The sequence below is a fragment of the Flavobacterium tructae genome (genome assembly GCF_001853485.1).
In the GTDB taxonomy this organism is placed as follows: Bacteria; Bacteroidota; Bacteroidia; order Flavobacteriales; family Flavobacteriaceae; genus Flavobacterium; species Flavobacterium tructae.
Window position 1 is genome coordinate 57,126 of the sequence record NZ_MIKE01000022.1, and the last position, 57,671, is coordinate 114,796.

51 protein-coding genes (2 of these 51 cut by a window edge) are annotated in these 57,671 nt (G+C 35.2%); 36 read left to right on the forward strand and 15 right to left on the reverse strand.

Going from position 1 to position 57,671, the window contains the following annotated elements:
- The 4 genes from BHE19_RS08030 to BHE19_RS08045 form a co-directional block, all read left to right on the forward strand.
- Positions 1–186 carry the final stretch of a zinc ribbon domain-containing protein gene (locus BHE19_RS08030; RefSeq protein ID WP_070906653.1) on the forward strand. The gene continues 468 nt to the left of window position 1, outside the view, so only the last 186 of its 654 coding nucleotides appear in the window; its start codon lies off the left edge, out of view; the stop codon is at positions 184–186.
- 91 nt (positions 187–277) lie between these two features.
- Positions 278–736, forward strand: coding sequence for a pantetheine-phosphate adenylyltransferase (coaD, locus tag BHE19_RS08035; RefSeq protein ID WP_017496542.1), 459 nt, complete (start codon positions 278–280; stop codon positions 734–736).
- Between the two features lie 43 nt (positions 737–779).
- A complete protein-coding gene (locus BHE19_RS08040) occupies positions 780–1,499 on the forward strand; it encodes a lipopolysaccharide core heptose(II) kinase RfaY (protein ID WP_070906654.1) in 720 nt (239 codons plus the stop codon).
- Positions 1,500–1,595: 96 nt separating this feature from the next.
- The gene (locus tag BHE19_RS08045; protein WP_070906655.1) at positions 1,596–2,174 is read left to right on the forward strand and encodes a PhnA domain-containing protein; all 579 of its coding nucleotides are present in this window, start codon (positions 1,596–1,598) and stop codon (positions 2,172–2,174) included.
- Between the two features lie 287 nt (positions 2,175–2,461).
- On the opposite strand, the gene BHE19_RS08050 is transcribed toward BHE19_RS08045, so the two are convergent.
- From BHE19_RS08050 to BHE19_RS08065, 4 genes are all read right to left on the reverse strand, one after another.
- Positions 2,462–2,908, reverse strand: coding sequence for a hypothetical protein (locus BHE19_RS08050; RefSeq protein ID WP_070906656.1), 447 nt, complete (start codon positions 2,906–2,908; stop codon positions 2,462–2,464).
- A 310-nt stretch (positions 2,909–3,218) separates the two neighbouring features.
- Complete coding sequence (locus BHE19_RS08055; RefSeq protein WP_070906657.1) at positions 3,219–4,568, reverse strand: DEAD/DEAH box helicase; 1,350 nt, start codon at positions 4,566–4,568, stop codon at positions 3,219–3,221.
- Between the two features lie 122 nt (positions 4,569–4,690).
- The gene (locus tag BHE19_RS08060) at positions 4,691–5,572 is read right to left on the reverse strand and encodes a dihydrodipicolinate synthase family protein (RefSeq protein ID WP_070906658.1); all 882 of its coding nucleotides are present in this window, start codon (positions 5,570–5,572) and stop codon (positions 4,691–4,693) included.
- Positions 5,573–5,591: 19 nt separating this feature from the next.
- Positions 5,592–6,050 carry a cupin domain-containing protein gene (locus BHE19_RS08065; protein WP_233431364.1) on the reverse strand — a complete coding sequence of 153 codons (459 nt, stop codon included), beginning with the start codon at positions 6,048–6,050 and terminating at the stop codon, positions 5,592–5,594.
- A gap of 99 nt (positions 6,051–6,149) precedes the next feature.
- On the opposite strand from BHE19_RS08065, the gene pdxR reads away from it, so the two are divergent.
- The 4 genes from pdxR to BHE19_RS08085 all read left to right on the forward strand — a co-directional run bounded on the left by pdxR (position 6,150) and on the right by BHE19_RS08085 (position 10,791).
- Positions 6,150–7,562, forward strand: a complete 1,413-nt coding sequence (gene pdxR, locus BHE19_RS08070; protein ID WP_070906660.1) for a MocR-like pyridoxine biosynthesis transcription factor PdxR — start codon at positions 6,150–6,152, stop codon at positions 7,560–7,562.
- A 280-nt stretch (positions 7,563–7,842) separates the two neighbouring features.
- A complete protein-coding gene (locus BHE19_RS08075; protein WP_070906661.1) occupies positions 7,843–9,570 on the forward strand; it encodes a M14 family metallopeptidase in 1,728 nt (575 codons plus the stop codon).
- 293 nt (positions 9,571–9,863) lie between these two features.
- Positions 9,864–10,031, forward strand: a complete 168-nt coding sequence (locus BHE19_RS23045) for a cyclic-phosphate processing receiver domain-containing protein (RefSeq protein WP_317040045.1) — start codon at positions 9,864–9,866, stop codon at positions 10,029–10,031.
- Between the two features lie 19 nt (positions 10,032–10,050).
- Positions 10,051–10,791 (forward strand): DUF6882 domain-containing protein, encoded by a 741-nt coding sequence (locus BHE19_RS08085; RefSeq protein WP_070906662.1) that lies wholly within the window; start codon positions 10,051–10,053, stop codon positions 10,789–10,791.
- An 84-nt stretch (positions 10,792–10,875) separates the two neighbouring features.
- Here the strand turns inward: BHE19_RS08085 and BHE19_RS08090 are convergent, their stop codons facing one another.
- Positions 10,876–11,280 carry a helix-turn-helix domain-containing protein gene (locus BHE19_RS08090; RefSeq protein ID WP_070906663.1) on the reverse strand — a complete coding sequence of 135 codons (405 nt, stop codon included), beginning with the start codon at positions 11,278–11,280 and terminating at the stop codon, positions 10,876–10,878.
- Positions 11,281–12,069: 789 nt separating this feature from the next.
- Between BHE19_RS08090 and BHE19_RS08095 the strand changes: the two genes are divergently transcribed.
- A complete protein-coding gene (locus tag BHE19_RS08095) occupies positions 12,070–12,564 on the forward strand; it encodes a hypothetical protein (protein WP_017496533.1) in 495 nt (164 codons plus the stop codon).
- A gap of 122 nt (positions 12,565–12,686) precedes the next feature.
- On the opposite strand, the gene BHE19_RS08100 is transcribed toward BHE19_RS08095, so the two are convergent.
- Positions 12,687–12,917, reverse strand: coding sequence for a DUF4287 domain-containing protein (locus tag BHE19_RS08100; RefSeq protein ID WP_070907128.1), 231 nt, complete (start codon positions 12,915–12,917; stop codon positions 12,687–12,689).
- A gap of 261 nt (positions 12,918–13,178) precedes the next feature.
- Positions 13,179–13,787 carry an NUDIX hydrolase gene (locus BHE19_RS08105; protein ID WP_017496531.1) on the reverse strand — a complete coding sequence of 203 codons (609 nt, stop codon included), beginning with the start codon at positions 13,785–13,787 and terminating at the stop codon, positions 13,179–13,181.
- Positions 13,788–13,794: 7 nt separating this feature from the next.
- Here BHE19_RS08105 and pyrE point away from each other — a divergent pair, with 7 nt between their 5' ends.
- Together pyrE and BHE19_RS08115 are read left to right on the forward strand one after the other, a co-directional pair.
- Positions 13,795–14,445: an orotate phosphoribosyltransferase gene (gene pyrE, locus BHE19_RS08110; protein WP_017496530.1), complete on the forward strand. Its 651-nt coding sequence runs from the start codon at positions 13,795–13,797 to the stop codon at positions 14,443–14,445.
- 191 nt (positions 14,446–14,636) lie between these two features.
- On the forward strand, positions 14,637–15,029 hold the full coding sequence (locus BHE19_RS08115) for an orotate phosphoribosyltransferase (protein WP_070906664.1): 393 nt from the start codon (positions 14,637–14,639) through the stop codon (positions 15,027–15,029).
- Positions 15,030–15,175: 146 nt separating this feature from the next.
- Here BHE19_RS08115 and BHE19_RS08120 read toward each other — a convergent pair whose 3' ends face one another.
- On the reverse strand, positions 15,176–15,904 hold the full coding sequence (locus BHE19_RS08120) for a biotin--[acetyl-CoA-carboxylase] ligase (RefSeq protein WP_070906665.1): 729 nt from the start codon (positions 15,902–15,904) through the stop codon (positions 15,176–15,178).
- A 93-nt stretch (positions 15,905–15,997) separates the two neighbouring features.
- On the opposite strand from BHE19_RS08120, the gene rsfS reads away from it, so the two are divergent.
- From rsfS to BHE19_RS08155, 7 genes are all read left to right on the forward strand, one after another.
- Positions 15,998–16,369 (forward strand): ribosome silencing factor, encoded by a 372-nt coding sequence (gene rsfS / locus BHE19_RS08125; protein ID WP_017496527.1) that lies wholly within the window; start codon positions 15,998–16,000, stop codon positions 16,367–16,369.
- A gap of 15 nt (positions 16,370–16,384) precedes the next feature.
- Positions 16,385–18,310 (forward strand): ATP-dependent zinc metalloprotease FtsH, encoded by a 1,926-nt coding sequence (ftsH, locus tag BHE19_RS08130; protein ID WP_070906666.1) that lies wholly within the window; start codon positions 16,385–16,387, stop codon positions 18,308–18,310.
- A gap of 114 nt (positions 18,311–18,424) precedes the next feature.
- Complete coding sequence (locus BHE19_RS08135) at positions 18,425–19,030, forward strand: lactate utilization protein B/C (protein ID WP_017496525.1); 606 nt, start codon at positions 18,425–18,427, stop codon at positions 19,028–19,030.
- A 1-nt stretch (position 19,031) separates the two neighbouring features.
- Entirely contained in the window at positions 19,032–19,919 is an 888-nt protein-coding gene (locus tag BHE19_RS08140; RefSeq protein WP_070906667.1) for a phosphatidate cytidylyltransferase, read from the forward strand.
- Positions 19,909–20,562 (forward strand): phosphatidylserine decarboxylase family protein, encoded by a 654-nt coding sequence (locus BHE19_RS08145; RefSeq protein WP_070906668.1) that lies wholly within the window; start codon positions 19,909–19,911, stop codon positions 20,560–20,562. Before BHE19_RS08140 ends, BHE19_RS08145 begins: the two co-directional genes overlap by 11 nt.
- Positions 20,562–20,831: an acyl-CoA-binding protein gene (locus BHE19_RS08150; RefSeq protein ID WP_070906669.1), complete on the forward strand. Its 270-nt coding sequence runs from the start codon at positions 20,562–20,564 to the stop codon at positions 20,829–20,831. The genes BHE19_RS08145 and BHE19_RS08150 overlap by 1 nt, the downstream gene beginning before the upstream one ends.
- Before the next feature lie 8 nt (positions 20,832–20,839).
- Positions 20,840–21,619 (forward strand): superoxide dismutase, encoded by a 780-nt coding sequence (locus BHE19_RS08155; RefSeq protein WP_070906670.1) that lies wholly within the window; start codon positions 20,840–20,842, stop codon positions 21,617–21,619.
- Between the two features lie 142 nt (positions 21,620–21,761).
- On the opposite strand, the gene BHE19_RS08160 is transcribed toward BHE19_RS08155, so the two are convergent.
- A complete protein-coding gene (locus tag BHE19_RS08160) occupies positions 21,762–23,555 on the reverse strand; it encodes an alpha-amylase family glycosyl hydrolase (protein WP_394332170.1) in 1,794 nt (597 codons plus the stop codon).
- Between the two features lie 409 nt (positions 23,556–23,964).
- Between BHE19_RS08160 and BHE19_RS08165 the strand changes: the two genes are divergently transcribed.
- The 6 genes from BHE19_RS08165 to BHE19_RS08190 all read left to right on the forward strand — a co-directional run bounded on the left by BHE19_RS08165 (position 23,965) and on the right by BHE19_RS08190 (position 32,411).
- Positions 23,965–25,635, forward strand: a complete 1,671-nt coding sequence (locus BHE19_RS08165) for an OstA-like protein (protein WP_123923505.1) — start codon at positions 23,965–23,967, stop codon at positions 25,633–25,635.
- Between the two features lie 85 nt (positions 25,636–25,720).
- Complete coding sequence (locus BHE19_RS08170) at positions 25,721–26,917, forward strand: aspartate aminotransferase family protein (RefSeq protein WP_070906671.1); 1,197 nt, start codon at positions 25,721–25,723, stop codon at positions 26,915–26,917.
- A 199-nt stretch (positions 26,918–27,116) separates the two neighbouring features.
- Entirely contained in the window at positions 27,117–28,514 is a 1,398-nt protein-coding gene (locus BHE19_RS08175) for a tetratricopeptide repeat protein (RefSeq protein ID WP_017496517.1), read from the forward strand.
- Positions 28,514–29,263 carry a shikimate dehydrogenase family protein gene (locus BHE19_RS08180; protein ID WP_070906672.1) on the forward strand — a complete coding sequence of 250 codons (750 nt, stop codon included), beginning with the start codon at positions 28,514–28,516 and terminating at the stop codon, positions 29,261–29,263. The genes BHE19_RS08175 and BHE19_RS08180 overlap by 1 nt, the downstream gene beginning before the upstream one ends.
- Positions 29,264–29,616: 353 nt before the next feature.
- On the forward strand, positions 29,617–31,608 hold the full coding sequence (locus BHE19_RS08185; protein ID WP_070906673.1) for a DUF349 domain-containing protein: 1,992 nt from the start codon (positions 29,617–29,619) through the stop codon (positions 31,606–31,608).
- Between the two features lie 383 nt (positions 31,609–31,991).
- Positions 31,992–32,411 (forward strand): OsmC family protein, encoded by a 420-nt coding sequence (locus tag BHE19_RS08190; protein WP_070906674.1) that lies wholly within the window; start codon positions 31,992–31,994, stop codon positions 32,409–32,411.
- Between the two features lie 213 nt (positions 32,412–32,624).
- Here BHE19_RS08190 and BHE19_RS08195 read toward each other — a convergent pair whose 3' ends face one another.
- Entirely contained in the window at positions 32,625–33,893 is a 1,269-nt protein-coding gene (locus tag BHE19_RS08195) for a tetratricopeptide repeat protein (protein ID WP_070906675.1), read from the reverse strand.
- A gap of 43 nt (positions 33,894–33,936) precedes the next feature.
- Entirely contained in the window at positions 33,937–36,585 is a 2,649-nt protein-coding gene (gyrA, locus tag BHE19_RS08200) for a DNA gyrase subunit A (RefSeq protein WP_070906676.1), read from the reverse strand.
- A 257-nt stretch (positions 36,586–36,842) separates the two neighbouring features.
- On the opposite strand from gyrA, the gene BHE19_RS08205 reads away from it, so the two are divergent.
- From BHE19_RS08205 to BHE19_RS08230, 6 genes are all read left to right on the forward strand, one after another.
- A complete protein-coding gene (locus BHE19_RS08205) occupies positions 36,843–39,389 on the forward strand; it encodes an ATP-dependent Clp protease ATP-binding subunit (protein WP_017496511.1) in 2,547 nt (848 codons plus the stop codon).
- 140 nt (positions 39,390–39,529) lie between these two features.
- On the forward strand, positions 39,530–40,897 hold the full coding sequence (gene rimK / locus BHE19_RS08210; protein ID WP_017496510.1) for a 30S ribosomal protein S6--L-glutamate ligase: 1,368 nt from the start codon (positions 39,530–39,532) through the stop codon (positions 40,895–40,897).
- Positions 40,898–41,014: 117 nt separating this feature from the next.
- Positions 41,015–41,533 (forward strand): DUF421 domain-containing protein, encoded by a 519-nt coding sequence (locus tag BHE19_RS08215; protein ID WP_070907130.1) that lies wholly within the window; start codon positions 41,015–41,017, stop codon positions 41,531–41,533.
- A 420-nt stretch (positions 41,534–41,953) separates the two neighbouring features.
- Positions 41,954–42,289 carry a PadR family transcriptional regulator gene (locus BHE19_RS08220; RefSeq protein WP_017496508.1) on the forward strand — a complete coding sequence of 112 codons (336 nt, stop codon included), beginning with the start codon at positions 41,954–41,956 and terminating at the stop codon, positions 42,287–42,289.
- Positions 42,286–42,903 (forward strand): HAAS domain-containing protein, encoded by a 618-nt coding sequence (locus tag BHE19_RS08225; RefSeq protein WP_070906677.1) that lies wholly within the window; start codon positions 42,286–42,288, stop codon positions 42,901–42,903. Before BHE19_RS08220 ends, BHE19_RS08225 begins: the two co-directional genes overlap by 4 nt.
- Complete coding sequence (locus BHE19_RS08230; protein ID WP_070906678.1) at positions 42,900–44,216, forward strand: serine hydrolase domain-containing protein; 1,317 nt, start codon at positions 42,900–42,902, stop codon at positions 44,214–44,216. The genes BHE19_RS08225 and BHE19_RS08230 overlap by 4 nt, the downstream gene beginning before the upstream one ends.
- 101 nt (positions 44,217–44,317) lie before the next feature.
- Here BHE19_RS08230 and BHE19_RS08235 read toward each other — a convergent pair whose 3' ends face one another.
- From BHE19_RS08235 to hutH, 4 genes are all read right to left on the reverse strand, one after another.
- Positions 44,318–45,685 carry an SMI1/KNR4 family protein gene (locus BHE19_RS08235; RefSeq protein WP_083342493.1) on the reverse strand — a complete coding sequence of 456 codons (1,368 nt, stop codon included), beginning with the start codon at positions 45,683–45,685 and terminating at the stop codon, positions 44,318–44,320.
- A gap of 156 nt (positions 45,686–45,841) precedes the next feature.
- Entirely contained in the window at positions 45,842–47,185 is a 1,344-nt protein-coding gene (locus BHE19_RS08240; RefSeq protein WP_070906679.1) for an inorganic phosphate transporter, read from the reverse strand.
- A gap of 31 nt (positions 47,186–47,216) precedes the next feature.
- Positions 47,217–47,861, reverse strand: coding sequence for a DUF47 domain-containing protein (locus BHE19_RS08245; protein WP_017496503.1), 645 nt, complete (start codon positions 47,859–47,861; stop codon positions 47,217–47,219).
- Between the two features lie 48 nt (positions 47,862–47,909).
- On the reverse strand, positions 47,910–49,424 hold the full coding sequence (gene hutH, locus BHE19_RS08250; protein ID WP_070906680.1) for a histidine ammonia-lyase: 1,515 nt from the start codon (positions 49,422–49,424) through the stop codon (positions 47,910–47,912).
- A gap of 727 nt (positions 49,425–50,151) precedes the next feature.
- On the opposite strand from hutH, the gene thrA reads away from it, so the two are divergent.
- The 6 genes from thrA to BHE19_RS08280 form a co-directional block, all read left to right on the forward strand.
- Positions 50,152–52,599, forward strand: a complete 2,448-nt coding sequence (gene thrA, locus BHE19_RS08255; protein ID WP_070906681.1) for a bifunctional aspartate kinase/homoserine dehydrogenase I — start codon at positions 50,152–50,154, stop codon at positions 52,597–52,599.
- Between the two features lie 75 nt (positions 52,600–52,674).
- Complete coding sequence (locus BHE19_RS08260; protein WP_070906682.1) at positions 52,675–53,595, forward strand: homoserine kinase; 921 nt, start codon at positions 52,675–52,677, stop codon at positions 53,593–53,595.
- A gap of 11 nt (positions 53,596–53,606) precedes the next feature.
- Positions 53,607–54,074 (forward strand): hypothetical protein, encoded by a 468-nt coding sequence (locus BHE19_RS08265; RefSeq protein ID WP_070906683.1) that lies wholly within the window; start codon positions 53,607–53,609, stop codon positions 54,072–54,074.
- 147 nt (positions 54,075–54,221) lie between these two features.
- A complete protein-coding gene (gene thrC / locus BHE19_RS08270; RefSeq protein WP_070906684.1) occupies positions 54,222–55,511 on the forward strand; it encodes a threonine synthase in 1,290 nt (429 codons plus the stop codon).
- Positions 55,512–55,765: 254 nt separating this feature from the next.
- On the forward strand, positions 55,766–56,590 hold the full coding sequence (locus BHE19_RS08275) for a phospholipase D-like domain-containing protein (protein WP_070906685.1): 825 nt from the start codon (positions 55,766–55,768) through the stop codon (positions 56,588–56,590).
- Positions 56,591–56,782: 192 nt separating this feature from the next.
- On the forward strand, positions 56,783–57,671 hold the 5' portion of the coding sequence (locus BHE19_RS08280; RefSeq protein WP_070906686.1) for a hypothetical protein. Its footprint extends 137 nt past the window's final position; only the first 889 of its 1,026 coding nucleotides appear in the window; it begins with the start codon at positions 56,783–56,785; its stop codon lies beyond the right edge, outside the window.

Below are 57,671 nucleotides of genomic sequence, written 5' to 3' on the forward strand. Positions count from 1 at the left end.
AACACATATCTGCCTTATGAAATCGACGATTTAGATAGAGCAGAAAATTATACTAACCGTAAAGTGAATTATTCTAAAAATGAATTATTAGAACTTTACAAAAATGAGAAAATCATTAAAATCAGACGCTCTGAATATCCCCTAGATAACCAGGAACCACAATTTAAAATTCCAATAACAAAATAAAATTTCTTAGACTTTATTACTTTGAACCTTTCCTTCTAAAAAGAAAAAACTTAGTACCTTAGTGACTCAGAACCTTAGAACCTCAAAAAAAATGCGAAAAGCCCTATTCCCCGGATCATTTGACCCCATTACACTGGGACACGAAGACATCATCAAAAGAGGAATTCCTTTATTTGATGAAATAGTTATTGCCATTGGTGTCAACGCCGAAAAAAAATACATGTTTTCACTCGAAGAAAGAAAACGTTTTATAGAAGAAACTTTTAAAGATGAACCAAAAGTTTCAGTGATCACTTATGAAGGATTAACCATTGATCTGGCCAAAAAACTTAAAGCTAATTTCATCCTGAGAGGCTTACGAAATCCTGCCGATTTTGAATTCGAAAAGGCCATTGCACACACCAACAGAAAACTATCTAAAATAGAAACCGTATTTCTATTAACAGCAGCAAGTACTTCATTTATTAGTTCAAGCATTGTTCGTGATGTATTACGTCATGGCGGAGAATATGAAATGCTGGTTCCGGATGCGGTTAGGGTGAAGAAATAAAAAAGATAAAAAACAACAATGTATTCAGTCTAAAACATTTCAAATGATTGGTGAAAATATTCGTGGAAGCTCAAAAATATATGCGGTAACAAAAAGGTTATTAGAAAACCAGGGGGACAGACCAAATGCCAATATTTATATTTGTGAAGATGAAAAAAATGTCAAATACATTTTAAAACACTTTTACAGCAAAACACCCGTATCATTTATAGGATATAGCAAACACAACCATTATGGACGCAGAAGAGATGGAAGCCATAGAGTTTTTAATGAAATTCAGAAAAAAAACACCCAATATCCATTTTTACTAAAACATATTGAGCGAATAAAACATAAAAATAAATGGCTAATAATTTTAGAATATATTGAAGGAAGTACTTTATCTGAATTTGTTAAAATAAATCATTTCAAAGATTTTAAGAAAGTAAACAGTGCCATTGAACAATTCGGTCTGGAACTAAAAAATTGGCATTCATCAGAATTTGCGCATGGCGATCCACACTTAGATAATGTAATGATATCTAATAAAAATGATGACAATTATATCATTAAATTAATCGATTATGGGCAGTTACATCATCCAGATTTTCACTATTGCAAAAAAGTAAACTGCTACAAAGACAAGAATAAAAGAATAAATGAAGATCTCAAAAATACAAACAATAAGTTAGGAAATGGTTTTTTAAAAGGATTGATAGATTTGGAAAACGCCCTTAATATTCCAAATCAATTATCATCGATTTTTAAAAAAGCATATTACTGACCTTTTCATTTGAATCAACTTTTATCGTACAAAACACAAACTTGTTACTTATCTTAATTATAAGTAATTTCGCCTTTTTAAAACAAACAATAAATAATGAGCATCGAAAGAGAATTAAACAAACGCAGCGGATCTAAATGCGAGCTTTGTGGAGCGGAGGAAAACCTAAAAGTATATCAGGTATTACCAACTCAAAAAGGCGGAATTGATGAAGCTATATTTGCCTGCAATACCTGTATAGACCAAATTGAAAATCCGGATAATGTTGATTTAAACCACTGGAGATGTCTTAATGACAGTATGTGGAATGAAAACGTTGCCGTACAAGTTGTAGCCTGGAGAATGTTAAGCCGAATGCGAGCAGCAGGCTGGCCACAGGAATTGCTTGATATGATGTATCTGGACGAAGATACACTGGCATGGGCGCAAGCAACTGGCGAAGGCGAAGACGACGAAAATAAAATCGTTCACCGTGACAGTAACGGTGTAATTTTAGAACACGGAGATTCTGTAGTTTTAATTAAAGATCTTAAGGTAAAAGGATCGAGCATGGTGGCCAAACAAGGAACTGCTGTACGCAACATCCGTTTAGACCATGAAAACGCCGAATACATAGAAGGAAAAGTTGACGGTCAGCAAATCGTGATTATTACCCAATACGTGAAGAAAATATAGTTTTTTTTTGAGGTTCTAAGCTGCTGAGCTGCTAAGTTACTAAGGTTTTAACCTTTACTTTAAACTTGAAACCTGAAACAAATATGATTTTTATTTTAGGAACAAAGGTTCAGAGTTGCAAAGGGACAAAGTTTTTTTGAGGTTCTAAGTTGCTAAGGTGCTGAGGTACTAAGTTTTTTTAGCTTTTACTCTAAAAGCCATAACCTGAAACTTGAAACCTGAAACCTGAAACAAAAAAAAGGCTATTCAAAATCTGAATAGCCTTTTTTAGTGATTTACAATTAAACCTATTTTTGGAATAATTTATTGATCTGATCTTTTACAAATGGCTCAGAAACACTGCTTGTTGCAGAAGCAGCCTCTTTTGAAGAAACCATGAACTGAACCGTAGCTTTTTCCGGAACAACACTTCCTGTGTAGTGCAACCAGATATAGTTATTCGGTAATTCTAATTTAATATCATACAAAGGGCTTGCCGTGAAACCATTCATGATAATGTTGTAAAGACTCGCGTAATCATTGTTAACATTCTTAAATGTAAATTTTCTTAGACTTGATGATTCATCATCGTTTTGAATACTGGTGTAATACACCGTATACTCATCTCCAATTTTCTGAATGTAATTGTTATTTACTTTTCCTAATTTTTCAACCGGTACAGTTTCAATAACTTTAATTTGTGCAAAAGACACAACACTAAACAACAAAATAGCAATCGTAATAATTCTTTTCATAATTAATTTGGGGTTTATTATTTACGGGCACAAGAAACGCAGAAAATATGATAAATTAAAGCCTTCGTCCTTATTTTTTATTCCCCTGTAATCTCCCTTAACAAGACATCTTTAAAGAACAATAAAACCACAAATCAAATAATTGAAAAACAACTAATTAAAAACAAAAACACCTCAAAAAACAGGATTAAAAACATTCAAAATCCTTATTGATTTACGGTAATTTCAGACTCAAAACTTCATTTAAATTCTGAACTCTTATAAAGATTCCCATAAAAAACATCTGCCAAAAAAGATAGAGCCGGAAAGATTACCTCTCCTCCTCTTTCTTGACCACTTTGCGGGCAACTTCAATTTTGAATTTCTTGCCCTTCATTTTTTCGTCTTTAATATTTTTAAGCAGATCTTTTACCTTATTGTATTTAACAGCAGCAAACGATACAAAATCCTTTACTTCAATAAGACCTAAATCTCCTTTTTCAAGTTTCCCTTTTTGAGAGAAGAAACCAACAATATCTATTTTATTCAATTTGGTTTTCTTTCCGCCACTAATATAAATGGTTTGAAATTGAGGTGGTTTTGGCAAAACTGTAGTGCTGGCAACCTCTAAAACCTCCATTCCGTAATCAATATAATCCAGTTGTTTTTCACTTTCGTGAACAATAATATAGGCTGTTCCTGAAGCCTGCATACGTGCCGTACGACCATTTCGGTGCGTGAATTCATCTTCTTTTAAAGGTAAATGATAATGAATAACGTGTTTCATTTCCGGAATATCCAATCCACGTGCGGCCAAATCGGTAGTAATCAGATAACTCATACTTCCGTTTCTAAACTGAATCAATGCACGCTCACGCTCCTCCTGATCCATTCCGCCATGATAATAGGTAGCATAAATTCCTTTTTCGTTTAAAGTATCACTAATGCGTTCTGCTGCATCACGATGATTACAGAAAATAATAGCGGACTGTGATTTCAATGAACAGATCAAATTGAACAAACTGTCCAGTTTATCCTTAGCAGGTGAAACCACCATTTTCATCGAAAGATTTGTCTTTTCTTCTTCTTCCGGAATAAAATCCAAAACAGTTGGATTGACTACTCTTGTATATCTTGGAATCTCAATATCTGAAGTCGCTGAAACCAAAACACGTTTGTTCAATTTCGTTAACTTTCCAATAATATATGACATTTGCTCATGAAAACCAAGCTGCAAAGACTTATCAAATTCGTCCAGAACCAAAGTCTGAATTTTATCGGTACGGAAAGTATCCCGATCAATATGATCAGCAATTCTACCCGGAGTTCCAATCAAAACTGCCGGAGGATTGCTTAAATTTTTAATCTCCGTATCAATAGAGTGACCTCCGTAGCAAATATTTACTTTATAGGGAGTCCCCATTTTCTTCCAAACCTGCTCAATCTGCAAACCTAATTCACGAGAAGGTACTAAAATTAAACATTGAACCGAAAGAATTTCAGGTTGTAACAACTCTAAAATAGGCAGTAAAAAAGCTAGTGTTTTTCCTGATCCTGTTGGAGAAAGCAGTAAAACATTATTATCGTTCAAAATAGCATCCTGCGCTACCTCTTGCATTTCATTTAGACTCTCAATTCCTAAATTCGAAAGTATATTGTTGGAATGGTGTTTTTTATTCATTTTGCAAAAGTAGTCAAAATAAATTTAGAGGTTTCAAATTCCAAATTCCAAATTTAAAAACCTAAAACCTGAAACTTGAAACCTGAAACTTGAAACCTAAGTTCTGAATTCCATCCGGAAAACTATTCCAGTTCTTTCAAAATCAACTTAAACTCTTCAATTTCATTTGCGGTTAATGGTTTTAGCGGACTTCTTAAAAAACCACTCTCTATTCCCTGAATTTCCAAACCTGCCTTGATTGCTCGTGGCAAACCTTTGTTAACGATAAACTTTAAAAGATTCAATTGTTTGTAAAATACTTTTTGCGCAGCCTCTAAATCATTGTTCTCAATCGCATGATACAAATCCAGATTCAATTTCGGAATTAAATTGGGCGCAGCCGTACACCAGCCAGTAGCTCCTGCAGAAAATGCAGCCAGTGCCAACGGATTTGAACCGTTAAAAAAAGCAACATCATCGCGCAATTCCCGCTTTAAATAATGCATTCTCTGAACGTCTCCCGTGCTTTCTTTTATCATGGTTACATTAGCAATCTCAAGAAGCCTTTTTAATAAAACCGGTGACATATCTACTCCACCCGTTGCAGGATTATTGTAAGCCATTATCGGAATCGAAATTTGCTTTGCTACTGCATCAAAATGCTGAACAATCTCGTCATCTGTAAGCTTCCAGTAACTCATTGGGATAATCATTACGGCAGCGGCACCTGCTTTTTCGGCAAATTTAGCATGATAAATGGTTTTCTCAGTAGTCAGGTTTGATACGCCAACCAAAACCGGAACTCTGCCCCTGACCTGTTCGATTGTTGCTATAGTAATAGCTTCTTTTTCCTCATCTGACAAATAAGGCATAACTCCGGTACTTCCAAGCGGGGCGACAGCGTGACAACCGGAAACAATTAAACGTTCCAGTAATTTTTTATACAAAGTGATATCTACTTTTTCATTTTGATCAAATGGAGTAATCGGATAAGCAATAATGCCCTTGAATAGATTGTTTTTCATGTTTTTCAATTGTTTTAAATTAAAGATCCCTGCCTTCTTCTTCTCTTAATGCCACGCCTAAATTCTGAAGCTGCGGTGCATTTTCACAGGCAATGTATTTCGCCGATGCTTCGCTGCTCAAATTTTGATGCCTGTGCCAAGCCCAACTCGGAATGTAAACAGCATCGCCTGCTTTCCACTCTACTTTTATATCCTCAATCTCGGTAAACCCATGCCCTTCAATTACATAAATAACGGTTTCATACGTATGACGATGTCTGTTTGTCAATTGATCCGGTAATAAACCACCAATTGTCATACTCACGTTTTTACTTGGAAGATCTACAAAGAAAACCGGATGTTTTCGCTCGGTAGAAAATTGATTGTGAACTCCGGCTTGCTCTACGTTTTTATGAATTAATTTTTCAGGCATCACAAAAGTGGGTCTGGCAAAAGTTTCGTGAAAATCTTTTGAAGAAAATTGTTTTTTAGTTTCCATAACTTTAATAATTATTGTGTTTTGCATTATTGCTCCACAAAATTATCTTAACTTTGGACTACTCAACTGATACAGTTTTAACATAAACAAATAGTCCAGATGTTACGACCTTGGCAATTAGAAATTCAACTCAACGCAAATGATGCAAAAGCCATTTATCTACAAATCGCTGATGCAATCATCGAAGCCATTCAAACCGGAATGCTCAACAGCGGTAATGCACTGCCCGGCAGCCGGCAGCTCGCAGGCTTGCTAAAAGTGAACCGAAATACTGTTATTGAAGCTTTAGACGTTTTAATTGCCGAAGGCTGGCTCATTACATTGGAAAGGAAAGGAACTTTCGTAGCCGATATTCTGCCGCTGGCTTCCAAAAACATCGATCAAAAGCAAAAACCAAATTATACTGAGGAAGAAAAACAGCCTCTTATCGTTTTTGATGATGGGATCCCCGATAGTCGAATTGCACCAATGAACGAACTCGCCAGAGCTTACCGACAGATTTTTAACCGAAAATCGCGTTGGCAAATCATGGGATACAGTACAGAGTACGGAAATCTGGAATTTCGTAAAGCCATTGTACAGATGCTCAATTTTAAAAGAGGAATGAATGTCACTCCGGACCAAATTTGCATCACACGTGGAAGCCAGATGGCAATGTACCTAACCTCCAACTGTTTATTATCAAAAGACGATTACGTAATGGTTGAAAACCCGGGGTATCAGGCCGCTTGGGAAACATTTCAAAGCAGTGGAGCTAAATTACTGCCAATAAATGTCGACAAAGACGGCTTGCTGATTGATGAGGTCGAAGCTTATCTGAAAAAGTTCAGCAACATAAAAGCCATATACGTAACACCGCATCATCAATTTCCAACTACAGTTACCCTGAGTCTCAAACGAAGATTAAAACTCATCGAATTGTCCAATCAATACGGTTTTACCATTATCGAAGACGATTACGATCATGAATTTCATTTCGGACAAAGACCTATTCTTCCTATTTCAAGTTACAGCAATGCCAAAAACACGGTTTACATTGGAACGCTGAGCAAAATTGTTGCACCTGCCTTACGAATCGGATATCTGGTAAGTGATCATGAAACCATTTTAAAAGTGGGCAAACACCGAAAAATAATTGATGTACAAGGTGATAACATTATGGAAGAAGCCGTTTTACAGCTCATAAACGAAGGCGAGATTAAAAGGCACCTTAAACGAACAACCCTTATTTACAAAGCAAAACGCGACTATTTTGAAACGATTTGCAACAAATACCTCAAAGACAAAACCACTTTTACCAAACCCGAAGGAGGCCTGGCATTTTGGATAATTCCCAACTCGCCAGTTAATATTTTTGAAATTGCGGACAAACTGCTGTTAAAAGGGATCAAAATAATAACACCTGAGAAATTCAGTTTTAATAAACCTGTGCAAGGATTCAGACTTGGTTATGCCTCCTTAACCGAAAAACAAATTGAAGACGGAATCGTTGAGCTTGCTAAGCTGTTGTGAGTTTGTTTGTTTCAGGTTTCAAGTTCCAAGTTTCAGGTTTCAGGTAGAAATGCGATTAAACTTTGCGCAGACTTTACCGCAAAGATGCAAAGGTTTACGCAAAGTTCGTTAAGTCTGTCACAAAGCTTTGCGAACTTTGCGTTTTCATAAAATCCCAGATAGTAAAAAACTTAGCGTGCCTTGCGGTTAATCTTTTTACCCTCATTCAAAACCTAAAACCTAAAACCTGAAACCTGAAACAAAAAACCTATATTTGATTCTTGCTAACAAAACCAAAACCATGAAACTTTTTACATTTCTCTTTTCACTTTTCACCCTAACCCTTTTCGCTCAAAACAATAAAAAATACGAGACTTTCTTCGAAAAAGGAAACGGAAATCAATCCGCTTCTTATCAAGAAACGATTCAGTATTATAAACTTTTAGCACGTGATTTTGCGACGATTCAAATTAAAGAAATGGGGCTAACCGATTCAGGAGAGCCATTACACATGATTACTTACAATCCTGACAAAGAGTTTGATTTTGAGAAAATTCAAAAGAACAAAGCAGTGCTTTTCATCAATAATGGCATTCATGCTGGAGAACCTGACGGAATCGATGCCACCATGCAATTCTACAGAGATCTGGCAACAGGAAAGATAAAAGCCCCAAAAAATACCGTTTTGGTTACCATTCCGGTTTACAATATTGGAGGTGCTTTGAACCGAAATTCGACCACAAGAGCCAATCAGGATGGTCCGGAAATTTATGGTTTCAGAGGAAATGCCCGCAACTACGACCTCAATCGTGATTTAATGAAATCAGATACGCGAAACACCAAAAGTTTTGTTGAGATTTTTCAGAAAATAAATCCCGACGTTTTTATTGACAATCATGTGAGTAACGGTTCTGATTATCAATACAAATTAACCTATATCATGACACAGCACAACAAACTGGGAACCGTGTTGGGTGATTTTATGAATAGCGAAATGATGCCGGCTCTGGTCAAAGATCTACAACAAAAGAAAATTGAAACAACACCATACGTAGATTCATTTAAAGACACTCCTGACAAAGGTTTTGGTCAGTTTGTGGATAGTCCACGATATACAACGGGTTATACTTCATTATTCAACACCATTGGTTTTGTGGTTGAAACGCACATGCTGAAAAAATATGCCGAACGTGTAAAAATGACTTACGAATACACCAAATCGACTTTAGACTACACCGACGCCAATTACCAAAAAATCAAGGAACTCCGAGTAAAAAACCTGCAACAATATCAAGCTAAGAAAAACTATACTCTAAAATGGGAGCTGGACAGTACAAAAGCCACCACCTTTTCGTTCTTGGGTTATGAAGCAGCTTACAAAAAAAGCGAGGCTACAACCGGAAATCGCTTGTACTACGATCGAAGTAAACCATATAAAAAAGACGTTCCTTATATCAAAGAATTCAAATCAGTAAAAGACGTTGTTATACCTTCTGCTTATATCATTCCACGTGGTTACTGGAATATTATTGACCTTTTGAAGAACAATAATATCTCGTTTACCCAACTTAAAAACGACACCATCATTGAAGTGGAAAGCTACAAAATTGCCGATTTCAAAACCGTTCCGTCTGCATACGAAGGACACTATTTACACCGAAATACAACGGTAACTTCTAAAATTGTTAAAATGGCTTTCGCCAAAGGAGATTACATCATTCCAACCAATCAAAAAGGTGTAAAATACATCTTAGAAGCCTTTGAACCAGAAGGAGTTGATTCGTTTTTCAACTGGAATTTCTTTGATACTATTTTACAGCAAAAAGAGCACTATTCAAGTTATATTTTTGAAGATACCGCTGCTAAACTCCTAAAAGAAAACTCAACTTTAAAAGCCGAACTGGAAAGCAAAAAACAAACTGATCCGGAATTTGCTAAAAATCCGGAAGCACAGTTAGACTGGATTTATAAACATTCGGCCTATTATGAAAAGGCGCATTTGCAATATCCTGTTTATCGGGTACTGTGATGTTCAACCGCAAAGAACACTAAGTTTCTTTTGAGTTGAAAAACGCTGAGATCGCGAAGCTTTGTATATAGAACTTTGATACAGTTGAACTAAAAAACTTTTTACATTAAAAATCATGACATACAAACTCTTCCTAGACGATATTAGAAATGTAAATATGGTTTATAAAAATCTAACTAATAATGATTTCGTCGTAATTAGAAACTTTAATGACTTCAAAAATACAATAAATAGAAAAAGGACTTCCAGAATTAATAAGTTTTGATAACGACCTTGGGCTCGATGAAAACAATATGGTCGCCGAAGATGGCTATGCTTGTGCTAAATGGCTGGTTTATGAATCCGGAATAAATTTACAGAATTTAAAATTCAAGGTTCACTCTGCAAATCCTGTCGCGAGTCAGCAAATTCAAGGTTTGCTTGATAATTATATTAGACATTTGAAAACATCAATTTTATAATTCTAAAAATCATAACGAAATGGGCTTATTCAACAATCTTTTTAAAAAGAAAACAGAAAACACAGAAACAACTACTAATCAGCAAAATGACACTAAACACTTTACATCTGAGAATGATTTTTTTGAAAAATATGGTGCCCTGGCTCTAGAAAAACAAAGAAATCTCTACACTGTAACTGGCGGGCTTTCTTGGAATGTTGACATGGATAAGGAAGAAATAACATTTGGAGACCATCTTACTTTTCCAATGCAGGTTTTGGGTTCATTTTCGCATTCTTCAGAAACCTGGCTATGGATTTGGGATAACAAAGCTGGCGGATATAATGAATCTGCTATGAAGCAAGCTCTTTTATTAAAACAATATGGAGAAGAAAATAATATTGATTTATTAACGATTGGAAAATTCGACGCTGTCTCTAACGATCTTCATTTAATAGGAATGATTGCTACTGAAATGTTCAATGGAAGCGGTTATTATCTTGGAAATTATGGCCAGGGCACTATGGTTGTTACCATTAAATCTGATCTAATAGATAAAGCTGAAAGTGAAGAGTTAGCCCGAATCTTAACTGTTTTTCCAGAGTTAATTTCAACATTTGAAATTCAAAACCACAAAAATGCTTTTACAAGTTATCTATCGCAAAAAGGTTATAAACTGACATCAAACGGAAACGAAATTAAAGCAGAAAAAAATGAAAATATAATTAATGCCGTTTTTAACGAAGGGAATCTTCTGGTAAAATTAAATGGGAATTCTTAAACTCAATAAATCAACATCGCTAAAAAATAAAAAAGCCTAATAAACATACATTTATTAGGTTTTTAAATTACAAAAAGATAAAACTTATTTACCCTTCAATATTTTTTCTAAAAACTCAACTTTCTCTTTTTCGGCCTGAAGCAAACGTTCGTAAAGTTTTTTATTTTCTTCTACTGATTCCATTAATTTATCCAATGGATTGAAAGTACAATGATTATTAAAAGTTCCTGCACTGTTATCTGTAAAACTATTAAAATAATTGATCGCAGCTTCTTCTGAAAAATTCTTAATGGCTTCAACGGTTACTCCTAAAGCTTTTGCTACCTGGCTCAGTCTTTCATCATCAATTTCTTCACTATTTTCTAAAGTTGACACCGTTTGCTGACTAGTCCCCAAGGCTTGTGCCAAAGCTTCCTCCTTCATGTCTCTCAGTTCGCGGATTCGGCTAATTTTTCGTCCTATGTGGTTTGGTTTTGATAATGTGCTCATAATTCAAAGATAATATTAACAATCATTACAATCAATAATGTAAAAAACATATTTTGCTATGTATGATACAATTTAGATGCTTTTTACTATTGATTTGGATATCAAACAAAAGTACGATTTTTAAGACATGAAATAGTTAAAAATGAAAAATTATACAGATTCTAAAAAAGTAGCCTTTCTTAGTAAAAATCCATAACATATGATAAACTTTTCCTTTGCACATAGTCTATCGCCCTTTCAGGGCTTAACCAAAAAAATCATTATTCATTCTTAGTGCTTCGCACTAAGCTATTGCTAAAGCTCTTTCAGAGCAAAAAAATCAAAAATAACCTGAAAACTAAAAATCATACGCTTCACACCAAACCATTATATAGAACTCTTCTCCATCAAAGATTATCAAAAACGGGCTGAAAGCCCAAAAAGCAACAGTGCAGTGCAACGCACTGCAAACGGAATAAAAAATAGATTCCGCCCTGAAAGGGCAAAAGCAAACAAACACAAAGTATATACACAGAGAGAGCAACTCACCTTACACGAAAACACCACACAAAACTTCAGAAATATTTTCTCGCTGAGACGGGGCTTTCACTACTATAGAGCTTAATACTATCTACACTTCATTTATCCCCCTTTACACCACATTATTGCTAAGATTCTTCTAAAACAAGAGGTTTTAAGCATTGATGGTTGATCCTGATTAATCAAAAAACATTCAGATTATCCAACAGTTCATTTATATTTGTTAAAACTATAACCATACCATTAAACCAATTTAAACCAAAAACCATAATGAATACCTCTTTTTATCTCGAGGGCTTTCAAAAAGCCGCCGACCGTCTCGATCAAAAAACATTAGACGAAAAATCAATCGAAGTTGCAGTTGGTCTATACTTAGACTCCGTATTCCTAAAACTGTACAAAAGATCATGGTCCACCAATCCGCAGGAAGCACTGACAGCCGAATCACGAATTTTCTTTTCAATTTGGGTTAATGACTCTGGTATCGAAAAACAAAGAATGATGTATAACATCCACGCTTTAAAGCTTAGAAAATTTAAAGTTTATACTATTGAGAGTCGAAAATTTGCCGAAGTCTTTAGAAAATCGTTTAAAAAGTACGAAGAAATCTGGCCAAATGTAACTACAAATCATGGCCCGTTAACCCTAATGGAAGGCTGGGTAACATTAAATTCCGAGAACTTTCAGGAAGAGATTACAGAACTCACTCATAAATTCTTAAAAATTGAGTACCTAATCGACGACGCTTTCTATCAGTTTGAATAATCGATAATTACCAAAATTCTGCTCGTGAACACGTTTATTTCAAAGTTTAAAACCTTAAAAAAGAACCGCTTCACGAGCAAAAATTCAAATTTCAACTTTTACTTCTGTAATAGCTAAACCTTTTACTGGCTATTTTCGTCTTTAATACCTTTTAGTAAAGCATAAATTGCCATTGCATGACCTTGCCCTAATTCAAAATCTGCTTTAAGCCAGTTTACAATATCTCCGGCTTTTACTTCAGGCTTGAGTTTTCCTTCGTGAGTAAATGCTTTTTGTTCTGCCAAAGCCCTAAATTCGGCCGGACCATTGCCCGTTTTTTCTTTGATTGTTTTTAAATACGCTTGAAATGACATAAAAGTTCGTTTAATTGATTCATCGACAAACGAAAATACAATTAAAATCAAAACATTACCAAGATTATTCTTAGCTTTTACTGTAAAAACAACTATAAGTAGCGAATAGAACTCTACCAGTGAAGTGGCTCGCATAATCCTACAGCATCTCAATAAGAGAACATATAGGCTGTAGTGCCCTCCTCTCTTATCAGGATGATGGCACGCCTAATTAAAAGGGGTAAAAAATTATCAGGAAATGATGAGGTAGTATTTTTTCCCTTACTCTACTTTAATTTCACTTTCCTCTTCAAATAACAGCTTAATGTTTTCGTAAGAGTTTTTCAAAGCTTCTTTTATTTGTTCCGGATTTAACCAGGCCACTTTTTCGATACCTTCTTCAGCCTGACCATGAGGAATCCCTTCAAAGTCTGTATGCATTTCAAACCAATGCGTGATTTTGAGTTTGTATTTTCCGTTACGCTTAAAAACATGATACGTTTTTTGAAGTTTATTGGTAATACGAAGCTGGCTCACACCTGTTTCTTCTTCCACCTCACGAATAGCCGTAGCCTCAATTTCTTCCCCCTTCTCGATTCCGCCCTTAGGCAAATCCCACTTTCCATTTCTGAAGATAAATAAAACCTCGCCCCTTTTATTGTACACAAAACCTCCCCCAGCTTTACTTACAGGAATTTTTGCCTTTAAGGTCTTCATAATCTCCTTTTCGTCAGGATGATACAAATAAGCTTTTTGAATTTTATTTTGAAAGATTTTCACTATAAGCTGCTCGATATCAATACTCTCTAACAAGAATAATTGAAAATTAGTCTCTCTCGAGATTTCATTTGTCAAAAAAAGTGGTTTGTCGTTCACAAAAACTTTATACATTTGTACTATGATTTTTAATAAAGATACTGCCGAAAAAACAGCCGAATTGCTTTTGCAAATAAATGCAATTAAATTGAATCCCGAAAATCCTTTTACATGGGCTTCAGGTTGGAAATCTCCTATTTATTGTGATAATAGGTTAATTCTTTCATTTCCAAGCATCCGAAACTACGTTCGTGATGAATTTGCGAAAAATATAGAAAAACAATTTGGAAAACCGGATGTCATTGCCGGAGTTGCTACCGGAGCAATTGGAGTTGGAATTCTTGTGGCCGAAAGCCTTGGATTACCTTTCGTATATGTGCGTCCTGAAGCTAAAAAACACGGAAGACAAAATCAGGTAGAAGGTTTTTTACAAAAAGGTCAAAATGTTGTTGTAGTAGAAGATTTAATCAGTACCGGTAACAGTAGTTTGATGGCTGTAGAAGCTTTACGCAACGAAGGAGCTAATATTAAAGGAATGGCCGCCATTTTTACCTATGGTTTTAATGTTGCCGAAGAAAACTTTAAAAATGCCAATATCGATTTGTATACCTTAAGTAATTACGAAAACCTACTGGATTTAGCGGTTCAAAAACAATACATCAGCGAAGAACAACAGTCTACCCTGCAAGAATGGAACGTGAGTCCATCGACTTGGGGACAGGAGGCAGAGTAATTGTAGATTGCAGATTTTAGATTGCAGATTTTTTAAAAATTGCTTCGCTCTTTTTTGGAATTTGGAATTAAAAAAATTGGAATTTATTAAAAAATCCAGCTTTGCGAACTTTGCGTTTGTAAACACAAAGAAAATCAAAATCCATAGCGCCCTTTGCGGTTAAATAAAAATTAAAAAAAACAAATTAATATATGAACTTAGAAAGTCCAAAAGTTACCGTTCAGAAATCAGCTCAGGATTTATTTGACTTATTGACTGACGTAAAGAATTTCGAAAAATTAATGCCGGATAATATTGCTAAATTTGAAGTAATTGGCGAAGACGCTTTTATTTTTGGATTGAAAGGCATGCCGGAAATAAAACTTAAAATGAAAGATAAAACCGCACCAAACAAAATTGTTCTAGGAGCTGCGAGCGATAAACTTCCATTTACCTTAACTTCAAATATTGACAGTGTTTCTGGTTCAGAAAGTGCCGTTCAATTGTTTTTTGAAGGCGAATTCAATGCTATGATGGCTATGATGATCAAAGGCCCAATCAGCAAGTTCATCGAAACTTTAGCAAACAATATGACTAAACTTTAATAATGGTAAATTATTAATTGTGAATTATAAATGAAAGCCTGATTTAACGATCAGGCTTTTTTATTTTTTGTTTCCCAAAAAACCTCCAAACCTCTGAACCTCTAAAAAAACCTTAGAATCTTAGCAACTCAGAACCTCAAACCCTTCTAATAAAGCATCTGAATCTCCTTAATATCAAACTCTGAAACGGAATCGTCTTCCAGAAGAATCTGAATCTTACCTACAGGTGATACTCCTTGAATGATTCCCATAAAGTTTTGATTCTCGAGGTTTTTGAATGGCATTGGAACACCTTTTCGGAACAATGAATTAAAATAAACAGACCATAAATGTTTAGAATTAACTTCCCATGCTCCTATCATCTCTTTCATTTTCCCGACAATCAAATAAGGTAAAAGCTCTTTCTCAAAACTACTGCCCGAAATCACTGCCAATGAAGAAGCATTTGGAAGTTCATCAAAATTAGTCTGATTGACATTTAAGCCCAACCCAACAACTGACACAATCCTGCCATCACTTTTGAGGGTATTTTCAATAAGTATGCCACCAATTTTCTTATTATATGACATAATGTCGTTTGGCCATTTTATACTTAAATCAGGAATATTTAAGGATTTTAGCACCTCGATTACACTTAAAGACACTATAAGGCTAAGGTTAAAAACATGCTCATTATTAAAGACAAAATCCCTCACCAAAACACTCATAATTAAGTTTTTACCCACCTCAGATTGCCACTTAGCACCCATCTGCCCCTTGCCTTTTGTCTGATTTTCAGCCGTCACTACAGTAAAATTTTCCAGTTCATCCTGACTTGACAATGATTTAAGGAAATCGTTTGTAGAATCTATGGCATCGAGTTTGATTAGTTTCATTTAAGTAATTTAAATAACTTAATTTAATATTTTGTTAAGGTTCAAAAATAATCACAAAATTTGGTAACTTTACAAATTCATATAAAATAATTCATGGCGAAAAAGACTGTTAATAATGATGTTCTATTGGCGAACATAATCAAAGGGATTGAAGAAGTAAAAGGAAATGATATCGATATTCTTGACTTAAGAGAAATAGACACTGCAGTTTGTGACTATTTTGTCATTTGCAACGGAAGTTCAAATACCCAAGTTAATGCCATTGTAAATTCAATTCAAAAAACTGTATCAAAAGATTTAAAGGATAAACCCTGGCATGTAGAAGGAACCGATAATGCGGAATGGGTTCTTATGGACTATGTACACATTGTAGTGCATGTTTTCCAAAAACACATTCGAGAATATTACAACATCGAAAGCCTTTGGGGTGATGCCAAAATAACTACAATCGAAAACAAATACTAAAGAAAATTTCTTCTAATGGCTAAAGATAATAATCCAAATCCGAGTAAATTTAAAATAAGTCCCTGGTTAATATATACTGCAATACTTCTGGTTTTTTTATTTATAAGTTTTGCAACCGGTGGATCAAACTTAAGCGAACCTGCTCAATTAACTTCTTCTAAATTCAATACTTTATTAGAAAAAGGACAAATTGAAAAAGTAATCGTTTATAACAAAGCTGAAGCTGAAGTATATTTAAACGCTGCGGCTCTTAAAGACGCGGCTAATAAAAAAGTAGCTAAAGATATTTTTGACAGACCAAATAAAGGTCCTCATTATACTTTAGAAATTGGTAACGATCAAATCTTCCAGACAAAGCTTGAAAAAGCAGTTGGAGAAGGCAAACTGAAAGATTTTAATTTCTTACAGAAAAACAACTGGAGCGACATTTTAATCAGTTTGCTACCAATCATCATCATTATTGGTGTATGGATTTTCATTATGCGCAAAATGTCAGGTGGTGCCGGTGGCGGTGGCGGACAAATTTTCAACATTGGAAAATCAAAAGCTAAGTTGTTTGATGAGAAAACCGATATTAAAACTACATTCAAAGATGTAGCTGGTTTAGAAGGTGCAAAAGAAGAAATACAAGAAATTGTAGAATTCTTAAAAAACCCTGAAAAATACACTAATCTTGGAGGTAAAATTCCAAAAGGAGCCTTATTAGTAGGACCTCCGGGAACAGGTAAAACATTATTAGCAAAAGCAGTTGCAGGTGAAGCTCAGGTTCCGTTCTTCTCTTTATCAGGATCTGATTTCGTTGAAATGTTCGTAGGTGTTGGTGCTTCACGTGTACGTGATTTATTCAAACAAGCCAAAGAAAAATCTCCTGCAATTATCTTTATCGACGAAATTGATGCTGTTGGTAGAGCAAGAGGAAAAAGCAATATGTCAGGCGGAAATGACGAAAGAGAAAACACATTGAACCAATTACTAACAGAAATGGACGGTTTTGGTACAAACTCTAACGTAATTGTACTAGCTGCAACCAACAGAGCCGATGTACTTGACAAAGCTTTAATGCGTGCAGGACGTTTCGACAGACAAATCTTTGTTGACTTACCGGACATTCGTGAAAGAGCTGAAATTTTCGCAGTTCACTTAGCACCTATCAAAAAAGTAGAAGGCCTTGACCTTGATTTCTTAGCCAAACAAACTCCTGGTTTCTCTGGTGCTGATATTGCTAATGTTTGTAACGAAGCTGCACTGATTGCTGCCCGTAATAATAAAACGGCAGTAGACAAACAAGATTTCCTTGATGCTGTGGACAGAATCATTGGCGGACTTGAAAAGAAAAACAAAATCATTACACCGGAAGAAAAAAGAGCTATTGCTATTCACGAAGCTGGTCACGCGACCGTAAGCTGGATGTTAGAGCATGCTGCACCGCTAATCAAAGTAACGATTGTTCCTCGTGGACAAAGTTTAGGAGCGGCTTGGTATTTACCGGAAGAAAGACAAATCGTCAGAACCGATCAAATGTTAGACGAAATGTGTGCTACTATGGGCGGAAGAGCTGCTGAAAAAGTAACTTTTGACAGAATTTCGACCGGAGCATTAAGCGATTTAGAAAAAGTCACACGTCAGGCTCGTGCTATGGTAACAATCTATGGTTTGAATGATAAAATTGGAAATGTTACGTATTACGATTCAAGCGGTCAAAGCGAATACAATTTTTCAAAACCATATTCTGACGAAACTGCAAAAATCATTGACAAAGAAATCTCAGAATTAATTGAAGGTCAGTACCAACGAGCCATTGAAATTCTTAAAGAAAATAAAGACAAGCTAAATCAACTAGCTGACATATTAATTGAAAAAGAAGTTATTTTCAAAGATGACTTAGAAGCTATCTTCGGAAAACGCACTTTTGATAAAAATTTAGAAGAAGTGGTTTCATAGATAATTCAGTAAATATGTAATATTTTTTAAAATCTTAATTCAAAACACCCTTTTGAATTAAGATTTTTTTATCTTTGAACGTTTTCAATTAACATGTAAAGTATTTCATATAAAATGAATTTTTTCAAAAAAATATTTGGTTCCAGCGAGCCAGCTTCTGATGAAGAACATGAAAGTGAATACGGGGCAAACCAAGCTCCTGACAGTCATTTATCTATCGATGAAAGATTCATTTTTAATTTCAAAAAAAATGGAGGTAAGTTCTTGTATTGCGAAAACAAACAGGAGGTTGCAGAACAATTTGAAAACATTTTAGAAGAAAACGACTGGTTCGAAAACGAAGTTTTGTGTTATGAACCTGCTCTTTTTAGTTTGCTTGAAGAAAATAAACTACTTTATCTTTCGCCAAGGAATCCAAAATTTTTACTTGCCACTTGTGAGAATCTGATTGCTGACGAAGGTTCTATTTTATTCTCATCTAAACAAATCAGACAGGATAAACCAAACGAATTGCCTGCAAACATTGTTATTATTGCTACAACAAGTCAGATACTTTCCATCAAAAGCGATGGTCTAAGCGCGATCAAACGCAAGTACGAAAGAGACTACCCTACTAATATTACCACAATAAAATATTTCGAAAAAGCAAAAGAAGAAGATTTTACGCAATACGGAAGTGTTGCCAAAAACTTGTATTTATTGCTCTTAGAAGATCTTTAAGATGAACGAAACACTCAAGAGAACCATTTCTGGTGCTGTTTATATCGCTTTATTACTAACTTCTATTCTGTTTTCTACCGAAAGCTTTATTATTCTTTTTGGCATCTTTCTGATTATAGCCACTTATGAATTCTGTAATTTAGTTGGGATCAATAAAGTTTTTTCCATTTTATTTGTTTCCCTGTTTTATAGCGCAGTTGCTTTAATCAGTTTTTACAAAACTGAAACTGAAAACTATATTAGCAAAACATTTAAAGAGAATATTATAATTACGGTGGATACCGAAAAGCTTTTTTCGGCACTGCTCATCATTACCTTAATTGTATCTGTAAAATGTATTGTTTTTTTATTTGACGACACACAAATCATCAGTAAAACATCCAAATACATTTATTTACTTGGATATGTAACACTCCCTTTCCTTTTTATCACTAAAATTTCATTTGGTATCAAAGATTACAATCCAAAAATCATCATCGGATTATTCGTTTTAATCTGGACCAATGACACCTTTGCCTATTTAGTTGGAAAGTCAATGGGAAAACATAAATTGTTTGAACGTATTTCACCTAAAAAAACAATTGAAGGTTTCCTTGGCGGAGTAGTTTTTGCTGCCTTTGCCGGATTTTTAATCTCAAAACTATACATACAGCCAAAAGCAGATTTCAGTACTAAATCCATTCTTATCTGGATGATTATTGCTTTAATCGTTAGTATCTTCGGAACTATTGGGGATTTAATTGAATCCAAATTCAAAAGAGTTGCCGGAGTAAAAGACAGCGGTTCCATTATGCCGGGTCACGGAGGCGTATTAGATCGACTAGATAGTGTTATATTTGTAGCACCAATTATATTTTTATTTTATCAAATTTTATATTATGTTTCATAAAGAAGGAGGCCCATCCATTTTGTTAGGTACTGTTTTCGCAGTAGCTGTACTTTTAATTGCTGAAAAATTCATTGATATCAATTGGCTAAGAATAGTAGTTCAGCTAGCTGGTTTATTAGTATTAATTATCATTCTGCAATTTTTTAGAAATCCAAAAAGAATCGCAATCAGAAACAGCGATCACATTCTTGCCCCTGTAGACGGGAAAGTTGTGGTTATCGAAGAAGTGTACGAAGGAGAGTTTTTTAAAGACAAACGTCTTCAGGTATCTATCTTCATGTCACCAATTAATGTACACGTAACACGTTACGCAATGGACGGTATTATCAAATTTAGCAAATACCACCCTGGAAAGTTTTTAGTTGCCTGGCATCCAAAAGCAAGCGAAGAAAACGAAAGAACAACGGTTGTAATTGAAAACGAAACTTTTGGACAGGTATTGTACAGACAAATTGCAGGAGCTTTGGCGCGTAGAATTGTAAATTACGCTAAAGAAGGAATGCAGGTTGTTCAGGGGACAGATGCCGGATTTATAAAATTTGGTTCAAGAGTAGATTTATTTTTACCTTTAGGCACTCCAATCAATGTAGTATTAAACCAAAAAGCAGTTGGTGGGAAAACCATCATCGCTACAAAAGCTTAATGACTGAAAAAGATTTAGATACTCGTTTTTCAGAGGCCGTTGAGACCGCTTTAAAAATGACTCAGGCTACACTGCCGCAAGATGTGCAGTTGAGACTTTATGCCTATTACAAACAAGCAACTTTTGGAACAGCTGTGTACAATCAATCGGATAATTTTGATTTACGAAATGCTTTCAAAACAAATGCCTGGATGCAAATAAGTCATCTTACAGCTGAGGAGGCTAAAGAAAACTATATCGCAATCATTAATTCACTAACATCAAAATAACTAACATTATGAAGAAAAACATTACTCGTTTTAGCATTTTGACTTCATTTTTTCTATTATTTTCATGTAATGACAATAAGTTAACCGAAGTTGTAGAGGTTCCTTTGCCAACAAAAGAAGAAAAAATCACCATTGGATCTCCAAATGATGTAAAAGCAGACCCAGGTTCTTTTGAATTGACAAAACTGCCATTTTCTTATGATGCTTTGGCTCCTGCAATAAGAACTCTTACTCTGGAAACACACTATTCAAAACATTATTTAACTTACACCAACAATTTCAACAAAGAAATTGTAAATACGGAGTTTGAAAATCTGCCTATTGAAGATATTCTTAAAAAAATGGATCTTAGCAATGCCAAGCTTCGTCAAAATGCAGGTGGATACTACAATCATACGCTTTATTTTAATATTCTGACACCAAAAGAACAAACTCCAAAAGACACTTTAGCAGGTTCGATCAATAAAGAGTTTGGTTCTCTAAGCAATCTAACCAGCCAGTTCAAAGGTCAGGCAACCAAACAATTCGGATCCGGATGGGTTTGGCTGATTGTCGACAGAGCCGGAAAACTTCAAATAACAACTACTGACAATCAGGATAATCCTTTAATGAAAAACGCCCTGATTCCCGGAACTCCAATTTTAGGAATTGATCTTTGGGAACATGCTTACTATCTGGATTACCAAAACAGAAAAGGGAGTTATATTGATGCTTTTTATCAGCATATTAACTGGGAAAAAGTAAACGAAAATTACATCGAAGCTTTGAAAAAAGTCAAAAAAGTATAAATCATAAAAAAGCTGATACTACATTTTTAAGTATCAGCTTTTTTTATCTATTTGCTTTTACCCTTTCAGGATAATAATCACTTTTAATTTTTCTCATAGTGCGTTGCACCATGCTTTCAGCCCTTTAAGTAGATGTCTACAATTACTTTAATTCAAAAATAAATGACTCCGAAGGCATTATTTTCACCCTCACAACTCCTTCTGCATTATTTACTTTTAACTGCACAATACTCTTCTCGTACAATTGATCCTTAAGATCATAAACTCCATCTCTTAAGTTCCATTTTGAAATAATATCTGAAGGAACTTTCAAATCAAACTCACTTGTTTTTTCTGAAGAAAAATTAGTCACTATGATCAGTTTTTGATCCTCTGACCAACGCACATACGAATAAATTAAATCGTCGTAACCTCTATTATTTTGGCGATTTACGCTTTGAATTTCCTGAAAACTCCCCATTAAAGCGGGGCTTTTAAGGGAGAAATTTAGCAATTTCTTATAAAAATCACGCAGCTTCTTTTCTGAATCCGAAAGCTGCCCGCCATCAAACTTACCTTCATTCATCCAACGCTGATGATTTGGCACTCCAATATAATCAAATATCGATGTTCTGGAACGCGTTCCAAAACCGGCATTCTCATTTGCTGCCTCACCTACTTCCTGTCCAAAGTAAACCATAGTTGGAGCCGTACTAATTGTCGCAGAAACCACCATTAACGGTTTTCCACGTTCGGGAGTTCCTGCAAATTCAGGACTAGCTAATCGCTGCTCGTCATGGTTGTCTAAAAAATGCAGCATATTATGCTCAATATCTTCCATTCCTTTCTGAATATCCGATAATCCATCCGGCAGTGATTTTCCGCGAATAATATCTTTCAACTTATCATAAGTTTCCACTTTATCATAGAGATAGTCCATTTTCCCCAAACGAATATAATTACGATATTCCTTTGGATTATAAACTTCTGCCAATAAAAAGGCATTTGGATTTTTCATCTTAATTGCCGAATTCATATAACTCCAAAATTCGTAGGGTACCATCTCCGCCATATCATAACGGAAACCATCTACCCCTTTGTCAATCCAATACAAAGCAATAGACCTAAACTTTTTCCAGGAATCCGGAACGTCTTTATCCTGCCAAAAAGCAAAATGTTCCTGATACGTTTTTTGATCAAATCCTGCAGGAAGTTCCTTAAAATCCTTTGAACCGTCAGGACGAATTCCATAATTTACTTTCACCGTTTCATACCAGTCGTTTTGATCAGGCTTCGCTTTTCTGGAACCATTTCCAGTCCATTTTGCAGGATTTTCATTAAATACCCCGTCTACAAGTACATTTTTCTCTCCATTTAATGGAATATCTCCGCTCGGTATTTCAAAATGATTGTTTGGGATATAATAAAAATTGTTATCTCGTTTATATTCCATACTCACATCATCATCGGCTCCAAAATCTCTTACTCCCGCCGGATTACTTTTACCTTCATATTTTCTTGCAATATGATTGGGTACAATATCAATAATCAGCTTTAGTCCTGCTTTGTGCGTACGTCCGATTAACGCTTCAAACTCCTGTAATCTGTTTGCCGGATTCACCGCTAAATCGGGATTTACATTGTAATAATCTTTTACAGCATACGGAGATCCTGCACGGCCTTTTACCACTTCCGGATCATCATCTGAAATTCCATACGCCTTATAATCCCCCACCAATGCATGATGCGGAACACCTGTATACCAAATATGGGTAACACCTAAATCCTTAATTTCATGCAGCGCTTTGTCTGTAAAATCATTAAATTTTCCAACACCATTTTCCCCGATCGTCCCCCACGGCTTATTAGTGGTGTTTTTATTTCCAAATAAACGCGTAAAAACCTGATAGACTACAATCTTATTCTCTTTAGGAGTCTTTTCTTTACTTGTATTCATTTTTAGATCTTTGGTTTTACATGCCGAAAACAGCAGAACCACAGCGAGTCCCGCAACAAAAAAATTCTTATTTATCATATTTACGTTATAATCAGATTGATCTCCAAATCGGAAATAATATTCCTGATTCTGAAAACCATTTCCTAAATTTAGACTAATTTTTAAATTCACGGAAACCTAAAAATCTTTTTTGTTTGGATAGAAGTACAAAATCATCAACTACAACGTAAGAGTACTCCGTTTTGTTGATAAATTAAACTCAAAACCAAATGAACATTTTTTCATCAAATTGATTTAGAATTTTTCATTAAAACCTATCCATCCATTCAAAAAATCCGTATTAATAAATTAATCTTAATATCCATAAAGGTTATAACCTTTTTCATAAATTTGACAAAAATTTAATCCATTGAAGAAATTACTATTTTTCATATCCTTTTGTTTGCTTTTTTTAAGCGTACAAGATCTTTTTGCTCAAAAACCTAAAACAATAATTGTTGAAAATGCTGATTTTCAAGAAATCAACGAAAACGAAATACCGGGTGCTTTACTGCTTACCGGAAATGTAAAAGTGAATCATGACGGGGTTGTACTCACCTGTAATAAAGCTTATTTCTTTCAAAAAGAAAATTATCTTAAAGCTTTTGGAAATGTGCAATTGGTACAAGGTGACACCTTATTTCTAAACAGTAAATATGCAGAATACAGTGGTAATGTAAAAAAAGCTTTTGCGACCGGTGACGCTGTCATGAGTTCGCCCGATGCCACTTTAAGTACGGATACGATAAACTTTGACCGAAATATTCAGCAGGTATTTTACAACACCAAAGGAACTATCATCAACAAAGACAATACATTGGTTAGTAAATCAGGAAGGTATTTTGTGACCGAGAAAAAGTTTCAGTTCCTGACTGCAGTTACGATTACCAATCCAAAATATGTGATCAAATCAAATCATTTAGATTACTACAGCAACTCAGGACACTCTTATTTACTTGGTCCTTCAACCATTACCAGTAAATCCAATTATATTTATACGGAAAGGGGTTTTTATGACACCAAGAAAAATCTTGCACATTTTTTACGAAAATCTTACATCAAATACGATGATCGCCTCATAGAAGGAGACAGTTTATACTACAATCGAAATATCGAATTTGCCTCTGCCACCCGAAATGTAAAAATCACGGACTCTATCAATCGCGGTATTGTAAAAGGCCATTATGCCGAAATTTACAAACTCAAAGATTCGATGTTTGTAACCAAAAGAGCCGTAGCCATTAATCTGGTTGAAAAAGATTCGGTTTATATTCACGGAAAAAAACTGATGGTTACCGGAAAAGAAGGTGAACGTATTTTAAGGGCTTACAACAATGTACGTTTTTACAAAATAGACATGAGTGGGAAATGTGATTCTATCCATTCCAATTCCAAGACCGCTTTGACAAAACTAATTGGCAACCCGATTCTTTGGAACGGAGAAAGCCAAATCACAGGAGATGTCATGCATCTTATTGGTGATAAAAACACTAAAAAACTAGATTCCTTAAAAGTTCTCAATAACACCTTTATTGTCTCGCGGGATACCCTCGGAACCGGTTACAATCAGGTCAAAGGACTCAATTTGTTTGGAAAATTCAGGGAAGGAAAATTACATGATGTCGACGTTATCAAAAACACCGAGGTAATCTATTACATGCGAAATGATGACAATGAGCTAATTGGAATCAATAAAAATGTAAGCAGTAAAATCAACCTGATTATCGAAAATAACGATATTGAAACCATCACCTTTTTTAACAAAGTCGACGGTGACGTATATCCCGAAGCCGATTTACCTGAAAACGCCCGTAAATTAAAAGGCTTGCGCTGGCGTGGCGACGAACGAATAAAGTCGAAAGACGATATTTTTACGGCTGAAGACAATGAAATGAACGATAAATTAATTCAGGAAGGAAAAGACGAAGAGGCTAAAGATAAAAACGTACCTCTAAAAGTAAGAAAAGAAACCTTGGATTACGGCAAAAAGAAACCCGCAGTGAAGACCACTACAAACGCTAAGAGTAAGACTAAAAAATAGTTTTCAGTCGCAGTTTTTTACCCAACTGTAAACTGAGACTAAACTCAGAACCTTAGAAACTAAGCAACTTAGAATCTCAAAAAAAATGAATCCAGACTTTATAAAATACCAGGCACAAACTTCACCATACCCTTTAGGAATGGAGGTTTCTCATGCTATTGGCTCATATATTTACGACACTAGTAATAAGAAATACTTAGATTTTGTAGCGGGTGTTTCTGCCTGCACACTTGGGCATCAGCATCCAAGAGTCAATCAGGCGATTAAAGATCAATTGGACAAGTATTCGCATGTAATGGTTTATGGCGAATACTCTCAAAGTCCGGCTGTGGAGTATTGTAAACTCATGGCCTCACTCCTGCCTGAATCACTAAACAAAACTTATCTGGTAAACTCAGGAACAGAAGCGATTGAAGGAGCTTTGAAGTTAGCGAAACGAGCAACAGGACGTAGTCAGCTTATTTCGTGTCATAATGCCTATCACGGCAATACTATGGGATCTATGAGTGTTATGGGTTTTGAAGAACGCAAACAAGCCTTCAGACCTCTTCTTCCCGATGTTGATTTCATTACCTTTAACAACGAGGAAGATTTACAAAAAATAACAACCAGAACTGCGGCTATACTTTTAGAAACCATTCAGGGAGGTGCCGGATTTATTGAACCGCATGACAATTTTCTGCAAAAAGTAAGAAAACGCTGTGACGAAGTTGGCGCTATGATGATCGTTGACGAAATCCAACCAGGTTTTGGGAGAACCGGAAAACTATTTGGTTTTCAAACCTATGACGTTATTCCCGATATAGTAGTCATGGGAAAAGGTATGGGTGGCGGAATGCCGGTAGGCGCTTTTACAGCATCGGCAGAAAAAATGGATCTGTTGACCGAAAATCCTAAACTGGGGCATATCACTACTTTCGGAGGTCATCCTGTCATTGCGTCAGCATGTCTCGCTACTTTGCAGGAATTAACTGAAACAAATCTAATGGAAGAGACCTTAGAGAAAGAAAAACTCTTCCGATCGCTTTTGGTACATCCTTTGATAAAGGAAGTTAGAGGAAAAGGATTAATGCTTGCCGCCATGACCGAAACTGCCGAAATTACCAATCAGGTTATTTTGAACTGTCAGGACAAAGGGCTCATTTTATTCTGGTTGCTGTTTGAAGGATGCGCGATACGAATAACACCTCCTTTAACAATTTCTGAAGAGGAAATCAAAGAAGGCTGTGCCATAATCTTAAACGTTATGGATGAAATCCTGAAAAAGGAGCAAGAAGTTTAATTAAAGATAGGAAATCCCTATCTACAGATAAAATAATAACTCCCTAATCTTCTAATAAATCGGAAGATTAGGACTAAAAACAGAATCGGAATTCTGTCCATATTGTTAATTAAATTGTTCAAAACAATTAATTTCCTTTCCCCACAGCAATAATATGGTTGCCTAAATTTATAACAGGCTAATTTCAAATAAAGACAGTATGCAATTAAGCAACGAAGAAGAAGATTATAACCTATCCCTATCCAAATTTGAGTCAATGTTGAAAACAAACAAAGTACTCTTTTTTGATTCTGAAGAATTCGAAGAAATTATTCTTCATTATTTAGACATAGGTAAGGCTAATTTAGCAAAGAAGGCCCTGAAACTTGCATTAGACCAACACCCAAAATCTACAGGCTTAAAATTAGTACAAGTAGAAATGTTGGTTTACGACGATAAACTGGAAATCGCCGAAAAACTCTTAAATGAGTTGTATGCAATCGAACCTAACAACGAGGAAATTTACATTCAGAAAGCGAATATCTGTTCTAAAAGAGATCAACACGAAAAAGCGGTAGAATTACTTAAAATTGCCCTGCAATTTACAGATGACTACGCGGACGTTTACAACTTGATTGGAATGGAATATCTTTTTATGGATAACCTCGAGATGGCAAAAGACAGTTTCATCAAATGTCTTGAAGAAGATTTAGAAGATCAGTCTGCCCTTTATAACGTGGTGTATTGTTTTGAATTTTTAGATCAAAATCAGGAAGCCATTGTTTATCTAAACGATTATATCAACAAAAATCCATACAGCGAAATTGCCTGGCATCAGCTTGGGCGTTTGCATTATGGGGTAAAAGAATATGAAAACGCGATTCGCGCTTTTGATTATGCCACACTTATCGACGATGAGTTCCTTGGTGCCTTTATGGAAAAAGCAAAAGCCTACGAGCGTTTAAAAAAATACCATGAAGCAATCGAAAGCTACAACCGCACGATTGAGTTAGACGATGCAACTTCTTATGCTTTACTGCGCATTGGAAAATGCTATGAAAAACTAGGGAATTTGGTAAAAGCCTTGCAATATTACAATCAGACCGTACATGAAGATCCGCTTTTAGACAAAGGATGGATTGCCATTACTGACTTTCATATGCGCCAGAAAAACTTTCAAAAAGCCTTATTCTTTGTCAATAAAGCATTAGCAATCGACAATCAGAATCGTTTGTACTGGAAGCGTTACGCCACCATCAACAAACAAATGAACTTTTTTGAAGAAGCTGAATTTGGATACAGAAAAGCAGTAGAATTTGGAGATTATGCGCTGGATACTTGGTTATTCTGGGTTGATATTCTTCAGTTCTTAGGAGAATTTGACAGTGCAATTCAAACTTTATTACAGGCTACGGAATATTTTCCGGAAGAAAATGAAATCGAATACCGATTGGCCGGCTTGTATTTTATGACTCAGGACACCACTAAAGCTAAATTTCACTTAAGCAATGGTTTACGTCTAAACTTTGACAATTACATTCTAATCGAAGATTTATTCCCGGTAGTCTGGTCAAAGAAAACAGTTAAAAACTACATTGAAAAACACAGAAAACAATAATGATTGATACTTTAAGAAGACGTTTTGGCTTGTTGGGCCGTAATATTAGTTACTCATTTTCAAAAGGATATTTTACAGAAAAATTCAGTGATGAAGTTTTCGCCGGCAACAGCTACGAAAATTTTGACATCTCTGAAATTAACTATTTCACCGAATTGGTGAAAAACAATCCCGATTTGAAAGGTTTAAATGTTACGATCCCGTACAAAGAACAAGTCATTCCATTCTTAGATAAACTTTCAAAAAAAGCAGCCTTAATCGGTGCCGTAAACACTATTAAATTTACCAAAAGCGGAAAATTAAAAGGATACAACACCGATTACTACGGCTTTAAAAAATCGTTAGAACCGCTGCTTGAACTTCATCATAAAAAAGCACTGATTCTGGGAACAGGAGGCGCTTCTAAGGGAGTTGCGTTTGCTCTTGATGAATTAGGCATACTCTATACTTTTGTTTCAAGAGAAGCTAAAGATAACATCATCGATTACAACTTAATTAACGCTACTACTTTTGATAATTTTCAGATTATCATTAACTGTACACCTGTTGGAACAATACCTGACACTGATGCTTGTCCTGATATTCCATATGAGTTCTTTACAGACAAACATATTGCCTACGACCTAATTTACAATCCGGCAGAAACGGAATTTTTAAAGAGAGCGAAAGAAAAAGGTGCTGTAATAAAAAATGGTTACGACATGCTTATTTTTCAGGCTGAAAAGGCATGGAAAATCTGGAATAAGTAAAAAAGACCACAACAGGACATTACTTTAAATATATTAACCCGACAAGTGTAAAAACCTGTCGGGTTAACTTTTTTTATACAATACCTACCCTATTTCTCTATTTCAAATCAAAATAAAACGAACAAAGATGTCTTCCGGTATCATTTTACTTTTAAATTTCTAAAAATTTCAGCAATTCATAATTTAAATAAACTTCAAGAAATCTCCAAAAAAGCCCTTATCATATCTTTAAATCAAAGCAATAATTAAGAATTTCACTGTAAAATAACGTATAAACAAACGATTTATTTTGTAGTTAGAAACACCTTTACTATCTTTCGCTCTCTTTAAAATAAAAACCTTATACATTAAAAATGTTAGAAGAAAAGAATGATAACCTGCAAGAAGCAGACGGAAAATTAGAAATCGACATCAACGATTCTACTGAGAATAATGCAATCGAAACGGCTGATACCGATGCAGTACCCGAAAATACAATTTCGAATGATGAGATTGAATCAGAAAGTACTGTTGAAGCTACCGAAGCCAATCATCAGACTGCATTAGATGCCATAACCAATTCGAATGCCGAAGAAAGTGAAGATGAGACGCTTAAAGAGCGTCATGAAATTCCTATGCAGGATTATGATACTTTTTCTTTGGATGCACTTGTTGACGAACTGAAAAAACTGATTAATACGGACAAAGTTATGTCTGTAAAAGATCATATCGAAGAAATCAAGAAGTCGTTTTTATTACAATACAATCACTTTATAGAAGAGAAAAAAGAAGAATTCAATGCTTCAAAACAAGATCCGAATGAAGAATTCGAATACCACTCTCCTTTAAAATCTAAATTCGACGAGTATTATAATGTTTTTAGAGAAAAAAGAAATGCTCATTTTAAACATTTACAAACTAATCTTAAATCAAATTTAGACAACAGACTTGCCATCGTTGAAGAGCTTAAAGAGCTCATCAATCCGCAGGAGAACATCAAGGATACGCTTAAACATTTTAATGATTTAAGAGAAAGATGGAAGAATGCAGGTGCAATTCCGAAAGACAAATACAATCACGTTTGGAACAATTACCATTTTCATGTAGAGAATTTTTATGATTACCTGCATCTGGATCGTGAGGCAAGAGATTTGGATTTCAAACACAATCTGGAACAAAAGCAAAAAATAGTTGCCCGTGTTGAAGAATTGGTTGACGAAACCGACATCAGCAAGGCATTCCGTGAATTACAAGATTTACACCGAATCTGGAAAGAAGATATCGGGCCGGTTTCTAAAGAACACCGTGATACGATCTGGAACAGATTTAGTGAACTGACTAAAAAAATTCACGACAAAAGAGAAGTTTTGTTTGAAAACCAAAGAGCAAACGAGCAAAACAATCTCGAGATCAAAAAAGAGATCATTGCCAAAATTGAGGTTTTAGGAACCGAGAAAGTAAACTCTCACTCCCAATGGCTGGTACAGATTCAGAAAGTAGAAGCGCTAAGAAATGAGTTTTTTGCTGCCGGTAAAGTGCCTTCAGAAGTGAATGAAGAAACCTGGGCTGCGTTTAAAACTGCCGTTAGAAACTTTAATGCTTTTAAAAATTCATTTTACAAAGACATTAAAAAGGATCAAAACGACAATTTAAACAAAAAAATGGCTCTTGTAGCAAAAGCCAAAGAACTACAGGAAAGCACTGATTTTACCGCCACTACTCCAATCATGAAACAAATTCAGGAAGAGTGGAAACAAATTGGTCACGTTCCTAAAAAATATTCTGATAAAATCTGGAAAGAATTTAAAGATGCCTGCAATCACTATTTTGATAAATTAAAAGAGCACAAATCGGAGGAAAATGTTGACGAAGTAGCTGCTTTCGATAATAAAAAAGCATATTTAGACATCTTGAGAGCTTACCAGCTAACCGGTGATCACAAAACCGATCTGGATGCCATCAAAGCACATATCGAAATCTGGAAAGGCTACGGAAAAGTACCTTTCGCAAGACGTCATATCGAAGGGAAATTCAATAAAATCTTAGATGCTCTTTTCGAAAAACTAAGTCTGAGCAAAAAAGAAACTGAAATGATGCGTTTCTCGAACCGAATCGATTCTCTGTCTGACAGTAATGACACTCGTAAATTAGACAACGAAAAGATTTTCTTAATGCGTAAAATTGAAGAAGTTCAGAACGAAATTTTCCAATTGGAAAACAACATTCAGTTCTTTGCCAATACAAAAAATGCTAAAAAAGAGAACTCAATTGTTCTTGAGGTTCGCAAAAACATCGCAATTCACAAGGAAAGCTTAGAAGTTTGGAAAGAAAAACTAAAGCAATTGCGTAACTTAAATCAAGAGTAGATTAATTGCGCTAATAATAGGTTGAGAGAAATCAAAACCACTTTAACATAAAACTGTAGTGATTCATTTCATTGCAGTTTTTTTTTTTATTTTTAACCGCAAAGGGCGCAAGGTTTTTTTATAAGCTGCGTCATATATTTCGCAAAGTTCGCAAAGCTTTATCTAAAAAAGGCTTTGCGAACTTTGTGTTTGTCAACACAATCTAAATTAAAAAACCTTGCGCCCTTTGCGGTTAAATTCATTCGGCTATAAAGCCTTAAACTTAACACTACAATTAAACTTCATAAAACAATTCTGTAAAATATTGATTATATTTGATAAACACATTATTTACTGACAATCAACAAAATACCAAATAAATTATTAATTCAAATCACAACACGATGAAATTTACAAGAAAAGCACATGCCAACTGGAAAGGAACAGGCATGGAAGGAAAAGGAACCATCAGCACTCAAAGTACTACATTAGACAATGCACAATTATCATTTAAAACCAGATTTGCGGATGGCGTTGGAACAAATCCCGAAGAACTTATTGCTGCAGCTCATTCCGGCTGTTTTACGATGCAATTAAGCTTTTTACTAAACGAAGGTGGCTACACAGCCGATGATCTAACCACAGAAGCCACAGTAACCTTTGAAGACGGTTCTATTACCTTGATTCATTTAGATCTAAAAGGAAAAGTACCATCCATTTCATCAGAGGATTTTGAAAAAACAGCAGCAAAAGCAAAAGAAATCTGCCCGATTTCTAAACTTTTAAATACTACTATTACATTGTCTGTTACACTAATCGCTTAAGACTAAAACTTAAATAAATTCCAAATCTCAAATTCCAAATTCCAATAATAATTGGTATCGTTGGGTTTTGGAATTTGGAATTTCTTTTTTTTTAAGTATTGAGTTTTTCACATATAGCAATAAAAAAATTCCAAATTCCATTAATACTTAGTATCATTGGAATTTGGAATTTAAGATTTGGAATTTAAATTATCGAGTATTAACTCTCGTTAATTACATTGTAGCTTTCAATGCTTTTGCTTCAGCAGTCATTTCTAAAGCTTTGTAAACCCCTAATAAAGTTTTCGAAACGTCTTCATTTTTAGGATCTAACTCATTTGCTTTTTTAAGGTAAGGAATAACCCCTCTGAAAACATTCTCTCTTTGTGCTTTCAATACATCGTAACGCTTCATATCTTTAGCAGTAGTTCCCAATTTATTCATTTCATCAATGATTGGTTTTTCAGCTTCTAATTTTAATGCTGCAAGGTTAAGATAAGCATTTGCATATTTTGGATTGATTTCGATTGCCTTTAAGTAATATTTCTCAGCATCAACAGTGTTTTTTGCGTTAGCACTAATTACTCCTAAGTTGAAAACTAAATCAGCATTGTTTGGGTCTTTCTGCAAAGCCTCACCTACTAATTTTTTGTATGTTTCATAGTCTTTAGATTCAAGGTAAAGGTTCGCTTCTGTTAAGATCAAAGAAGAATCTTCCGGATTTGCTTTTCTTGCATCTGCAATCGCTTTTTTAGCATCTTCACTACGTCCTTTTTGAACTAAAATTAAAGCTAAGTTTTTGTAAACTTCACCTCTTTTAGAAGGAATAGCTTCCGTTTTAGGCTTTTCGTGAGTTCCTAATTTTACAGCTAAATCTCTATCTTTAGCATTGTTAAAACCATCTTCATTACCAGAAATTTTATTTACAGCTGTAAAACTTGTTCCTTTTCCTGAATAATTTAATTTTTTCAACTCTTCGTACATTGGTAAAGCAAGATCAAAATCCTGAGCATTTACTGCTGTAGAAGCTGCATAGTACAAATTAATTGTATCTTTTTTGTCTAACAAGTAAGCATCATACAATTTTTTTGCTCCATCGACATGTTTGCTTGCCTGAGAATCAGCAATAGCTGCATTGATCAGCTTTCCTTTAATTTCAGTAATAGAAGCTGCCGCCTGAGTAGAGAATTTAACCTTTCCTGAAGTTTTTTCAGTATCAATTAATTTTTGATAAGTCTCAGCAGCCAAAGAAAGATTTTTTCCTTCTTCTACTTTTTTATTTGCTAAATCTAAATAAGCGTTACCTTTTACAAAATAGTATTGCGCTTGTTCAACATCTTTAGCATTTACAATCAAGTTTTCAGCATCTTTTAATATCGCAAGTGCTCCATGAGCATCTCCGCCTTTTAATGCTTTCTCAGCACTCTTTATCTGATCCTTTTGAGCAAAAGTAGCTACTGAAATCAATAATGCTGACGCAAGTATTACATATTTACTTTTCATAATATTCAATTTGTGTATTTAATTTTAAGTGGTTTATTTTCTATTATTCTTCAGATTCTTCGTCATCAGAATCGCCTTCGTCTTCAGATTCATCGTCTGCAACTTCATCCTCATCATCCTCATCTTCAACTACACCTTCGTCTTCAAGAACTTCTAAATCCGGTTTTACTCTTTCAATAGCCGATTCAATCACATTACCGTCTTCGTCTACAACAACTTCAGCAACATCATCTTTCATTACTTTTGTTACAGCAGCAATAGAATCTTTACCTTTTAAGTTAATCAATCGAACCCCTTGCGTAGCACGACCCATTACACGTAAATCTTCAATAGCCATTCTAATCGTTAATCCTGACTTGTTGATAATCATTAAATCATCCGCATCCGTTACAGCATTGATAGAAATCAACTTACCAGTTTTATCGGTGATGTTAAGAGTTTTAACCCCTTTACCTCCACGATTTGTAATTCTGTACACATCTTCACCATCATCGTCTACTAATTTGGTACGTTTTCCGTATCCATTCTCCGTTACAACCAAGATTTGTGAATCGTTAACATTTTCTCTATCAATGGTTACCATACCAATTACTTCATCGGTATCGTCTTTTAAAGTAATTCCACGAACTCCTGAAGCCGTTCTTCCCATCGGACGTGTTTTGGTTTCCTCAAAACGAACCAGTTTACCGGATTTAACTGCCAGGATAATTTGGCTGTCTCCGTTGGTTAATTTTGCTTCAAGTAACTCATCACCTTCTTTAATCGTAATGGCAGCAACACCATTTACCCTTGGTTTAGAGTATTTTTCTAAAGAAGTTTTCTTCACCTGACCTTGTTTAGTTACCATCACAAGATTATGACTGTTGATATAATCTTTATCTTTTAGGTCTTGCGTACAAATGAAAGCTTTTACTTTATCATCGCTTTCAATGTTTACCAGGTTCTGAATTGCTCTACCTTTTGCCGTTTTACTTCCTTCCGGAATTTCGTACACACGCATCCAGAAACATTTTCCTTTTTGCGTAAAGAACATCATATACTGGTGGTTAGTTGCCACGAACATGTGCTCAAGGAAATCCTGATCTCTTGTTCCGGCACTTTTTTGCCCAACTCCTCCTCTGTTCTGAGTTTTATATTCGGTAAGATTAGTACGTTTAATGTAACCTGCGTGCGAAATTGTAATTACTACATTTTCATCGGCAATTAAATCTTCGATACTTACATCCCCTCCTGCATATTCTATTGTAGAACGACGATCATCTCCGTATTTTTCACGGATTTCTTCAAGCTCTTCTTTGATTAAATTAGTTCTTAAATTTACATCGGCCAATAAGGCTTTCAAATGTTCGATTAACTTCATTAATTCTTCAAATTCAGCTCTTAACTTATCTTGTTCCAGACCTGTTAACTGACGCAAACGCATTTCTACAATGGCGCGTGCCTGAATATCTGATAAATTAAATCTTTCGATTAATTTTTCACGGGCCTCTTCAGTATTTTTAGAACCTCTAATGATTGCAATTACTTCGTCAATATTATCTGAAGCAATAATTAATCCTTCTAAGATATGAGCTCTTTCTTCTGCTTTACGCAATTCAAACTGCGTTCTGCGAACTACTACATCATGACGGTGCTCAATAAAATAATGAATCATATCTTTTAGATTCAGCATCTGTGGGCGCCCTTTTACCAATGCAATATTATTTACACTGAAAGAAGATTGTAGTGATGTATACTTATATAAGGTATTCAATACTACGTTTGGTGTAGCATCACGTTTTAAGATATAAACGATACGCATACCATTTCTATCCGACTCGTCACGAATATTCGCAATACCTTCGATTTTTTTATCGTTAACTAAATCAGCTGTACGCTTGATCATTTCAGCTTTGTTTACCTGATATGGAATCTCGGTCACGATAATACATTCTCTTCCGTCTACTTCTTCAAAACCAACTTTAGCACGCATTACAATACGCCCTCTACCGGTTTTAAAAGCCTCACGAACTCCTTCATAACCATATATTACACCTCCGGTTGGAAAATCCGGGGCTTTAATATGCGTCATTAATTCGTCAACTTCAATATCATTATTATCAAGATACGCTAATGTACCATTGATTACTTCGGTTAAATTGTGCGGTGGCATATTGGTTGCCATACCCACTGCAATACCTGTAGCTCCGTTTACTAATAAAGTAGGAACTCTTGTTGGCATTACTTTAGGCTCATATAAAGTATCGTCAAAGTTCAATTGAAAGTCAACTGTTTCTTTTTCGATATCTGCCATAATATCTTCAGAGATTTTGCGCATTCTGGCCTCGGTATAACGCATTGCTGCCGGACTGTCACCATCAACAGAACCAAAGTTACCCTGACCATCCACTAATAAATATCGCATACTCCATTCCTGAGCCATACGTACCATCGCATCATATACAGAGGTATCTCCGTGCGGGTGATACTTACCCAGAACCTCTCCTACGATTCTTGCAGATTTTTTGTGGGCAGATCTTGATGTTACTCCTAAGTCATACATTCCGTAAAGAACTCTTCGATGCACTGGTTTCAAGCCATCTCTAACATCTGGAAGCGCTCTCGATACAATTACTGACATCGAATAATCGATGTAAGCTGATTTCATTTCATCTTCTATGTTAATAGGAATTAACTTTTCTCCTTCAGACATAAGTTGTTATATTAAATAATTATATTAGTTTCAAAGCGTGCCAAGATACGTTTTTTTGAAATTTTTTCAGCTATTTACCTACACTTATTTCAATGATTTATTAACAACTTTATTTTACGTTTTAGTTAATAAATTAAGCGTATTTTAACGCTTTTATTGTTATTTTTTTTGTCACTTAGCTGTCAGGAGATCCTGAAGGGTACGGTTTTTGTTTTTCAAACAGTAATTCACTAAATTTACAATACCAATTATATATTATGGATGATAATTTTTCACCAAGAGTAAAAGATGTTATTACCTACAGTAAAGAGGAAGCCTTACGTTTGGGCCACGACTTTATTGGTACTGAGCATCTAATGCTGGGCATTTTAAGAGATGGAAACGGAAAAGCTATTCATATACTTAATAACCTTGCAGTCGATTTAGATCATTTACGCAGGAAAGTAGAAATACTGAGTCCGGCCAATCAAAGCGTTGAAGTAAATGCCGAAAAGAAAAACCTTCATCTTACGCGTCAGGCGGAAAGAGCCCTGAAGACCACTTTTCTGGAAGCTAAAGTATTTCAAAGCTCGTCAATTAGCACAGCGCACCTGCTTCTATGCATCTTACGAAACGAAAACGATCCAACAACCAAGCTATTGAATAAACTAAAAATAGATTATGACATAGCTAAAGAACAATATTTAAATATGACTCCAAACGAAGAAGAATTCTTAGAAAACTTGCCAAGAAACGAATCGTATAATGACGATTCAGGACAAGATGACAGTCTTAAAGAAAGTAGTTTTAACAATCCCGCCAATAAGTCAAACAAAAAATCCAAAACTCCGGTACTGGACAATTTTGGGAGAGATTTAACAGAAATGGCAGAGGAAGGAAAACTAGATCCGGTTGTAGGACGCGAGAAAGAAATCGAACGTGTTTCTCAAATTCTAAGCCGTAGAAAAAAGAACAACCCTCTTCTTATCGGAGAGCCTGGAGTTGGTAAATCTGCTATTGCAGAAGGTCTGGCGTTGCGTATTATTCAGAAAAAAGTTTCCCGTATTCTTTTTCACAAGCGTGTCGTTACACTTGACCTTGCCAGCTTAGTGGCCGGAACAAAATATCGTGGTCAGTTTGAAGAAAGAATGAAAGCCGTTATGAACGAATTGGAGAAAAACGACGATATCATTCTTTTCATTGACGAAATTCACACTATCGTTGGTGCTGGTGGAGCAACAGGTTCACTTGATGCTTCGAACATGTTCAAACCTGCTTTAGCAAGAGGCGAAATCCAATGTATTGGAGCTACAACTCTTGACGAATACAGACAATACATTGAAAAAGATGGCGCCCTTGAAAGACGTTTTCAAAAAGTAATTGTAGAACCAACTTCTGTTGAAGAAACAATTGCAATCTTAAACAATGTAAAAGACAAATACGAAGATCACCACAATGTAACTTACACCCAAGAAGCTATTGAAGCCTGTGTTAAATTAACAAACAGATATATGTCTGAGCGTTTCTTACCAGACAAAGCTATTGATGCTCTTGACGAAGCAGGATCTCGCGTACACATTACCAACATTGATGTTCCGAAGCAAATCTTAGATTTGGAGCGTCAACTGGAAGAAGTTCGTGAAATGAAAAACATGGTGGTTAAAAAACAGAAATACGAAGAAGCTGCCAAACTTCGCGACGATGAAAAACGCATCGAGAAAGACCTGGCTGTTGCTCAGGAACAATGGGAAGAAGACTCTAAAAACAACCGAATTGAAGTTACAGAAGACAATGTAGCCGATGTTGTTTCAATGATGACCGGAATTCCTGTTAACCGTATTGCACAAACAGAAAGCAATAAATTAGCCCAATTACCTGAATTGATTCAGAATAAAGTAATCGGACAAAACGAAGCTGTTTTAAAAATTGCACGTTCTATTCAGCGTAACAGAGCCGGACTTAAAGATCCGAACAAACCAATTGGTTCGTTTATCTTCTTAGGTCAGACCGGAGTTGGTAAAACACAATTGGCAAAAGTATTAGCAAAAGAATTATTTGATTCAGAAGATGCGTTAATCCGTATCGATATGAGTGAATACATGGAAAAATTTGCGATCTCCCGTTTAGTTGGAGCGCCTCCGGGATATGTAGGATACGAAGAAGGTGGTCAATTAACTGAAAAAGTTCGCAGAAAACCATACTGTGTAGTTCTTTTAGACGAAATCGAAAAAGCGCATCCGGATGTATTCAATATGATGCTTCAGGTTTTGGATGACGGATATTTGACGGATAGTTTAGGTCGTAAAATCGACTTTAAAAACACCATCATCATCATGACTTCTAACGTTGGAGCGCGTCAATTGAAAGATTTTGGTCAAGGTGTAGGATTCGGAACCGCTGCGAAAGTGGCTCAGGCCGATGAAAACTCAAAAAGCATTATCGAAAATGCATTGAAGAAAACTTTTGCACCTGAATTCTTAAACAGAATTGACGATGTAATTGTATTCAACGCTTTAGAAAAAGCCGACATTGATTTGATTATCGAAATTGAACTTAAAAAACTATACACTCGTATTGCAGAATTAGGATACACCTTAAGTCTTACAGATAAAGCAAAAGCCTTTATTGCAGAAAAAGGTTTCGACAGACAATTTGGCGCAAGACCTCTAAAAAGAGCGATTCAAAAATATGTTGAAGATGTATTAGCCGAGGAGATCATCACTTCAAAAATACATTCAGGTGATGAAATCTTAATGGACCTTAAAGATGATTCTCAGGAACTTTCTGTAGAAATCCATAAAGCCGAAGAGCCAACGAATCAATAGATTACTTTAAATTTATAACAAGAATAACATACCCGTTACGTTTTCATAACATAACGGGTATTTTTTTTAAATAATTTGCTACCTTTAATAAAAGCAAATAGCTATTTTTGGCCATTAAATTCTATAATAAAAAACAACGTATGCTTCAAAACAAAGTCATTTTAGGTAGCGAAGAATGGTGCTCATTTCCAGAACTAGGAATCCCGACAATCAAGGCTCGTGTGGATTCCGGTGCCAAAACTTCGGCAATGCACGCTATAAACATAGCTCCTTTTATAAAAAATGATGCCAATTGGGTAAAATTCGACATTAACCCAATTCAGAATAATATTAAAACCATCATTCACTGTGAAGCTCCGTTGGTTGACAAAAGAATTGTAAAAAGTTCAAGCGGATTTAGAGAACATCGTTATGTAATTCAGACGCATTTAAAAATTGGAGATATCAAATGGCCAATTGAAATGACACTGACTAACAGAGATTCTATGGGTTTCCGAATGCTTTTAGGCCGTGAAGCCATGAGCGGACGTGTACTGGTTGATCCCGAAGAAAAATATCTTTTAGGACAACCAAGCCCCGAAGCCTTAAAAGAACTTTATCAAAACTCTGAAAAAGCAAGTTCAGGGCTAAGAATCGGAGTTTTAGCCAGTAATCCTGAATTGTACAGTAACAAAAGAATCATGGAAGCCGGTGAAATGCGCGGACATGAAATGCATTTTTTGAACATCAAAGAATGTTATATGAAACTGGATGCCAAAACTCCGGAAATTCATTATCGCGGCGGAAAAATATTAAATCAGTTTGATGCCATTATTCCAAGAATCCGACCAAGCATTACTTTTTATGGCTGTGCCTTAACCCGTCAGTTTGAAGCATTGAAGGTTTTTGTTCTAAACTCGGCTACAGCTATTACCCAATCACGTGATAAGCTTTACTCTTTGCAGCTTCTTTTAAATAGTGGAATTGATATTCCAACGACCGGATTTGCTAATTCTCCGCTCGATACTGACAATTTAATCAAGATGGTTGGAGGTTCTCCTTTAATCGTAAAATTACTGGAAGGAACTCAGGGAAAAGGGGTTGTTTTAGCTGAAACCAAAAAAGCAGCAGAAAGTGTTATCAATGCCTTTAAGAGCTTAAACGCCAACATACTTGTTCAGGAATTCATTAAAGAAGCAAACGGAAAGGATATTCGCTGTTTTGTTATCGACGGTAAGGTGGTAGCTGCCATTCAGCGTGAAGCAATGCCGGGTGAATTCAGAGCCAATATCCATTTGGGAGGAACCGCATCTGTCATAAAAGTAACTGCCGAAGAGAAAAAAATCGCTATAAAAGCCGCAAAAGCTATGGATTTAAAAGTAGCTGGTGTTGATATAATTCGTTCTTCTAAAGGACCATTATTACTTGAAGTAAACTCTTCTCCGGGACTTGAAGGAATTGAAGGTGCCACCAACAAAGATGTTGCCGGCGAAATGATTAAAGCCATCGAAAAGAACTTTAAATTATAATCGCTTCTTTTTCAATAAAAATATTCATTTAGACCTAATGTCTAAACATTAATTTAGCAACTTTGTTGAGGTTTTACTTTGACAAAGTTTTTTTTTAATCCAAAAATCCTAAAAGAAATGATACTATCCTCTTATTTAGATATTATTTTAAGAAGTCTCTCCGTCTATTTTTTCATGACTATTGCTTTGAGAATTTTCGGCAAAAAAGAACTTTCTCAGTTAAACACTGCCGATATTATTCTGATTTTATTAATTAGTAACTCCGTTCAAAATGCCATGGTTGGTCCGGATACCAGTCTTTGGGGAGGCTTAGTTGCTGCATTGGCTTTGTTTATTATTAATTACATTATTAAAAAACTAACGCACAAATACAAGGGGCTAAGCAATTTACTACTGGACAAACCTGAAATCCTGATTCATAATGGAGAATTAGATTTTAAAATTTTGAGTAAACTTGATATTTCACACGAAGAACTAAAAGAAGCCGCTCGTGAACATGGTCTTGAGCATTTAACTGATGTGAAACTTGCCATGCTGGAAATTGACGGCACGATAAGCATTATTTCGAAAGACAAACAAAATCTTAAACAAACACATTACAAACGAAAACACAATAGAAAGAATTTGCAAAAATAACCCCGGCAATACCAACAACTGTCGCTGCTACGCTTTAGCTATGCAAAGGAAATCTGTTTTCTTTACACATTCATCTCTATTCGTAAAAAATTCCCCCCTATAGGTTAAACTTTAGCACGCAGATCTGGCAGATTTTGCAGATTTTTTTTAATTATTCAGTCTATTCCTGAGTCATGCAAAGGAAATCTGTTTCCTATACACATTCTTTTCCAAGCGTAAAACTATGCATCTATATGCTAAACATTGACTCTGAGATTTTATAGATTTCTTTTATCACCGTCCTCTCACTTTGCAATGTAACAATTCAGCACCAAAACAAATACAATCATAAGCGTCTAAAAATCAAAAGATTAAACATTTACAACAAAAAACTTAACTATATACTTTGTTATACTATGTATTTTGTTATACATTAGCAACATGAACGAAACATTTGTAACAAACTGGAAGTCTCAGGTAAAGAAAGGTACTTTAACCTTTATAATCCTTAATGTGCTTAAAAATCACGAGTACTATGGTTATGAACTTATCGAACAAATAAGAAAACATACCGAAATAGAAATTGCAGAGGGAACGCTATACCCATTGATGAACCGATTAAAAACAGAAGAACTCGTAGATTCAAAATGGGTCGAACAGGAAACCGGAATTCCAAGGAAATACTATTCTTTAACCGAAGCCGGCATCGCAACTTTGAGCCAAATGAATATTTACTGGGAAAATCTCGAAAAATCAATTAAAAAAATCATTCAATGAGAATAGAAGATATCAAATTCGAACAAAAAGCTTCGCAACGCATTTACAACAATTACATGAAGCGCATCAAAAAAACAACCGCTTCATTACCCAAAATAGATCAGGACGACATTTATATGGAATTTAACAGCCATATTTTTGAAACCATTCAACACCGAAACGATACAAACGAGCTGGATGCTCTTTTAGACAGCATCGAAAAATTAGGTTCACCTGAAGAGGTTTTAAAGCCTCTTATTGCCGATAAAAAACTGGAACAGGCTACTAAAACCTTCAACCCTGTTCATGTTTTCAAGGCTTTGGCATTAAACATTACCAATGGTATTTCATACATCTTTTTCTCGATTTTATACCTCTTCTTGTTTGGTTTTGTATTCCTGATTTTTGCAAAAATCCTAAATCCTACTCAAGTAGGTCTTTATATGCAAAAAGAGTCCTTCTCGGTTTTTGTACTTGGCATAATGAGTCCTGAAGACCAAATTAAAAACCAGGCTTATGAAGCTCTTGGTCACTGGTTTATTCCTTTTCTGTTATTGTTAACCCTATTGTCTTATTTTATTATAACCCTATTATTAAAACTCAAAAATTCAATCAATCAAAAAACAGCTTTATGAAAAAAATCACCAGCATCTGTTTCATCGCTCTTATCACAACGAGCGGTTTTTCCCAAACTTTCAATTCCAAAAGACTCGACAGCCTGTTTACTCTTTTAGAAAAGAACAGCAAATACATGGGAAGCATCGCCATATCTGAGAACGGAAAAACAATCTACACTAAATCTATTGGTTTTGATGACATTGCCAGCGCAAAAAAATCAAGTATCCAGACCAAATACCGAATTGGCTCGATCTCTAAAACATTCACAGCATCCTTAATTCTTAAAGCGGTAGAAGAAAACAAAATCAATTTAAACCAAACAATTGACAAGTATTTCCCAACGGTAAAAAATGCCAAAACCATTACCATTAGTCATTTATTAAACCACAGAAGCGGTATACATGATTTTACCAACGATGACGATTACTTAAAATGGAATACTCAGTTTCAGTCCAGAGCCAAAATGATTGAACGCATTTCTGCCGGGACCATCGTTTTTGAACCTGATACAAAAGGCCAGTACAGCAATTCCAACTACATACTGTTGTCATACATACTGGAAGACATTTACAAGAAGTCTTATGGCGAAATTTTAAGCTTGAAGATCACAAAGCCTTTGCATCTAAAAAACACGTATTTGGGAGGTAAAATCAACCTGAACGACAACGAATGTAATTCTTATACCCTTGAAGGAAAATGGAACAAAGAAAGCGAAACGGATGCCTCAATTCCGCTTGGAGCCGGAGCTGTGGTTTCTAATCCGACTGATTTGAACCTTTTCTTTGAAAGTCTTTTTGCCGGAAAAGTAGTTTCTATAGCGCATTTAAATCAAATGAAAACTATTAAGGACAAATTCGGAATGGGTCTTTTTGAGTTTCCGTATTACGACAGAAAAAGTTACGGACATACTGGAGGAATTGACGGTTTCAGATCTGTTGCAGGCTATTTCCCAAATGAAAAATTAGCTTTAACCCTAACTTCCAATGGAATGGGCTACGACAACAACAATATCATGTTATGCGCACTGAATTCGTATTTCAACAGACCCTTTACAATGCCGGTTTTTAGCACTGTTGAGATCACATCCACAACTCTGGATTTATACGCCGGAACTTACGGCAGCCCACAGATTCCGCTAAAAATTACTATTTCCCAAAAGAACAATGTTCTAATTGCTCAGGCTACAGGTCAACCCTCTTTTCCCATGGAAGCTGCTGCAATAAACATCTTTAAATTTGACACGGCGGGGATTGTTCTAGAGTTTAATTCTGAGAAGAAAGAAATGACCCTAAAACAAGGTGGGAAAGATTATTTGTTTACAAAAGAATAAAATTTTCTACTTGCTGATAAAAACAAAAAAGCTAGCTTCTTTATTGAAACTAGCTTTTTTTATTCTTGAAACGACCATTAACTTATTCTGATATCACCACTTTAAAAATCAATATCTGCCTTTATAATGCTTTTATTATTGAATCCATATGGTTTTAATCTGTGATTTAAATTTGCTAAAATATAGTCTTTTTCTTTTGGGAATTTTTCAGCAATCGCTTTATAATACTTCAAAAGTTTTCGGTCTTCTACTCCATCTAACGCCTGTAAAACGGTATGAATAACCCGGTTTGAACTGTCATTCAAACCTGTAATAAAAACATCCAGATACTTGCTTTTGTTCTTCAATTGTCCCAGTGAATAATAAGCACTCACTTTTACTTCTTCACTTTTATTAGACGTAAATGGAATGATAATAGCCCCATAATCCAACTTTGTTTCTTTTAACAAATACGTACAAAATCTAAACGTTTCGTCATCTTCAATCGTATCAGCATTTGCTTTTATAAACCCTAACCAGTCTGCACTTTTGCCTTTTGCGTACCAAAATACAAACTGAAACACGGTCAGCAAACTCTGTTTAGAAAAATCGACTAAATAAGGCTTTGCCCTTTCATAATCAAACTTAGTAAGAATTTGAAGTATTGTTTTTTGAATTTCGCCTGAACTTATTTTATACTGTTCTTCTAAAACACTAAAAGTCTCAGCATCTAATGCCTCTTTTTTTAAGATTCCGTTAAGACATTCTTCTTTAGTTTCACCATCCTCTGCGAAAAAATATACTTCTAAAATGTAAGCTGACAATCCTCCTAATGTATATCGAAACAAATCAGGGTCATTTACCATTGTATTTTCAGGAATAATTCCATCAAGCCAACGTTCGTACCAATTTAAAAAATTAGATTCAAAAGTAAAAAAGGGTTTCTGCCTGTCGATATCAATATTAACCACCCGTCCTTTAAATTCTCCATTTAAAACAAGTCCGTAATAATACGAACAGCCCTGACTCACAATTGGCAGTATTCCGGCAAACATTTTACCAAGCTCTTCATCAAAATCTTCTTGAGAAATATCGTCATTCTCTTCAATATTTTGCGTCAGTTCTGCCCAGAATTCATCACTCATTTTTGGATAAATTCTACACTCCTGTTTTAAGCAATTTTCGGGATTACTATAGACAAATTCCTCCAGATTTTTACCGAACGGAAATATGCCATAACTAGGTCCTGCAGCAGAATTCTCATAAGAAATCCCACCATTACCAATATGAAGCAAAAAGGCTTTATAATCCTCCGGAAGCTCCAAATCATACTCGGTTTCAAAACGGATAATCTGATCGGCACTAACCGTTTTTCCAATCGTATATTTATGACTGTCTGCGCCAAAAACTTTTAAACTTTTGTCTGCATTTTTCGCCAGGATCAACTTTCTTTTTATTCTTTCTATCTGATTCAATAGGTCTGTTTCCAATCTGTATTACTTTCTTTATTTTTTAAGTAAATATAAATACATTATAATTTCAAAACAACCCGTCATACCAAACAAAAAAGCCGATTTCAAATTGAAATCGGCTTTAAAATATTTTAAAAAAATGCGGTTTACACCTCACATTTTACAATAATCATTTTACTTAATAAACACGCTTAATACAAAGTAAACCAAACCGGCTAATATTGCCGAAATTGGAATGGTTAATATCCACGCCCAGATTAAACTAACAGTAACTCCCCAACGAACAGCAGAAACACGTTTTGTTAATCCAACTCCAATAATAGAACCTGTAATTGTGTGTGTTGTACTTACCGGAATTTTTAAGTGTTCTGTAAAATAAAGCGTTAAAGCTCCTGCAGTTTCAGCTGCAACTCCTTCAAATGAACTTACTTTTGTGATTTTAGAACCCATTGTTTTTACAATCTTCCATCCACCACTCAAAGTTCCTGCTGCAATTGCAGAATAACAAGCCAAAGGAATCCATCCCGGCATTACTCCTTTTACACCTAAATCATCGTTTGGCAAAACAACATCTAACCAGGAATCCATATGCACACCAGGGTTAGTGTTGATATAAACTGCTACTGCGGCTGCAATAATACCCATTACTTTTTGAGAATCATTCCCTCCGTGACCTAAACTAAAAGCCGCAGAAGACAATAATTGCATTTTTTTCAAAGCAGCATCTGCCTGATGAAGATTTAAACTACTGAATATCAAACAAAACAAACTTACGGTTAAGATGATAAAAGCAACTAAAAACCATTTAATATTATGCGGATCAAAAGCTACACTCCAAAAATGAGATTCAAAACGTGGTTTTCCATGCTCAACAATCTCTGAATAAGGAATCATTAAACTACTCACCATCCAGATTGTCGCAATCATCAGTGCTACAGTAAATATTTTTGGTCCAATACTTTTACGCGAAGCATTCAACAACCAGATCGAAATCAAGTAAGAAGCTAATGCTCCTAATAATGGTGCCAATACAATAAAAGCGATAATAATAAGTACTCCTGAAGGCATTGCTCCTTCTTTACCAGCCTTATACCAGCTTACGATTTCGTACCAGTAATGCGTTGTTCCGTCTTCGCCCACATATCCTGAAAATCCATGTACAGCGATCGCATGAGCAATTGCTGCTCCGGCAAAACCACCAATCAGCGTATGAGAAGAACTCGAAGGAATTCCTAACCACCAAGTCAATAAATTCCAACAAATAGCTGCAATAACTCCTGCGAGGATTACAACAAGGTTAATTTCCATGGTGTGCGCTGTTTTAGCAACCGTATCGGCAACACCAAATCCAAAAACCCAATAGGCCAGAAAGTTAAAAAATGCTGCCCAAAGAACAGCCTGAAAAGGCGTCAAAACCTTGGTCGCAACAACAGTCGCTATAGCATTTGCCGCATCATGAAAACCGTTGATGTAATCAAAAATTAAAGCTAATACTATAATAATTATAAGTAGCGTCATAAATTATAACTTCAGAATGAAATAAATTGAATTAAGAATGTTTTACAGAAATAGATTCCAGTATGTTCGCAACACTCTTACATTTGTCTGTTGCTGATTCTAAAACAGATAACACTTCTTTATACTTAATGATGTTTTTTGCGTCTGTTTCGTTTTCAAAAATTTCAAAAACTGCTTTGTTATAAACGTTATCTGACTTGTTCTCCAGTTTATTAATTCTGGCACAAGCTTCTTTGATAATGTTCATGTTTTTTAAGTTACTTAACTCTTTTACAGCACTGTCAATATTCTGACAAGCTTCAAGGTTAATTTCAGTCATCTTTCTGATTGACTTTGTAATCTTATCTACCTGATATAATTTCATTCTGCTTGCCGCACCGTGAAGGTAATCGGCAACGTTATCAATTGAAGTAATCAATGTATGAATATCCTCTCTGTCAAATGGAGTAATAAAATTTCTACTCAATTCAAGATTGGTTTGACGTGTAATGTCTTCTCCTTTTTGCTCTAACTCATCTATTTTTTGAAAAAGAACTTCTCTTTCTTTCAATGGAAGGTTTACAGCTTCGTGTAAATTAGAAGCTAACTCAATTAAATTGCTTGAAGCCTCTTCAAAAAGTGGAAAGAATTTCTTGTCTTTCGGCACTAAAAATTGGAAAATACTGTTTATTGACATTTTTATATTTTTGATAGTGCAAAATTACTTCAATATTATTTTGCCATGTTAAGCCATTGTTAACAAATCGTTTTCAATTTGAAAACTGTCAAGGAATTCAACTGTTTTTTTAATATCATAATGCAGGATTCTGTCTTCTTTAACCAAAGGCACCACTTCTCTGTAACTGCTTAAGAATGTTTCAATAAAATCACTTGATTTTAAAGGTTCTCTGTAAGCAATCGCCTGTGAAGCGTTCATTAATTCGATGGCTAAAATACGCTCCAGGTTGCCCATAACACGCAATGCTTTTGTAGCTCCGTTTGCTCCCATACTCACGTGATCTTCCTGTCCGTTACTTGAAACAATACTATCTATACTCGAAGGTGTAGCCAATTGTTTGTTCTGACTTGCGATGCTTGCCGCTGTATATTGCGGAATCATAAATCCTGAATTCAATCCCGGATTATCCACCAAAAATGCCGGAAGATTACGCAATCCTGAAATTAACTGATACGTTCTTCTTTCAGAAATACTACCTAACTCTGCCAAAGCAATTGCCATAAAATCCAGTGCTAAAGCTAAAGGCTGTCCGTGGAAATTTCCTCCTGAGATAATCTGATCTGCTTCAATGAAGATATTAGGATTGTCGGTAACAGAGTTAATTTCGGTTTTGAATACTTTTCTAACGTAATCAATGGCATCTTTTGAAGCACCGTGAACCTGAGGCATGCAACGGAAAGAATACGGATCCTGTACGTGTTTTTTCTCCTGAGCAATAATCTCACTTCCGTCTAAAAATTCAGTAAGGCGCTGTGCCGTCACAATCTGTCCTTTGTGAGGACGTATAAAATGAATCAATTCGTTAAAAGGCTCAATTCTTCCATCAAAACCTTCTAATGAAATAGCTCCGATCAAATCTGCCAAATACGAATATTTATAAGCTTTTAATAAAATATGTGCTCCGTACGCACTCATGAACTGAGTTCCGTTTAACAAAGCCAACCCTTCTTTAGACTGTAAAACAATTGGCTCCCAGTTAAAGTGTTTTAAAACTTCGGCTGCGGCTGTTTTTTTTCCTTCAAAAAGAACCTCACCCTCACCTAATAAAGGTAACGATAAATGTGCCAAAGGTGCCAAATCTCCCGAAGCCCCTAAAGATCCCTGAGTATAAATTACCGGAAGAATATCATTATTGTAAAAATCCACCAAGCGCTCTAAAGTTTGCAATTGAACCCCTGAATGTCCATAACTCAAAGATTGAATCTTAAGCAACAGCATCAATTTTACAATTTCAGCCGGAACCTCTTCTCCTGTTCCGCAAGCATGCGATTTTACAAGATTCTCCTGAAGCTGAGATAAATTTTCATTTGAAATTTTCACATTACAAAGCGAGCCAAAACCAGTGTTGATTCCGTAAATAGGTTCAGAATGTGAAGCCATTTTTTTATCGAGATAATCACGACATTTTTGAACGTTTACTTTTGCTTCTTCTGATAATTCAAGCGTTTTCTGGTTGACAATAATTTCCTGTAAAGCTTCTAAACTTAGGGTTTCTGTGCTGATATAATGGATTTCTTTCATGCTGTTTAAATTTTAAGACTTCAAAATTCAGCAAATCAATATTAAAAAGCAACATTTATTCCTAATAATTAAAAAATGATTCTCGCGAATTCCCCGATTTTGCTCTTTTCACAATAGCAATCCGACAAAACCAAGGACATCTTTTTATCCTAATAAGGTACCTCTATTTTTTAACAAGAAAACGACAAAAGCAATTAAATCCTACCGATTTTATAGACTAATGACGTTTTTAGATGTTTTTCAAGATTAAAAATCAGACTATTAAGCACATCTCTTTTAAAGATAAGTTCCAATAATTATATGAATCCATCAATTTAACACACACAATTCTGACAAAAAGCTCAATATTGATTTGCTGAATTTTGAATTTTTAAAATATTCATAAAAAGACCGGAAAGATTTTTAACTTTTATAAAAAACTGTACTTTTGAAAAACCAAAATGAAAAGTAACAGCGTAAAATATCATTCTACACTAACAACTCAAACCAGAGTTGCAATCGCTGCTATTACAATTTCAACTACAACAACTACTACCCCTTAGGGGTATACATTTTACATATCACTCAGGTTACCTAGTACTTTTTTCTAAGAAGAAGAGAGTTATTGGATACATAAAAAACATTTACAAAGAAAAAAATAGTTGCAGTTTTCAGTTTCAGTTCACAGTTGATAACCTTTGAACCTTTGTTACTAAAAATCTTTGCACCTTATTAAAAAACATCAAAAATGAAAGTATTAAAATTTGGCGGAACTTCGGTTGCCAATGCACAAAATATAAAACTAGTTCTCGAAATCATAAATCAAAAATCGAAGCAGGACCAATTGGTTGTGGTAGTATCAGCCTTAAGTAAAGTAACTGATTTACTGCAACTGGCAGCAGCAAAAGCAGCAGCTAATGACGAAAGCTTCAGAGAAATTGTTGCTGAAATCGAGAAAAAACACCTTGACACTTTAAAAGAATTGATTCCGGTTAGCGAACAAAGTAGCTTACTGAGCCATGTAAAAAGAATCATCAATCATTTAGAAACTTTATTAGACGGCTGTTTCTTACTGGGCGAATTATCTCCCAGAACTGCCGATACTATTTTAAGTTTTGGAGAGCTGCTTTCGTCTTACATCATTGCTCAGGCGTATCAGCAAATTGATAAAAATGCGGTTTACAAAGACAGTCGCGAACTGATTAAAACCAACAATAACTTTGGAAAAGCCGTTGTAAATTTCGAAGTTTCCAACCAGCTGATCAGAGAATATTTTGCCGAAAATCAGTCTAAAATTAGTATTCTTCCAGGGTTTATTTCTCAAACTCTTGACGGAATCGCTACTACCTTAGGCCGTGGAGGTTCTGATTATACCGCTGCCATAGTTGCCGGAGCACTTGAAGCAGAACAATTAGAAATCTGGACTGACGTTAACGGAATGTTTACCGCCAATCCTAAAATTGTTAAACAGGCCCACCCTATTGCAACGATCTCATATCAGGAAGCGATGGAGCTATCGCATTTTGGTGCCAAAGTGCTGTATCCGCCAACGATTCAGCCTGTCTTAAGAAAAAACATTCCAATTTTAATCAAAAATACATTTGAACCGGAAGCTGAAGGAACCTTAATTTCAGATCAGGTTTTGTCAAAAGATACCGTTGTAAAAGGAATCAGTCATATCGACAATATTTCATTAGTAACTCTTGAAGGTCCCGGAATGATTGGAGTTTCAGGTTCGTCAAAACGTTTGTTTGAAGTATTGTCTCAGGAAAAAATCAACGTTATTTTTATCACTCAGGCTTCTTCTGAGCATTCGATCTGTATCGGAATTCTGAATTCGGATGCGGATAATGCCGAGGCTGCCATCAACAGAGCTTTTGAAGTAGAGATTTCTCAAAACAAAATCGATCCTTGTATTGTCGAAAAAGACCTGTGCATTATCGCTTTGGTGGGCGAAAACATGAAGAACCATCAGGGTTTAAGTGGTAGAATGTTTAGTACTTTAGGAAAAAACAATGTCAACATACGCGCCATTGCGCAAGGAGCTTCTGAACGTAATATTTCGACTGTAATCAATGAAAGAGACGTTAAGAAAGCATTGAATACTTTACACGAAAACTTCTTTGAGGAAAACACCAAACAGCTCAATTTATTTGTGATGGGTGTTGGAAACGTGGGTGAAAAATTCATCGAACAAATTCACAATCAAAGGAAGTTTCTAAAAGACAACCTGAAAATCAATGTTCGTGTGATCGCTTTATCCAATTCCCGAAAAATGCTTTTTGACGAGGACGGAATTTCGTTAAAAGACTGGCAATCGGCTTTGGACAAAGGTGAAAATGCCAATAAAGAAGCTTTCATCTCTCGTGCGAAGGAATTAAACTTGCGTAACAGCATCTTTGTTGATATTACCGCAAATGCAAGCGTGTCTGAAACCTACGAAAATTTCTTAAAACAGAGTATCGCGGTGGTGACCTGCAACAAAATTGCCTGTTCATCTGCCTATGACAATTATAAAAAATTAAAGAATTTATCCCGTCAGTACAATGCTCCGTTTTTATTTGAAACCAATGTTGGAGCGGGATTACCAATTATTGATACCGTGAAAAACTTAATCGCTTCAGGTGATAAAGTACATAAAATTCAGGCGGTTCTATCCGGAAGTCTGAACTTCATATTCAACAATTTCGATAAAGACAATTCTTTTCACGATGTGGTAAAAGAAGCCGGAGTGCAAGGTTTCACAGAGCCGGATCCGAAAATTGACTTAAGCGGAATCGACGTAGCCCGTAAAATCCTAATCCTGATCCGCGAAAGCGGTTATGAAATGGATATTGACGCAATTGCCAACGAATCGTTCCTGCCAGCCGAATGTCTTGCCACAACTAACAACGAAGATTTCTTTGCTTCTTTAACGCAACATGCTCCTCATTTTTCAAAAATCTATGACGAAGCGTTAAGCAAAGATTCCAGATTGAAATATGTAGCGCAATTCGAAAACGGAAAAGCGAGCGTTGGTTTGCAATTCATCCCGAAAGAGCATCCTTTTTACAACCTGGAAGGAAAAGACAATATTGTACTTTTCTACACCGATCGTTACGTAGATCAGCCACTACTGATCAAAGGCGCCGGAGCGGGTGCAGCCGTTACCGCATCAGGAATTTTTGCAGATGTGATTAGAATTGGAAACATATAATTTTTTGTTTCAAGTTTCAAGTTTCAGGTTCCAGCAACTTGAAACTTAAAACTTGAAACCTGAAACAACTAAATAATGAAAGAAATAAAACTATTTTGCCCGGCAACTATCGCCAACCTCTCCTGCGGATTTGACGTATTGGGACTTTGCCTGGATAATGCGGGCGATGAAATGATCGTTCGGAAATCAGATCAAAAAGGAGTTCGAATTACCAAAATTGAGGGAGCAGATTTGCCTTTAGAAACGGAGAAAAACGTTTCAGGGGTTGCAGCTTTAGCAATGTTGGAGACACTTGACGTGGATTGCGGATTCGAAATCGAAATTTATAAACATATCAAAGCCGGAAGCGGAATCGGAAGCAGTGCTGCCAGTTCTGCCGGAGCGGTTTTTGGAATCAATGAGCTTCTGGGACGTCCATATTCTCGTAAAGATTTGGTGCAATTTGCCATGCAGGGTGAAAAACTGGCCAGCGGAAATGCACATGCCGATAACGTTGCTCCTGCCCTTTTAGGCGGATTTACTTTGGTAAGAAGTTATGCTCCTCTTGATATTATCAGAATTGATAGTCCGGAGGAATTGTACGCAACGGTAGTTCACCCGCAAATTGAATTGAAAACTTCTGACGCACGTTCGGTTTTGAAACAAAACGTTTCCCTTAAAAGCGCCATCATGCAATGGGGAAATGTAGGCGGACTTATAGCGGGTCTTTACACCAAAGATTACGATTTGATTGGAAGATCACTTCATGACGAAATCGTTGAGCCTTTAAGAAGTGTTTTAATTCCAGGTTTCGACCAAATCAAACAAACGGCTCTTGAAAACGGTGCTTTAGGTTCCGGAATCTCAGGTTCTGGCCCGTCGATTTTTGCTTTAAGCAGAGGAAAAGAAACCGCCGATCAAATCGCCAAAGCCATGAGCGACGTTTACGAAAAAATGAATTTACCATATGAAATTCATGTTTCTAAAATTAATCCTGATGGTGTTAGAGTTTTGTAATCGTATAAATCATGGATGAAATAACAAAAGAGGAGCAAATTGAAAATTGGTTGAGAATTGGTTTAAGTCAGCCTCAAGACAGACTTTCTGAAATTTTTTATTTTGATAGAAGAGACAATCAGTTTTTCTCCATTCTTGTTGCAGATTATTTTCATTTTGATAAGAATTATAATATCCCGAAAAATGCTGTTTCAAGCTATCCTGAAAGTACTTTAATTGTATTAGCAGATAGAATGAAACGAATTGAGAATGTTGATAAATCAATTATTACATTAAGCAGAACCAAAAAAGGTGAAGATAGTACCGATGAATATTTAAATCGAAAGATGGAGGCTTTTTTAAATTTAAATTCAATAGTTATTACAACAGCAACGATTTGGGAAGTTGATGAAATTGGAAGTGTGACTATTAACTTATTAGAAGACGAATCAGAAATTGATATAAAAAAGCAAAAAAGTTGGTGGGAATTTTGGAGATAAAAGCAACCAAAATAATTTACAAAAACAATAAATTGTCGATATCATAAATCATTAAATAAAAATATTTTAAATAATTACAGGCTTCGTTTTTTTACGCAAGGCAAAAAGCTTAAAGCCTACTGCCTAAAGCCTAAAGCAAAAAAACCAATGAAATACTACAGTTTAAACCATAATGCTCCAAAGGTTTCGTTTAAGGAAGCCGTAATACAAGGACTCGCGAGTGATAAAGGATTATATTTCCCTGAAAATATCACCGCTTTAGATGCCTCCTTTTTTGATGAAATTGAAAATTTAAGTCACGAACATATTGCTTTTGAAGCGATCAAACAATTCGTTGGCGATGAAATCCCGGCAGACAAATTAAAAGAAATCATTGCGGATACTTTAGTCTTTGATTTTCCGGTAGTAAAAGTCGAAGACGGAATCTACTCTTTAGAGTTATTCCACGGTCCAACCATGGCGTTTAAAGACGTTGGAGCACGTTTTATGTCACGCTGTCTGGGGTATTTTAACAGAGACAATAAAGACGCTAAAAACACTGTTCTTGTGGCTACTTCCGGAGATACAGGCGGAGCCGTTGCGAGCGGATTTTTAGGCGTTGACGGTGTCGATGTGGTGATTTTATATCCGTCAGGAAAGGTGAGCGACATTCAGGAGAAACAATTAACGACTTTAGGACAAAACATCAAAGCACTGGAAGTTGACGGTGTTTTTGACGATTGCCAGGATATGGTTAAAAAAGCGTTTTTAGATGAAACTTTAGCACATAAAAACCTGACTTCGGCCAATTCGATTAATATTGCGCGCTGGCTGCCACAGATGTTCTATTTTTTCTTTGCTTACAAAGCGTTGAAAAGCCAAAACAAACCATTGGTTTTCTCTTGTCCAAGCGGTAATTTCGGGAATATCTGCGCCGGAATTATGGCAAAAAGATTAGGCTTGCCTATTGAACATTTTGTAGCCTCTACAAACGTAAACGATACCGTACCAAGATTCTTAGAAAACGGAAAATACGACCCGAAACCTTCTAAAGCCACAATCTCTAACGCTATGGACGTTGGAAACCCAAGCAACTTTATCCGCATTCAGGAATTGTACAACAATAACTTAAAAGCGTTCGAAAAAGACTTTTCCTCTTATAGCTATACCGACGAAGAAACGCTTGTTGCTCTAAAAAATATTTATAACACAAATGGTTACATCGCGGAGCCACATGGTGCTGTTGGTTATCTAGGTTTGAAGAAAGAACTGAAAAAACACTCGAATGCCATTGGTATTTTCTTAGAAACAGCACACCCTATTAAATTCTTAGATGTTGTTGAACCGGCATTAGGGATTACACTTCCTATTCCTGCTCAGATTGAGAGTGTTATTAATGAGGAGAAAGTGAGTGTGAAGATTGGGAGTTATGAGGAGTTGAAGAGTTTTTTGGGATAATCTATTTATATTTTGATATACTAAACGATTGAGATTTATTTCAGTCGTTTTTTTATTGCATTACACTAAAATTATTTTGAGTTAGCAAATAAAAAATATCAAGTACGGAAATCCATAAAAATTGGCAAGAAAAAATACATATATTTGAAAATAGGAAATCGAAATTATTTTTTTATTAATTCAAATTGATTTCGGGTTAAAAACTGAATTTTATTCTGTACACACAAAAGCGAGTATAACTATTACTAGACAATATGGAAAACAAACCATTAAATTTTGAAGAATTCAAAAAGGCACTTGATGGAGAAAAGTCAAAGCTACAAAACTTAAATGACTTCAATATACCTACAGATGCTTATCATGTCCGAGATTTGACTAAGTCACAAGTTATTCCGTCAGAAAATTACTCTACAACTGTCACTTCACCTAAACTTGACTCTATTGAAACACATTTTCGAAATATAGAAGAACTTCTAATCGAAAAAATTATTGATTATAAAGACGATTTAATAATAGGCTGTGTAGCATGGTTAACTTCATATCGAATTTTAGATGCTCTTGCTAAATGTAAGAACGTCCAAATCATTGTTCAAAAAGAGGATTTCTTAAGACCAGACCTAAAGACTAAAGACAGAAATTCCTGGAAAAATATTTTACACAATAAATATAATAAGATTACGTGTGAAATGGCTCGTTTTCAATTTTCTGAACCAATGGAATATTTAAGTTTTGCCTGTGACCCAACAGTTGAAGGGGTGAGATGTGTTGGAAATCATAATTCTGAAAAATCTCCAGCATTTCCGCGGATGCATAATAAATTTCTGGTTTTTTGTAGAACTACTAAAAATCAAGATAATTCAGATTTTCGTTATTGGCCAGTTTCATTATGGACTGGATCTTTTAATTTAACGCAAAATGCTACATATTCCTTGGAAAATGCTATTTGTCTGACTGATAGTACTGGAAAGAATGAATTGATCAATAGCTATTTAAAAGAACATCACCAAATTTTTACTATTTCTGAGAAATTAAATTGGGAAAGTACTTGGATAGAACCACAGTTTAGAATAGGAACATAGATTCTTTCGCAAGCAAATTGTTTGCATAGCTTACCTTTCCTTGCTAGCTCTAGCGCAACGCTCTCGTTAAAAATTGAAAATTAATAGTTATACGGAATTAAGTTTTTTAGAGGATAGTATTTTTATACCCTTTTAGTTCTATTTGTATCTTTTTCAATTCGCATTTTTTAACAATTACTAAAAACCAAACCAATGAACCTAAAACTAAAAATATTAACTTTTTTTATACTTTTCAATTTTATACCATTATTAAAAGTATCAGCTAATTCAAAAATTTATGAAAAAGATAAACTAGAGGCTTTGTCGGAAAAAATTGATTATCTAGAAGAAAAAATCGAATATCAAAACGAACAAATAAACAGTCAAGCAGGAATGCTTGATACAGCATTTGATGGCGTTTCTACCGAACTTGGAGCATCATCAAATTATATAAGTGTTTGCAGTATAATAATAGCCATTTTTAGTATTGGTTTAGGAATATATGTCACCAAAATAGAAAAAAGCATTAAGTCTATGGTTAAGGATAGCGAAACATTGATGGCAAGGAATATAGAAATTAAAAATGATATAGAATCTCTAAGTAACAAAATAACAAGGGATAGTCGTGGCCTATATAAAATAATTCGAAATGAAGAATCAAATCATTTAATTGATAGATTAATTTTTGTTCCTGAGGATATTACAAATTTATTTTATAATCTTACTTCTAGAGATCTAGAACCTAATCATTTTCCAAAACTAAAAGAGGCTTATTTGCAAGTTAAAAATACTCCTGAGTATGGAGATGATTATCAGATGCTATTATTTCAGCATTTTGTGGGTCAGTCTTTTTTAGATGAAGAACTTAAAAATGATATTATTGATAATGTTTATGATTTGTTTGAAAATTCTTTTAAAAATGATGCAATTAAATCATCTAAAGATTTTTTCAGTACAATTTCTCAATTAGATATAGAAAACTATAAATTAGAACTAAATAAATTTGTTACCGGATTTTGTAAATCAAAATTTTCTACAGAAGAAGCAATTTATTTTGAAATAATTAATTCTTTAAAAAGCAGAGAATTAAAATTTAAAATTT

Coding starts and splice junctions, on each gene's coding strand:
- BHE19_RS08115 (WP_070906664.1), top strand. CDS start 14,637: ATGAACTTAGAAAGTCCAAAAGTTACCGTTCAGAAATCAGCTCAGGAT.
- gyrA (WP_070906676.1), bottom strand. CDS start 36,585: ATGTCTGAAGGAGAAAAGTTAATTCCTATTAACATAGAAGATGAAATG.
- BHE19_RS08145 (WP_070906668.1), top strand. CDS start 19,909: ATGTTTCATAAAGAAGGAGGCCCATCCATTTTGTTAGGTACTGTTTTC.
- BHE19_RS08170 (WP_070906671.1), top strand. CDS start 25,721: ATGAATCCAGACTTTATAAAATACCAGGCACAAACTTCACCATACCCT.
- BHE19_RS08040 (WP_070906654.1), top strand. CDS start 780: ATGATTGGTGAAAATATTCGTGGAAGCTCAAAAATATATGCGGTAACA.
- thrA (WP_070906681.1), top strand. CDS start 50,152: ATGAAAGTATTAAAATTTGGCGGAACTTCGGTTGCCAATGCACAAAAT.
- BHE19_RS08245 (WP_017496503.1), bottom strand. CDS start 47,861: ATGTCAATAAACAGTATTTTCCAATTTTTAGTGCCGAAAGACAAGAAA.
- BHE19_RS08045 (WP_070906655.1), top strand. CDS start 1,596: ATGAGCATCGAAAGAGAATTAAACAAACGCAGCGGATCTAAATGCGAG.
- thrC (WP_070906684.1), top strand. CDS start 54,222: ATGAAATACTACAGTTTAAACCATAATGCTCCAAAGGTTTCGTTTAAG.
- BHE19_RS08100 (WP_070907128.1), bottom strand. CDS start 12,917: ATGTCATTTCAAGCGTATTTAAAAACAATCAAAGAAAAAACGGGCAAT.
- BHE19_RS08120 (WP_070906665.1), bottom strand. CDS start 15,904: ATGAAACTAATCAAACTCGATGCCATAGATTCTACAAACGATTTCCTT.
- BHE19_RS08135 (WP_017496525.1), top strand. CDS start 18,425: ATGAATTTTTTCAAAAAAATATTTGGTTCCAGCGAGCCAGCTTCTGAT.
- BHE19_RS08260 (WP_070906682.1), top strand. CDS start 52,675: ATGAAAGAAATAAAACTATTTTGCCCGGCAACTATCGCCAACCTCTCC.
- BHE19_RS08190 (WP_070906674.1), top strand. CDS start 31,992: ATGAAATTTACAAGAAAAGCACATGCCAACTGGAAAGGAACAGGCATG.
- BHE19_RS08155 (WP_070906670.1), top strand. CDS start 20,840: ATGAAGAAAAACATTACTCGTTTTAGCATTTTGACTTCATTTTTTCTA.
- ftsH (WP_070906666.1), top strand. CDS start 16,385: ATGGCTAAAGATAATAATCCAAATCCGAGTAAATTTAAAATAAGTCCC.
- BHE19_RS08055 (WP_070906657.1), bottom strand. CDS start 4,568: ATGAATAAAAAACACCATTCCAACAATATACTTTCGAATTTAGGAATT.
- BHE19_RS08185 (WP_070906673.1), top strand. CDS start 29,617: ATGTTAGAAGAAAAGAATGATAACCTGCAAGAAGCAGACGGAAAATTA.
- BHE19_RS08275 (WP_070906685.1), top strand. CDS start 55,766: ATGGAAAACAAACCATTAAATTTTGAAGAATTCAAAAAGGCACTTGAT.
- BHE19_RS08150 (WP_070906669.1), top strand. CDS start 20,562: ATGACTGAAAAAGATTTAGATACTCGTTTTTCAGAGGCCGTTGAGACC.
- BHE19_RS08085 (WP_070906662.1), top strand. CDS start 10,051: ATGGGCTTATTCAACAATCTTTTTAAAAAGAAAACAGAAAACACAGAA.
- BHE19_RS08175 (WP_017496517.1), top strand. CDS start 27,117: ATGCAATTAAGCAACGAAGAAGAAGATTATAACCTATCCCTATCCAAA.
- pyrE (WP_017496530.1), top strand. CDS start 13,795: ATGATTTTTAATAAAGATACTGCCGAAAAAACAGCCGAATTGCTTTTG.
- rimK (WP_017496510.1), top strand. CDS start 39,530: ATGCTTCAAAACAAAGTCATTTTAGGTAGCGAAGAATGGTGCTCATTT.
- BHE19_RS08265 (WP_070906683.1), top strand. CDS start 53,607: ATGGATGAAATAACAAAAGAGGAGCAAATTGAAAATTGGTTGAGAATT.
- BHE19_RS08240 (WP_070906679.1), bottom strand. CDS start 47,185: ATGACGCTACTTATAATTATTATAGTATTAGCTTTAATTTTTGATTAC.
- rsfS (WP_017496527.1), top strand. CDS start 15,998: ATGGCGAAAAAGACTGTTAATAATGATGTTCTATTGGCGAACATAATC.
- BHE19_RS08090 (WP_070906663.1), bottom strand. CDS start 11,280: ATGAGCACATTATCAAAACCAAACCACATAGGACGAAAAATTAGCCGA.
- BHE19_RS08215 (WP_070907130.1), top strand. CDS start 41,015: ATGATACTATCCTCTTATTTAGATATTATTTTAAGAAGTCTCTCCGTC.
- BHE19_RS08060 (WP_070906658.1), bottom strand. CDS start 5,572: ATGAAAAACAATCTATTCAAGGGCATTATTGCTTATCCGATTACTCCA.
- BHE19_RS08205 (WP_017496511.1), top strand. CDS start 36,843: ATGGATGATAATTTTTCACCAAGAGTAAAAGATGTTATTACCTACAGT.
- BHE19_RS08230 (WP_070906678.1), top strand. CDS start 42,900: ATGAAAAAAATCACCAGCATCTGTTTCATCGCTCTTATCACAACGAGC.
- pdxR (WP_070906660.1), top strand. CDS start 6,150: ATGTTACGACCTTGGCAATTAGAAATTCAACTCAACGCAAATGATGCA.
- BHE19_RS08180 (WP_070906672.1), top strand. CDS start 28,514: ATGATTGATACTTTAAGAAGACGTTTTGGCTTGTTGGGCCGTAATATT.
- BHE19_RS08195 (WP_070906675.1), bottom strand. CDS start 33,893: ATGAAAAGTAAATATGTAATACTTGCGTCAGCATTATTGATTTCAGTA.
- BHE19_RS08105 (WP_017496531.1), bottom strand. CDS start 13,787: ATGTATAAAGTTTTTGTGAACGACAAACCACTTTTTTTGACAAATGAA.
- hutH (WP_070906680.1), bottom strand. CDS start 49,424: ATGAAAGAAATCCATTATATCAGCACAGAAACCCTAAGTTTAGAAGCT.
- BHE19_RS08220 (WP_017496508.1), top strand. CDS start 41,954: ATGAACGAAACATTTGTAACAAACTGGAAGTCTCAGGTAAAGAAAGGT.
- BHE19_RS08075 (WP_070906661.1), top strand. CDS start 7,843: ATGAAACTTTTTACATTTCTCTTTTCACTTTTCACCCTAACCCTTTTC.
- BHE19_RS08065 (WP_233431364.1), bottom strand. CDS start 6,050: ATGGAAACTAAAAAACAATTTTCTTCAAAAGATTTTCACGAAACTTTT.
- BHE19_RS08160 (WP_394332170.1), bottom strand. CDS start 23,555: ATGAATACAAGTAAAGAAAAGACTCCTAAAGAGAATAAGATTGTAGTC.
- BHE19_RS08225 (WP_070906677.1), top strand. CDS start 42,286: ATGAGAATAGAAGATATCAAATTCGAACAAAAAGCTTCGCAACGCATT.
- coaD (WP_017496542.1), top strand. CDS start 278: ATGCGAAAAGCCCTATTCCCCGGATCATTTGACCCCATTACACTGGGA.
- BHE19_RS08140 (WP_070906667.1), top strand. CDS start 19,032: ATGAACGAAACACTCAAGAGAACCATTTCTGGTGCTGTTTATATCGCT.
- BHE19_RS23045 (WP_317040045.1), top strand. CDS start 9,864: ATGGTCGCCGAAGATGGCTATGCTTGTGCTAAATGGCTGGTTTATGAA.
- BHE19_RS08050 (WP_070906656.1), bottom strand. CDS start 2,908: ATGAAAAGAATTATTACGATTGCTATTTTGTTGTTTAGTGTTGTGTCT.
- BHE19_RS08095 (WP_017496533.1), top strand. CDS start 12,070: ATGAATACCTCTTTTTATCTCGAGGGCTTTCAAAAAGCCGCCGACCGT.